Raw genomic sequence first — 57,671 nt, forward strand, 5'->3', positions numbered from 1 at the left:
TGAACCTGTGCCCACCGGGTGTGGCTGGTGAGCTTTATATTGCCGGTACAGGACTGGCACGGGGTTATGTTAATCGTGCCGACCTGAGCGCCGAGCGCTTTGTGGCCGACCCGTTTATCAATGATGGTAGCCGCATGTATCGCAGCGGCGACTTAGTGTGCTGGAACAGCGAAGGTCAGCTGGACTATCTTGGCCGGACCGACCATCAGGTGAAAATTCGTGGTTTCCGTATTGAACTGGGCGAAATTGAGGCGGCTTTGTACGCCATTGATGGCGTCCGGGAAGCAGTCATAGTGGCCGACTGCGATGGCGCGACACAGCGTCTGGTGGGGTATGTATCGGGCGAAGCGGGCGTCGAACTGGCGGTCGACGCGCTCAAGGCTGAGTTGGCAGCCCAACTGCCAGAGTATATGGTGCCGGCTGTGATCATGGTGTTGGATACTTTGCCATTGAACAGCAATGGTAAAATCGATCGTAAAGCACTACCGAAACCTGAGCTGAACAGCACCGCGCAGTATGTTGCGCCACAGGGCAAGGCCGAGCAATTACTGGCCGAGAGCTGGCAAAGTGTGCTGGGTGTTGCTCAGGTTGGCCGGGATGATAATTTCTTTGCGCTGGGTGGCGACTCTATCCTGAGCCTGCAGATTATTGCTCGGCTGCGTCAGGCTGGTTTTTCAGTGACGGCAAAACAGCTGTTTGAATTACAGACGGTGGCCAAACTAGCCCCGCTGATGACTGAGCACAATGCTGATGATTTACCACAGCAGAATGTCAGTGGTCAGGTGACACTGCTGCCTATTCAGCAAGCGTTTTTTGAGCGTAACATGGCGCGCTACCAGCACTGGAATCAGGCGGTGATGCTAGAATTGGCGACACCGCTGGCCGCCGAGCAGCTGACACAGCATGTCATTGCTTTGCTGACACAGCACGACGCACTGAGACTGCGCTTTGTCCGTGATGTAGCAGGACAATGGCAACAAAGTTATCGCGATGTCAGTGCCGATATGGCGGCGCAAAGCATCTGGTATCAGCGTGCCTCAATCAGTGAACTGACTGACATTGCCGAGCAGGCGCAGCGCAGTCTGGATCTGGAAAATGGCCCGCTGCTACGTGTGGTGCATGTGAGTCTTGAAGACGGCACTGCGCGCTTATTAATGGTGATCCATCACCTGGCGGTCGATGGGGTTTCCTGGCGCATTTTGCTGGAAGATTTGACTACCTTGTGGCAGTCGGAGCAAGCGCAATTGGGCGCAAAAAGTCACAGCTATCAGTTCTGGGCACAGCAGATCCAAAGCTATGCCTCGTCACATCCGGCTGAATATGCCTACTGGCAGGAAATGGCGACGCCGCAGACCCGTTTCCCTGAGCTGAACCCGGCGGGCAGTCGCCAGTATCAGGCTGCGGATATATCTACCCTGACACTCGATACAGCAACGACTACGGCACTGCTGACCCAGGCTGGACAAACTTATCGAACTCAGGTCAATGATCTGTTGCTCAGTGCTCTGAGCGAAGCCTTATACCGCTGGACGGCACAAACTGAGCATCAGATTAACCTCGAAGGACATGGCCGTGAGCCATGGAATGATGAGGTTGATCTGAGTCGCACTGTGGGCTGGTTCACCAGCCTGTTCCCGGTGTTGTTGACACGCCAGCCTGAGCTGTCTGACACCATTAAGTACAACAAAGAACAGTTACGTAGCATCCCGAACAAAGGGATTGGTTACGGGGCTTTCCGTTACTACGGTAGTGCCTCGCAACGCAGCGAACTGGCGGCACAGACGCCTGCTGAGATAGAGTTTAACTATCTGGGTCAGCTAGATAACGTGGCCAGCAAAGAAGCTGGCTGGCGGCCTGCTACTGAGTCCACCGGTACGGCCTGGGACCCGAATTATGAAATGGACACTGAGCTGTCTATCACAGCGCAAGTCACCGATGGTCAGTTACAGGTGTTGATCCGCTATGCGCCACAACGACTGCCTGCACAGCAGATTGATATCTTCACGGCGCATCTGCAAGGTGCCCTGGAAGAGGTGGTGGCTCAGTGTGCAGTGGCACAGGCGACCTTTACGCCATCTGATCTGCCGCTTAGTGGTCTGAGTCAGGCGCAAATAGATAGCTTGCCCCTGGCACTTGATGACGTCAGTACGTTATATCCTTTGTCACCGATGCAACAGGGCATGTTATTCCAGAGCCTCTATCAGGGGGGCGAAACCTATATTAACCAGAGCTGCTTTATGGTCACTGGCCTGGATGTGGCGCGCTTTAAATCCGCCTGGCAGCAGGTCATTGAACGCCATGAGGCATTACGTACCGGGTTTATCGATGTCGACGGTATCTCTTTGCAGTATGTTGCTAAATCAGCTCAGTTGGACTGGGAGATCGTGGATTGGCGTAATCAAACGGTCTCAGAGGCGGCGCTGAAAGCATTTGCCAGACAGGAATCGCGTCGCGGGTTTGATCTGCAACGTGACCCTGGTTTAAGCAGAATGCGTATTATCGAGCTCCCAGATGGTCGCCACGCTCTGATCTGGACCATGCACCATATCCTGACTGACGGCTGGAGCCGCGCTGCCATGCTGGGCGAGGTGCTGATGGCTTACGAGGGGCAAACCTTGCCGCCGGTGGCGGGTCAGTACGGCGATTACATTGGTTATTTATCACAGTTAGATGAGGCGCAAAACCGCACTTTCTGGCAGCAACAGTTGGCAGGATTGCATGAGCCCAGCTACCTCAGTGGTACTTTGACTAAGCCTAAAAATGGGCAGTTCGGTGGCTTTGATGTGAGCCTGTCAGAGGCTGAATTTACGCAGTTGGTGGCTTTCTGTCAGGACCATCGTATCACGCAAAATACCTTAGTGCAGGGCGCCTGGGCGCTGCTGCTCAGTCGTTACCTGGGCCGCGACACCGTGTGCTTCGGTGCTACGACTTCAGGCCGGCCGAACGATTTGGCCGGTCATGACGCCATCCAGGGCATGTTCATCAATACGGTGCCTATGGTCTCGTCGGTGGACCCTGCCCAGTCGCTGAATGAGTGGTTGCAAGTGCAGCAAACTAATGCACTGGCAGTGCGTGAGCATGAGTTCACACCCTTGTATGAAATTCAAAAGCTGGCAGCACAGTCCCTTGAACTCAGCCGTGAAGGTCTGTTCGATACCCTGTTGGTTTTTGAAAACTACCCAATTGACGAAGCGATGTTGCAACAGGAAGCACGTGAGACGCGTTTTGAGGTATTAGAAGACCGTGAAGAAACCAATTTCCCGCTGACCATCAGCTTTATCCAGGAAGACACTCTACGACTGCACTTCAGCTATCAGGGTAGCGAGCTGGCCGAAGCCGAGGTAAAAGCGCTCGCGGAACTGTACAAAACACTGATCCTGGCTATGTTACAGACACCACAGGCGCGTTTGTCTGAGTTTTCACTGGTCAGTGATACACAGCAGCAGGCGTTGCAGGCGCAGGGCTTTGGTGAGCCCATCACGCCGTTGCATCCGGGGTCTGTTGAGCCCATTTATTTACCGGGCGGTGAGGTGCCTCAGCCTGGGGCAACGCAATATCAGGATGTGGTGTCAACGATCAACCGTCTGGCAGAGCTAACGCCAGATGCTGATGCGGTGATCTGTGATGGTCGCAGCTACAGCTACAAAGCGCTGGCCGACAAATCCAGTCAGTTGGCACATTATCTGCGCGAACAGGGCGTCAAGCCTGAGCAGCGCGTTGGTGTGGCACTGGCACGAGGCATAGATTTACCACTGGCCTTTTTGGCCATTCTCAAAGCCGGGGCGGTGTATGTGCCGATGGATCTCAGTTATCCGCAGGAACGACTGGCCTATATGATCAAGGACAGCCAGATGGCCCATATCCTGGTCAGCGATAACAGCCTAGACGGCATCGCCGGTGCAGCCACTTTGCATCCATTTGCTGACATTAAACTGAGTGAACAATGGCAGCAGCCAGTGGTATGTCCGGCGCAGGGGGCGTATCTGATATACACCTCGGGGTCGACGGGCAATCCTAAAGGGGTGCTGGTCAGCCGGGCTTCTATCGCGGCACATTGTCGTGGCATTGGTCGACGTTATGAAATGCGTCCAAGTGATCGCGAGCTGATCTTTATGTCGTTCTGTTTTGACGGTGCACATGAGCGCTGGTTGACCGTATTGACTCATGGTGCGGCTGTGGTGATCCGCCCTGAGCGCCAGTGGGACTTACACGAAACCTATCAGAATCTGCATCAGCAGCAGGTGTCTATTGCCGTATTCCCACCGGTGTTCCTGCGTGAACTGGCGGCCCATGTTGAGCAGGTGGGCAACCCGCCGCCGGTCCGGGTATATTGTTTTGGTGGCGATGCCATGCCGCAGGCTACTTTTGAGCTGGCTCAGCGTGTGCTGCAACCCGACTTCTTCATCAATGGTTATGGCCCGACAGAAACGGTGGTCACGCCACTGACCTGGAAAGCTTTGCCGGGCAGTGAGTTTGATGCGGTCTATGCACCCATCGGTGAGCTGGTTGGCCAGCGTCAGGCCTGGCTGCTCGACAGTCATCTTAATCTGGTGTTGCCAGGACAGGTGGGTGAGTTATATCTGGCCGAAGAGATCGGTCTGGCAAGGGGCTACCTGAATCGTCCTGACCTAACCGCCGAGCGCTTTGTGGCCAACCCGTTTGCCAACGATGGCAGCCGCCTATATCGTACCGGCGATTTAGTGCGCTGGAACGAGCAGGGGCTGATGGAATACCTGGGTCGTACTGACCATCAGGTGAAAATTCGTGGTTTCAGGATTGAGCTTGGCGAAATTGAAACTCTGTTGCGCAAGTGCTCGGAAGTACGCCAGGCCGTAGTGGTGGCAGATGACACGCCCAGTGGTAAGCGCCTGGTGGCGTATGTCAGTGGCCATCAGGGCGAACTGCCCGATGAAGCCGCACTCAAAGCTATGCTGACGGCCAGTCTGCCGGATTACATGGTGCCTGCGGTGATCATGGCGCTGAGCGATTTACCGCTGAACAGCAATGGCAAAATAGACCGTAAGGCGCTGCCGAAGGCTGAGCTACAAAGTGAGGTCAGTTATGTGGCTCCACACAATCAAAGTGAAGCCTTGATGGCACAGATTTGGCAAAGTGTGCTGGGTGTGGCACAGGTCGGGCGTCGGGATAATTTCTTCGCGCTGGGTGGTGATTCTATTTCCGGGCTGAAAGTGATTAGTCTGTGGCAGCAGCGCAGCGAGCAGCCGCTGGCGCTCAAGCAACTGTGGCAGGCGGGTGATTTGGCAGCGCTGGTGGCAGCCATGCAAAATACGGACAGCACCCTGTTACAGTCGCTGAACCCGCACACGGCGAATGCCGAGACTCTGTATTGTTTCCACGAAGGGAATGGCCTGACTGCGCCATACCGCCCGCTGGCCGAGCAGCTCACGGGTCAGTTTAACTGCGTTGGGGTCGCCCCGGCGGCGAATCTGTCAGACATTAATGGCCTGACTGCGCTGGCCGGGCATTACGCTGAGGCGCTCATGACGGCGCAGCCGCACGGGAATTTCCATTTGATGGGCTGGTCACTGGGTGGCGCATTGGCGGTGCTGGTGGCCCGCATGCTGAAAGCACAGGGACGAACTGTCCGTCAGATATATCTGGTGGACAGCTGGAACCCGTGTAGTGACTTTGCCGCCACGCAGCTGAGTTGGTCAGACTGGGCGCTGGAGTGGATCGGTGGATCTGCTCAGCCGGTCGACACGGCATTGCATCAGACGTTTGTGGCTGAGCTCACTGCCGCCTTACAGCAGGACCTGAAGGATGCCGATACGCTGGCAGCCTGGCTGGTGGCACATCGCACTCGCTTTGCTGACTTGTTCAACGAAGAGTTACTACTGCTGCCTGAACAGGAACTTTGCAAACTGCTATCCGATGGGTATGAGCTGTATCGACTGGCCCGGATGGAGCCGGCAGAGAGTCAGCCGGATTATGTGTTGGAAGGCGTGGCCGAACGGGCGCACGCCTGGTGGTCTACGGATGCTGAGCCTGCTGCGACAGCGGCCTATCAAATCATGTTGGGCAGCACAGTGACGGCGACTCACACAGGGGATGATCACCAGCAGATCATTCGTGCAGCGGCGGTGCAGACCGACCTGATAGCCAAACTCACTCAGCGGGACTAACCCTCCCGCACATCGCTAAAAGCCGCTGTATAGCGGTTTTTTTATGTCTGACAGGCAACGCGAATATCAAAAAAGGGAAGCAGTGCAACAGGCGTTGGAGAGGATGGGGAAAAGCAACACGGGCTTCGCGGTGGAAGCCCGTTTGCAGGGAGATTATAGCTCGAGTGCGTCGACAATCTCTGCAGAGCGTACTGCCAGAATAGACAGCAGCGAGTCGCTGATCCCGTGGGTTTGCTCATTCACACCCTGAGTGAAGATCTTGGGCTTGAACTGGTCGCTGGTTTCGAGTTGATATTGGCGCGTGATGTTAGGTTGCAACCACTCGCTCACTTGCTCAAGCAAAGGTGAGCGGCTTGGGTACTGGTAGCCTGTGGCCAGTACCAGCTGATCGTACTCAACCTGGCTGACACCATGGACACTTTCCAGTTCCAGTACCACTTTGCCCTGGGCATTGATGCTGGCGCCATTGACACTGGTGCGGTTGCGAATAGCCAGTCGATCTGTGCCGTTAAGCTTCTGTTGATAGAGACTGGCGTAAATGTGGTCGATCAGCGGCTCATCCACTACTGAATAGTTGGTGCTGCGGAATTCATTGAAGTAACGATCTTTTTGTTCAGATGACTTGCTGAACACCACGTCAGTAAAGCTGGGATCAAAGATCTCGTTAACAAACGGACTGGAATCGGCCGGCTTCATCGCACCAGCGCGCATGATCATATCCACAGCAGGTTGCTCGTTCATCGCGGCCAGATCAGCGAAGATCTCGGCGCCACTTTGGCCGGCACCGATCACGGCGACGCGATCACCGTCTTTCACTTTATCCTTATTATGCAGATACTGTGATGAGTGCCAGACGTTATCGGCATCCTGAAGTGCGCTGAACGGAGCTGGCACTTTCGCCGAGCCACCCACGCTGACCACCAGGTGCTTGGTCAGGCGGACACTTTGCTGACCTTCATTGTCGCGGCTGATCACTTTGAGGTGATCAACCTGACCGTCCAGTAACACCGGCTCTACGCCACATACCTGCTCACCAAAATGACAGTGATCACGGAAATGACTGGCTGCCCAGCCAAGGTAATCGTTAAATTCGTGTCTTGATGGGTAGAAGGTTTTCAGGTTGATAAAGTTGTCGAGGCGTTTGTTGTGGTGCAGGTAGTTAATAAAACTAAAGTGACTGGTAGGGTTACGCAGCGAGACCAGATCCTTTAAGAAGGAGATCTGCATCGTGGTGTTGTCCAGCAACATGCCGCCATGCCAAAGAAAATCCTGTTGCTTTTCGATAAAGCAGACTCGATCGCTCAGTTTGTTTTGCTCCTGAAGGGCGATTGCCAGGGCCAGGTTGGCGGGACCAAATCCAATCCCAATCACGTCGTATAGTTTCATTGTTTTGCCTTTGATTACCTTAACCACACGCATAGCTGCGTGAAATAGTGTTTCTTGCCCTTAAGGACGAAGGCTACGGGGGTTTCTTTAGGCTTGAGTCGGGGGAAATCACAACAAACCACAGAGAAAAAAAACGCCTTGATCCAGAGCAAAAACCCACCGATTAATATGAATTTTTTACCCACCAGCTCGTCTAGCTAATCAACTGGGGCAAAGGTTTTACTTTTGTCCACAATTTCAATAACTAAGAATGAATGGGTAAAGCGATATGCAAGTTGCCGGAACGGCTCTGAAACGCTGTGCGATATTGAGTGAACAGGCCATTGCACTGACTCAGAAACTGGTGCGTTATAAATCCATTACCCCGGACGATGCCGGCAGCTTTTGCTTTTTAGTTCGCAAGTTGCAGTCGCTGGGGTTTGACTGTCATGAAGTGACGCGTCAGGGGGTCCGTAATCTGGTCGCTAAACGGGTATTTGGCCCGGGTGAAACACTGGCTTTTGCCGGACACCTGGATGTGGTGCCGCCAGGTCCGATGGAATTGTGGCAAAGCCCGCCCTTTGCAGCCAATATTCAGGATGGTCGACTTTATGGTCGTGGTGTTGCGGATATGAAAGGCGCGATTGCCTGTTTTATTGCCGCCGTTGAATCGATCCTGGCGCAGTGTACACGTGGCAGCCTGATGTTTTTGATCACCTGTGATGAAGAAGGGGAGGCAGAGCATGGCACCGTCGCACTGATGAGCTACCTTAAGCAGCAAGGGGTTGATCATCTGCCAGATTACTGTCTGGTTGGTGAGCCCTCAAGCCGCAAGACTTTGGGTGATGTGCTCAAAATTGGTCGTCGTGGATCTTTGTCTGCGCACATTCGGGTCTATGGCCGTCAGGGCCATGTGGCCTATCCGCATAACTGTGATAATGCCACCCATCACACCGCGCGATTATTGCAGCGCTTGTTGGCGCTGGAATGGGATAAAGGCACGGCGCAGATGCCGGGCACTACGTTTCAGGTTACGCAGCTCAACAGTGGTGAGTTTGTTGACAATGTGGTGCCGGGCGCGTGTGATGTCTGCTTTAATTTTCGTTACAGCAGCCGCTTTAATGAGGCGGAGTTAAAGCGCATGATCGACGACATTTTGCTGGATCTGGATTTAAATTACGACATTGAGTGGCAACGTCCCTGCGCACCCTATTTTAATCAGGCGGATGAATTCGTCGCCTTGATCTGCAATGCCATAGAGGCGGTGGTGGATCAGGTGCCTGTGTTGACCACAGATGGCGGCACGTCTGATGGGCGGTTCATTGCCTCCAGCCATACTCAGGTGATTGAATTTGGCCTCAGGAACGACAATATCCATCAGGTCAACGAATCGGCAGACGTGCAGGATATTTCTGATCTGGCACATATTTACCAGTTGGTGATCCAGGCGTTCTGCCTTGATCCGCAGCGGCTGATGGACGCTCAGGTTGAGCAGCTGGAAGCGTTAACTTAATCGTTTGAATGAGGGCGTGACGTTAAAACGTCGCGCCACCATCTAGGGTGATCACCTGTAAGGTGGTATGAGAAGACAGGCTGGATGCCACAAACACAATACTGTCGGCAATTTCTTCTGCAGTGGCCAGCTTCTGCAACGGGATCCCCAGCTTATACTGCGCTGCAAAGCCATCAATCACTCGCTGTGCACCCTTTTCATCTTGCCACATGCCCGTCTGCATTGGTGTCAGCGTCGAGCCTGGTGCTATCACATTACAACGCACACCAAAGTTGGCCAGCTCCAGCCCGGCTGTCAGCGTCAGCTGTGTCACCGCAGCTTTGGAGGCGCAATAGGCTGCCATTTGTTGGCGTGGCGTATCAGCGGCGTTGGAACCTACTGTGACCACTGCGCCTTTACCTTGCTGTTTAAAATGCGGTGTGCAGGCGCGTAAAAAAGTGAACACAGCGGTGCTGTTGACGGTTTGGCAGTGCTGCCATTGAGCCAGCGTCAATTGCTCCAGGTCGCCCAGCTCCAGCACCCCGGCGACATTAATCAGGTTGTACGGGGCAAGTCCCTCCGCGACCAGTTTGTCCAGCTGTTGAGCGAGCTGCTCTGGTGCGCCTAAATCACATTCTATGGCACGATGCAGCACACTGAGATCGCTAAACTGGCGATCAAAGCCAATCACTTTGGCACCCAGCGCATGAAAACGCTGTGCGGCGGCCAGGCCGATGCCCTGGCCGACGCCACTGATCCACACAACCTGATCGTGATATTCCTGTTGCAGTCTGGCATCAAACGACATATCCAGCTCCTGCGGTGAGTTCATTGATGACTGAGTCGAGTGTGCGATTCGGCTGTGCTGACCAGCAGCGGGCTGCGGCGAAGATCTGTGTCTGCACTTGCTGTTGCTCAGAGTCTGTATAACGAGCGACGTTGGCGTCGGTATCCAGCTTAGCCGGTTGGTCCTGCAACAAGTGCCATTGCAACATGATGTCGTCGGTGGCGCCGGCGCTGAGAATATGCGACTGACACGCAACTGCGCCGTATTTAGGATTACTGGAAAACGGTAACAGGTTGACGGTCGGGCCATATACGTGCGGGCTCAGGCCTTGCTTGTTGCGCTCGCGTTTGAGCTCTTCAACCCGAAAGGTCTGCAGTGCTTTGAGAGATTTGATCCCCTGGTTGATCACCCGGCAGCACTGACTGAGGGTCATCTCAGCATCCAGTACCAATGGCAGCGGCATCACGTTGCTTTGCACGCAGGGGGTGCTGAGCTCCACCTGATGCTGGCGGTTCATCATGATCATGCCCAGGGTGACATGGTACTGCCCCGATTTGGCGACCAGCGCGGCGCACACGGCGGCGATCAGCAACTCGGCATGACCGGCCTGACATAAGGAGGCTGCCGACTGAATGGTATGCCAGTCTGCACGGCTCAAAGTCGCACTTTGGCGGCGGTTAGCTTCAGTCACATCCGCCTCACTGCTGCTAAAACTTTTTGCGGGCGGGGTATTCTCAAGCCAGGAGATTAAGGTGGCTTTCGCCACTTGCTGACGTGCCAAGTAGGTTTCGCTGCGTTGCCATTCGAGCAACTGGCTTTGTGTACCAAAGCGCAGATTGGGCAGTGCCCGGCCTTTTTGTAATGCGTTATAACTACGGTTCAGTGCCTGAGTAAACAAGCCAAATCCATAGCCGTCGAGCAGTAAATGGTGACCCACAATAAACAGCAGGTCTTGCTCTGGGGTACGTACCAAAGTCAGTTTGAGCAAGGCCTCATCGGGCAATGAAAAACTCTGTGCCATATACGGTGCAACAAAGTCATTGGCAAAAGCCTGAATGTCTTCTGGCTGGGTGTCCTGGGTTTGAATGTGGATCTGTGGCACCTCCTTATTCGGGCTAAGCTGAGGCACAAAACTGGCGTCATGGACAAACCGGCCCGCCAGACAATCGCTGCTTTGCCACACGTGGGCAAGCGCCTGTTGTAACATGGTTGCGGAGATCTGACCCTGAAACTCGATACATTCGGCGACGTTAAACAGTGTCCCCCGGCCGCTGATGGTGTGCAGCAGCCACATCGCCTGTTGCGAATCGGTTAATGGCAACGCGCTGGACATCAGTCCTCCTTACGCTCTTCGAGCAGCTCAACCCAGGCCGCCAGTGTCGGGATCTGAGCCAGTTCGATAAAGTTGGTTTCAATGCCTTGTTGCTGCCACAGGGCAATGAGGTTCATCACCTGCACGGAATCCAGACCATAGTCGATGAGACTTTCATGTTCATCAAACTCATCCTCCTCACAATCAATCAGCGGCAGGATATGCGCTTTGAGGCCTTCCAGTGTGGTGATGTCCTGCGTTTCTTCTCCCAGGATCTCGGCAACCGTCGCCACTTTGCCGCAGCGTCCAGCCACAAAGTTCAGTGCCATCAGGTGCTCATCGCGGCTGAAGTCGGCAATCGCATCGGCAATCACAAACGGCTGAATGTCACGCATAAAGGCATCTACCGCGGTGGTCATCACCCCGATATGGCCGTAGATACCGACTATCATCAGCTGATCACGGTTGCGCTCACGCAGTTGCGTTTCAAAGTCGCACTTTTGAAAGGCACTGTAGCGCCACTTGGTCAGGACCACATCATGCTCGCCTGGTGCCAATGCATCGACAATCGGCTGTTGCGCCGGGTCTTGCAGGCCCGGGCCCCACATATCGCTCAGTAGTCCGCGTTCATGCTGACCCTGCTTGATTGGCTGGGCGGTGTAATAGACCGGAATACCCTGGTCGTAACAGAACTGCTTGAGGCGCTGAATGTGACTGATCATGGTTTCAATCAGCGGGTTATTATCACCGTAGTAACCGACAAAATAGTGCTGAACATCGTGGATCAACAGGGCGGCACGGTTTGCATCGAGCTGCCAGTCAACGCGGTTTTCGGGTAACTCCGCAGCGCGGGGTAACGGATAATGGGATAGCTTAGGAATACTCATCGTGTTTTTGCTTCTTTTATTAATCAGGCCTGGCCGTCGAACGTGGCACGCAGGGCTTTTTTATCGACTTTACCGACCGCAGTCAGGGGCAGGTCGGTTACAAACTGGAACTTATCGGGGACTTTGAAATCGGCGATCCCCAGTTGACGCAGGTATTTGCGCAGTTGCAAAGGGGTAAGCTTTTCAGCGGCTACCACAAAAGCGCAACTTTTCTCACCCAGCGTGGCATCGGGCATAGAGACGATGGCAACCTGCTCGATGTGCTGATGGCCCAGCAAGTGGTTTTCCACTTCTTCGGCCGCTATTTTCTCGCCGCCACGGTTGATCTGATCTTTATCTCGCCCGACCACAATCAGGTGGCCAGAGGGCAGTTGCCTGACCAGATCACCGGAGGCATAAAACCCCTCTGCATCAAATGCACTGGCGTTATGCTGAGGTGATTTGTAATAGCCCCGGAAGGTATACGGGCCGCGGGTAATGAGTCTGCCGGCTTCACCCGGGGCGACCGGCTGGCCGTGTTCATCAACGACTTTGATCTCATCATCCGGGCTAATGGGACGTCCTTGGGTCGTCAGTACCAGCTCGTCATCATCGTCATGGCGGGTGTAGTTCACCAGACCTTCTGCCATGCCAAACACTTGCTGTAGTTGGGCACCCAGCACCGGCCTGACCTGCTCGGCCACGGTGCGGCTGAGCTTAGCACCCCCAACCTGGATCAGCGCCAGGCTGCTCAGGTCATGGTCGCTGTGTGGTGCATGTTGCAACCACAGCTGGAGTGCTGGCGGTACCAGCGCGGTGTGGGTTATGGCAAAGCGTTCAATCAAGGCAAAGCAGTTACTCGGACTGGGGTCTGAAGCCAGGATCACGGCGCCACCAGCTGCGAAGACGCCCAATGCGCCAGGTGAGCTGAGGGGGAAGTTATGGGGTGCCGGTAGGGCACACAAATAACGGGTATCGCCATGCAGCTGACAAATATCCCGGCTGGCAACAACAGAGTATAGGTAGTCGTTGTGGGTGCGCGGGATCAGTTTCGGAGTGCCGGTGCTGCCGCCAGAGAGCTGGAAAAAGGCCACATCTTCGGGGTTGAGTTTCGGTGCGCAGAAGCTGCGTGGTTGTAAATACGCTTGCTTCAGCTCACTGTTGCCTTTGCTGTGGTCAACCATGATGTGGTTGATACAGGCAAAGCGATTGTACAATTCCTGAGAGAATGATTCGTCTGCAAACAAAGGCTGAGCAGAAGAAACCAGCAGCAGCTTAGGTTGCAGGATCTCACAATAACTTTGTAATTCAGTGCGCTGATGATTAAACAGCGCGCAAACCGGTGCTACGCCAAGCTTAAGCAGCGCAAAGTAGCTGATATAGAACTCCACACAGTTGGGCAGCTGAACCAGCGCGGTATCGCCTTGTTGCAACCCCTGACTGGCCAGGTGGGCTGCGAGGTTGGTGCTATATTCATCGAGTTGCTGATAGCTTAGTTGCCGGTTGGCATCCGCCACGGCAATGCCTTGTCCATTGTGCACCAGTTGGTCGTCTAGAATACTGGTAAGCGGTTTATCCTGCCAGTAGCCCTGGGCGCGGTAGTGGGCGGCCAGCTCTTCGGGCCACGGGGTATATTCAATACTCATAGTGTGTGTTTCGTTGCTAAGTGATAGGCATGCCGTACGTCCAGCGCGTTCAGCATAGTGTTTAATTTGGCCTCGGTTTCCAGCCACTCTGAACTGGGGTCGGAGGCAGCCACAATACCGGCACCGGCAAACAAGGTCGCCAGATTGGTTTGCAGGTAACCACAGCGGATCACCACCACCCATTCGCCATTGCCCTGGTTGTCACACCAGCCAACGATCCCTGAGAATAAGCCGCGGCCGTGACCTTCCAGCGTGTCGATGTGCTGGTACGCCAGTGCTGTGGGTTTACCACACAGTGCCGGCGTTGGATGGAGGCGGTTGGCCAGCGCGATTGCGGGCTGTTGTGGGGTTGTGAGTGTGCCTTCGATAACCGTTGATAGATGCCACATGGTGGCTGTGCTAAGCAGATCGGGTTGCTCGGGTATATGCAATTGGGTACACAACGGGCCGAGGATCTGTGCCATGTCCTGTAAAACCACAGCATGTTCATAGCGGTCTTTTTTCGATGCGAACAGGGTTGAACGGCGCTGTGCTTCGACGCTGGGGCAAGGATCCCGGGGGATTGAACCGGCCAGCGGGTTGCTAAAAATTTGTCCGTCAGATTTGCGTAGTAATAGCTCAGGGCTGACGCCCATTAATACCCCAGCTGCTTGCTCAGTATCAGCATCATGCAACTGACTGGGGATCGAAAAGTGATAACCACTGGGGCTTTGTGCCAGTAATTGAGCGAGTACGCCAACCTGATCCAGTGGTTGCTCAAACTGTAATTCAACCTGTTTACTGAGTACGATTTTATCCAGCTCACCGTCAGCAAATAAGGCTTTGGCATCGCGCACGGTTTGCTCAAAGTGTGCCCGGTCTTGTTTGTAGTGCACGGACAGCAAGCGATTCGGTGTCTGAGCACTCGTATGCTGTGCACTCAGACATTGTGCGAAGAGTTGTTTATCCAGCGTGCTGACCTGCTCCGGGATGATAAACTGAGCCTGCTGCTGCTTACAAAACGGTATCACTCCAAAGGCGATAGCATGATCCTGGTGGCTGGCTGCGTGCGCATCTAATTGTTGTTGCAGCTGACTTGCCAGCGCCTCGTTATCATTAATGGCCAAAGTAAAACGTTTGGCCATACCACGACTTACCAGGCATGACTGTCCGGAAACAAATAAACAGTCCTGCTCGGGCCGGAACTCGCCAAGTTGGTGCGTTTGGGTAGGTTCGGATAATTGACCAGCATGCATGGATTTACTTTCCTCTGTTAACTCTGTCTGTAGCGACGCTGATGCAAACTGCGTTCAGCGAGATGTGACCAAGACGACTCATTGTGAAAAAGATTTAGTGCTGCAGGCCATTTGCTTGCGGGCTGTTTTTCGTGCCGCCATGAATTCCGGGCGCTTAGGGCAGTCACCGCAATAGTCTTTGTGCGGGTGAGCGTGAAGTAAGCAACAGGCACCTCGCACACGTTTTCCACCTGCCATGTATTCATTGCGCTGTGCTCTGAACAGCGGGTTAGGCTGGTCTTGCCAGCAATCACGGTGCAGCAGGGTACGGACATCCTGTTGCAGCCCAGAGGCATCCGGTAGCACATTGGCAACAGTCGTGCTGATCTGGCGCAGGCGAAACACCAGATTGCTCCACAGCACACGCTCAGCGATGCCAAACTGGGTTGAGAGAAAGATATGAAGTGGGGCAAAGTGGGCAAAGATCACCGGGTGATATTTGGTCCCTGTGCTGCTGCCTGGGGTAAATGGCTGGCCACAGGTACGCAGCATCAGGCGCTGAGTGATTAAACACAGTTGCACGTCCTGCGCTGCAATGGGCAGACCCCGGTTGAGCACACTGTGGCTCAGTAACATCGTTGGGAGTACTCTGACGCAGTAGCGCATATGCCACACGGAAGCATGTGCCCGGGGTGAGTCAATCCCTTCGTGCAGCGCCCAGTGGGTGATGGCGTTTTTTAACGCATTCACCTCGGCAAATTGGTGTGCCAGAGTCGGTAAGTCCGGGGTGTGTGACAAAGTGACGGCTTCGCCATATTCCCTGAAGGGCCCCTGAAAAAACGGCTGTAATGTTGGAAGCAAGCGTACCTCGTGGTTGATTTGCTACAAATACCTAGTCATAGACGTTTTGTGGGTGAATTTTTTTACTCTCTGTTCGTCACCACCTAAAGCAAATCCACGTCAGCATAGAAGAGAGACCCCGTGCTTGCAAAATTGATCCGTAATACCTGGTGGCGATTTATCGCGACCGCACTCAGCAGTGTTTTGTTTGGTCTGATCAGCGTGTCGCTGGTCGCGCTGATCAACGAAATCATTAACAGTAATCAGGATGGCCGCTCTGAGCAGTTTGTCTGGTTTGCCGTACTGGCCTGCCTGGGGGTGAGCTTGCAACTGGCTTCTAAATTACTCGCAGAGCAACTCAGTCAGCAAAGTCAGGCGACAGTGCGCCGCGAGGTAGCAGAGCATGTTATTGGCGCGCAATTCAGTCATGTAGAAGCGCAGGGGGCCGGTAAGATAAAATCGTGTCTGACCGAACACAGCCTCAAAGTCGCGGAATTTTTTCAAAGCCTGCCAAACATTCTTAGTAACGCTATGGTGGTGCTGGGCAGCTTTGTATATATGGCCTGGCTCGACTGGCAGGTGTTTTTGTTCGCACTGCTGACTCTGGTGCTGGGTTCTGTGGGTTACAGCCTGGCCAATGCCAATGCCTTTCGTAAAGTGACGGAGGCGGCAAAAATTCAGGACTCTCTGTACGATCAGTTCGATGCCATTTATGCCGGTGCAAAAGAGCTTAAGCTGCACCGCAAAAAACGTGAGACTTTCTTTCAGGATGTAATTGGCAGCACCATTACTTTGCTGCAAAAGCGCCGTGTGCAGGGTGCCAGCATGTATCACTATGCGGCATCCTGGGGGGGCTTCAGTGTGTTTGCCTTTATCGGCGGTGCCCTGTTTTATCTCTCTTCGCCAGGTGCGGATAGCGGAAAAGTTATGTCGGGCTTTGCGCTGTTATTCCTGTACATGCTGACACCGCTGGAAGTGATGCTGGCCGCCATTCCAAAGGCCGCCGCTGCGAAGGCCTCGGCCAATACCATTGCCACGTTAACGGAAGAAATGGCGTTGATGCCACGCAGCAATGAGGCCATGAATGACTTTAATGAACTTGCCCTGTCGGACATCAGCCACGGTTATTACCATGAACAAAGTGATGAGGTGTTTGCCCTGACACCCATCAACCTGACCTTGCGCAAAGGTGAGCTGATCTATCTGGTTGGTGGTAACGGCAGTGGTAAAACCACTTTTGCCAAGCTGTTGTGCGGTCTGTTTGAGGCGCAGCAGGGGCAAGTCTCAGTGGATGGAAAAGCAGTACAAGCAGCGCAGTTTGATGATTATCGTCAGTTATTCAGTACGGTTTTCAGTGATTTTTATCTCTTTGATCGAGTCTTGGGCTGTGAGGGGCAGGCGCTGGAAGACAAAGGCAATGCCTTGATCCGCAAGCTCAACCTGCATCATAAAGTGGCCATTAAAGACGGCGCGTTTACCACCCAGAAGCTGTCGCAAGGACAGCGCAAACGTCTGGCGCTGGTGGTGGCGTACATGGAAGACAGACCGTTTTATATCTTTGATGAATGGGCGGCAGATCAGGATCCGGTCTTTAAAGATGTCTTTTATCGCGAGCTGCTGCCAGAGCTTAGCGCTCAGGGTAAAACCGTGCTGGTGATCACCCATGATGATAAGTATTTTGATCTGGCCGACAGGCTACTGAAAATGGATAACGGCTGTCTCAGTGAACCGCTCATCACTGCGAGTGCTAAGACGCCGAAACAACACTCAGCGCTGGCTTAACGGCCAGCGCGCAGGCAGCACTCGGTCAGGACCAACTCATCGTTGAGCTGGTAATAGACACTGATTTGAGTGCCCTGTGGCAGGGTTTCATGGAGTGTCTCTGTGAGCGTAAAATGCAATTGGTTGTGACTGAAGTCGTTTAGACAGGCGGCCTCAAAGCCAAAAAAGCGTTGTACGACCGGGTACAGCGCTTTAAAAATACTTTCTTTGGCGGAGAAGATCAGGGTAAGCGGGGAAGCCTGTACCTGACTCAGTTGCTCAAACGCAGTTTGCTCTTCCTTTGCCAGGATCTGTTTTTGTAGCTCCTGCTCTTGCTTATCCGACATTTTTCTTTCCAGATCGATGCCTAATCCCAGCACTAATGGATCATCACTGACCATGGCCATAGCCAGCTCCTGAGTATGGGTAATGGTGCCCTGAATGCCCTCTGGCCATATGGGGGCACGACTGTCTGCACTGGCAACTATGGTATGGGGTCGTCCCAGCGCTTTGAGTGCCTGACTGGCGCAGTGACGTCCGGCCAGGTACTCCGCTTTGCGCTTGGCGACAGCACGGCTGAGTTTATCCGGCAGTGGCTGGGTGTAACGGGCAAAGTCGCTGTCCTGATACGCGGCAACGCGAAAAGCACTGCTGTGACTGACGAATGGCAGCTGGGGTGTAAATAGTTCGACTGGTGTTAACGACATACGGCTCCCTCTATTAGTGCCAGCCAGTTTACCGATATAAGGAAGGGTTGCAAGCACACTCAGGGGCAAAGCCTGGAATAAAATTAAGGGGACTACGGTTGCTGTGGGTTGGGCACACAAGGTATGCCAGGCAAGACCCGATATTCGCCTGTCTTAGGGTAAAATAAGACACATTGCTCGCCACGTATTTGCAATTCGAAGCCCGTTACGCCACCTTCTCTGCTGCCGAGGATGGGTTGCCCATAGGCATCGAGTATATTGCCTTTTTCAAGGAACAAAGTGGAGCGCTGCATAAACACATTATTGGCTAGTTTGGGCGCCTTGCCGCCCTTGAGGGCGACGATGGCGTGTTGTATTTCACGGATCATGTCCGGTGTGGTTTGCTCAATTAAAGCCGGACGCACAGGCGCTGCCTTGCTGTATTGGCAACCACTGAGCAGCAAGGTTAGTAAAGTGGCAAACCAGCCCGAACATTTCATCATTATTGTCCTTTCAGTGTAGAGTGGATTGCGCCATCACGCAGTGGTCTGAACGGCAGCGTCACAGTGTTATGCTCATCCGCCTGTTCATTGTCGCCTGGTCTGGCAGAGACCCCCGCCGCTTCGTTGACCAGACAGGTACCGGTTGCGCTATGATGCAGTGCCGTGGCCAGCAGCTGTTCGTTTTCGTCACCTAAAGCACGACTCAAATCATCACTCACCTGGCAACCCGGTACTTTTCCATCTAATCCGGTTTCGCCGTTTATCTGGCTGGCTGGCGTTGGCATAAAACCACTGGCATAGTCACCAAACCCTTTTTCATTGGCTGACTTTGACTGAATGGTGTAATACACCATGCCACAGTTAGGGGCTGGCAAGAAACCGTAGGGTTTACCACGTGTGGTGGTGCCTATCTGGATCACCTCAATATCAATACCACGCAAGCCGTTGATCACCATTTCACTGGCAGAGGCCGTGTCATCGGTGGTCAGTACGTATACCTTAGAAAGATTCAGGCTGGGTAATGTGGTGTCGTTGAGAAATACATCCCGTGTCCAGTCTATCCGGCGAGGCTCGAAGGTATATATTCGGTTCTCACCCTGGCGCTTATCATTGTAGGTCGTGACGCCGAAATTGCGGCTGAGTGAACCATCGCCGGCGATCATATAACCAAGCTGTGCCGCGCTGTGGATAAGCCCACCACCGTTATAGCGCATATCCAGCACCAGCTCATTGACGCCTCTGTCAATGAAGGTCTCAAATGCGGCGATCAGAGGTTCCTGTGCTGTAGGAATAAACTGATTAAATTGCACATAACCTACGGTTTTGTCTCCATGAGCTATGACTTTAGTGTGTTGTACCGGCGTTTGTTCAAAATCGGCAGCGGTCATCGTGGCCGACTTTTCTTCGCCTTCGACAGATCGAAAAGCAAAGGTATAAGCTTTTGGATCATCGGGGAACAAGGCCTCATTGAATAGCGTGACGTTGTCGCCGTCCACGAAATCCTCACCGTCGATGCTGATCAGGCGATCACCCCTGCTCAGCCCTGTGGCTGCGGCCGGCGAGTTTGGCTCGATATAAGCAATGGTAAAGTTACGATCCGGTGAGGCTGTTTTGATAGCAGACCAGTGAATACCATAGCTGGTGGTCACACCGGACTGTTGCTCTTTTTGATATTCTTCGTAGGTATTAGAAAAGTGAAACTGATCTTTCAGCGATCCATCCGGATTACGTTGGGTGGTTTTTAGCTGGGCAAAATAATCAGCCACTGAGCTGAAGCCCTGCGGATCGTTGTCAGCAAGCTCGTCGTACCATAAATAGGTTTCATGGCTGAATGAGCGAAGCCACATTTTTTCGTGCATGGCCGTTCCAGCTCTGTCCGGAAAAGGCTGGTTATTGTTAAATTCATCCTGCCCGGTACGCGGATTAGCGCAGTAGTTAATGAAGTTAGTGGCAGGTGGAAACACACCGGCCTGCCAGCTGGGCTCGGTGCTGCTGCCCCCTGAGTCTGAACCGTTATTATTGTTGTTATCCGGCGTAGTCACAGTACCTGAATCACCGCCGTTGCTGCTCTCGGTACCGCCGCCACCGCATCCTGAGAGCGCTGTGAGGGTTAAAGCCAATCCGATGGCAAGGTATAAGTTGCTGAATTGCATCATGGTTTTATCCTATATATTCATTGCGCTAAAAACTATCAACACTGTTCCTACAATACAATAGATAGACCGGGTTGACTGTTAATTAATGTCAACAGCAGCAAAAATAATCAATTTATCCCTTATTTTGAGTATAGAGTAGGTGCCTGGTTGCGCAATATGTTGCCCATGCCAGCTAGGGCGAAGCGGGGCCGCCGGAGATCTGAGACTTGCGCAACGTCGCCCGCCAGGCGGGTAAGTAAGTTAACAGCAGCAGTCCCAGGCAGATGATATTCATCAGCAGGTTCAAATAGAAAACGGATTGAAATGCGCTAGTTCCCGACAACGCATGGATCCCTTGTTCTATCCTGCTATATTCTCTGCTCGTGGCATCTAAGCTTAAGTAGCCTGTTGATTCCATGGCATTGCCTGCGGATTGCCACAGCTGGTCTGATGCAATGAGCTTGCTGCGTTCATATAACAGGCTAAAGAGCATCACACCCAGCGCTCCCCCTATTTGTCGGGCAAAATTGATCATGCTTGAACCATAAGCCAGCATCGGTCCTTCAAGGTGCCTGAGCGAACTCACATATAAGCTGGGAAGCATAACTGACATGCCAATGCGTGACAGGGATGTGGCCACCACAATGGCAATAATCGCACTTGAAACATCTTGTTGTGCGGTGAGCCAGATGGCGTATGCATTGATCAGCAAACCACATAAGATAATTTCTCTGGGTGGGAAGCGATCGGATAGCCAGCCCGAAAAAGGCGCCATAAAGGCCATGATAAGACCCGGAATGAGCAGGGCTTCGCCAGCCTGGCGGGCACTGAGCCCTCTGATCTCAAGTAAGTAAAGGGGCACGATTAAAATGGAGCTGAACAAAAAGATCCCCAGTACGCAGATCACCACGATGTTGACGCTAAACACGGTGTCTTTAAACAGTGCGAAGTTGACCAGAGGCTGAGCGGTCTGTTTTTCAAAAAAATAGAACATCAGCGCCAGCAGGGCACTGACGCCGCAGCTTATTGCAAACTCGGTGGCATACACGCCGACCTCTTCAACCAGCTGTAAACTGATGAAAAAGCCAGACAATACGCCAGTCAAAATACACAAACCCGCCCAGTCGTAAGCGTACGCGGCCTGGTGCGGTTTATCTGGATTTAAAAAGATCAATGCACATAGCAGTGACAGGGCTGCCATCGGAATTTGAAACGCAAACAGGCCGCGCCATGACATAAAATCGATTAAATAGCCGCCGATCACCGGACCAAGCGCAGGGGCTAACAGCATAATCGCGCCAAAAAAGCCCATCGCAATGCCCATTTTTTCTCTGGCAAAAATGCGCCCCAAAATAATGGTAGCCAGTGGGGCCTGCAATCCGGCCGCAAACCCTTGCAAGGCACGGCCGCACAACAAGCTGAACAGGCCATCTGCCAAAGCGCCGATCAGTGAGCCTGAGATCATGATGATGAAACTGACTATAAACGTGTATCTGCAACCAATGCGATTCACCAAGTCCGCGGTTAATAACATGGCAATGGTCATCACCACCATGTATAGCGATACGGTCCAGTGCGCTTCACTCAGGTCCATGGCCAGTTCTCCCATCACCTGCACAAAAGCGACCTCAATGGTGGTACTGCTGAGTAAGGTGGAAAAGCTGCCGAGTCCAACCGTAAAAATACATGCAACGGTTTGCCTGTTAAACATAGGGATCCTTTACAGTGGAATAATCACGGTACTCATCATGCCCGGTGCGACCATGGATGAGGTGGTGTTATCTAATTTGATATCCAGCGTGAACCTTTGTTTTACTCTGACAAAATCGCTGCTCATTTGACTGGTGGGGATCAGCGCCAGTTTGTCATTGCTGACTGACGCAATTCGGGTGATCACTCCCGAAATCGTCTGTCCGGGCTGATAGCTTAACTGCACTTCAACTTGTTGCCCCAGATGCACTTTGCCAAGGTCACTTTCCAGTATGTTGGCCTCGACTTTGAGGCTGTTGAGATCATGCATCATATACAGACGCTGGCCTTCTTCGACATATTCACCATGACGGACAAAGACTTCATCAATCACGCCATCAAAGGGTGCCGAAGAGGTCAATTTTTCCAATTGATATTCCAGCAGCGCGCGTTGTGCCTGAGCGGCTTGCTTTTGACTCTCTAACCTGGAAATCTCATGCAAAATTAAGTCGGCCTGGCGCTTTTCATTACTCAGCAAGGCCTGATTGACGGCGTGTTCCGCAATTCTGGCTTGATGAATATCTATGTCTAGTAGCGCCTGCTGAAGTGCTGACTGGGCGGTGAGTTTATCTTGCCTGGAGACAGCTGCCGTGGTTGCGAGGTTCTGAATATTGTCTGTTTTCTCCATTTGTAAGCGGGTGCTTTCTTGCTTGAGCGCCAGTTCCCGGTTGAGTAGCTCCTGCTGCCAGATAAACTGTGTTGCCTGCTCTTTGTTGTTGGCAATGGCGACCTCATAGCGTTGCTGGTTGAGTTGTTTTTCGGCTTCAATCTGAGCGATTTCAGCGTCAGAAACTTGTAGTTGCAAGCGAATTTCCCGCGCGTCCAGAGCGATGATCTGCTGACCTTTGGGCACCCGCTCTGAGCGTAGTGCTGCATCCGCCATCACAATGCGACCATCGCTTTCACTGCGGATAGTGATCAGATCCGCACTGACCCGGGCATTGTCTATGGTCAGGTACAGTCGGCTGTATGCAACTGCCCAGACTGTGGTTGTGGTGATCAGGATAAAAATAAACACCGCAATGGCTTTATTGCGTTTAGAGAGACTACTCACGACTTGGATTCCATATTGCTAAAATAGTGTTGAAGTCGGTTTTTGACGGTTTTGCTGGCAGCATAGTGATAGGCGCAGGCCTTAAACTGTGGGTAGTATGCTTTATCCGTCCCGATATAGACTGCCAGCCATGCCTGAAACTCTTGCTGTTGCATGACGGCGGTTTCCAGCCGCGCACAAAGCAAGGTTTTTACTTCCTCATTGGGTTCAAAGCCGCGTGCGATGAACTGTAAAATCCTGATACAGACCACATTGTCGTGGGCCAGTCGCTGCGTGCACATGACAAATGACAAACGGCGATGTTTGAGATCAGACAAGCCCTGCTGTGAAGGGTCGAGAATATGCCCGCTGTCACAGCAATAGTAGAGCGCATTGACGGCGAAGTCCCGTGACAGGATATCGGCTTGCAGGCGTGCGAGAGCGGTGGTTGCTGACTGCTTCACTTCGTCATGCTGGTGCGACTGAGACAGGCCGACTCTGGGCGGCACGGGCATGGAGAAAGCGGCTTCGCGTAGTATATTGATGTCTAATTTATATTCAGAGCCGAGCACGGTCACTAACCCAAAATCTGGGTCAGTGAGCAGTTGATGGGGCTGAAATATACTAAGGCAAAATGCGTACAGGTCGGCAAAGCTGGTGTTCACAGACAGATCAATGTCTTGTGCTTGCTGGCCTTCAACCCAATCTCTTGGTGCTCCGCCTGAGATAAACACCGACCAGTTTAGTGATTGCATCTGTGCGATGAGCTCGCCAATCGTCGCCGGGCTTGCCTGGTCGATGCGCTGTGCCATCGCGGCGAGGATTAAATGCTGGTGGTGCTCTGGCAAAGTGTAATGATCATACATAGTCATGGTGTCACTAAATTACAGCTGGGCGCAGCAAACAGGATGATAGCCTTCCAGGGTGTTGCGTCCGCCAAGACTGGGCAGTTCAAGCAAGAAGCCGGTACCCACGACATGTGCACCCAGTTGTTCACACAGCTTGATGGCAGCCAGGCAGGTCCCGCCCGTACCCAATACATCATCAATCAGCAGGATGTGATCATCCTGATCAATATCATCTTTGTGAATGTGCAGGCTGTTGTGTGCATATTCACTGCTGTAATCGGTGCTGATGGTTTCACGCGGTAGTTTGCCGGGCTTTCGGATTGGCACAAATTTTAAATTCAATCGATCTGCCACCATGGCTCCAATGATAAAGCCCAGTGCGTCAATGGCTGCCACACAGTTCACTTTGCCCCGGTAGTGCTCAGTGAGCTGCGTGATAGCCCGGTCTCGTTCATGGGCGTTACTCAACAAAGACGTAATGTCATGAAATTTAATGCCTGGTTTTGGGTGGTCCTGCACGATGGCGATGTGTTGTGAGATCATAGTAATTCTTCCTTATTGAGCGTGGAGTTAAGTGATAGCAACTCTAAAATTGTGCGCAGTGCCGCGGGGTCAGCACCAAGCAACTGCACAACCTGGTCTAAAATTGAGGCTTCCGCCGGGCGCATGGGGATCAGCGCTTTGGCTGTTTTAATGTAAGACAGTGCATGGGCACGATGGCGAATGGTATTGCGCGCTTCGGGGTACAGCCACTTTAACGGTGCGGCCAGTGCCTGCAAGCGGTTTGACGGGGAGAGCTCAAGTACCCCGCTGTCTTGTTCTGCCCGGATAAATACGGAGTGCTCGACTTCTGATGCTGAGTGTTCATAGAGCTTATTCAGGGCCAATATCACAAGCTGACCGGTTTCAATGGGGGCATTTAATCGGTAGGTTTTACCATCTTGCGCGCTGGTGAGGGGTTGCTCTGCCAGATAGTAGCGGCTGAGTTGTTCTGCGATGGCTTCGACCAGATCATCCGGGGTTGAAAATGGCTCAGTCACTAGGGTGTCGTATAGATGTCGGGTCAGGCAGGTGTAGACAAACCCGTCTGCGACAATTTGACTGTCCAGGTCGCGTTTACCTGGCAGAGAAATCATACTGCGAAATTGCTTGTTGGTGATCTTGGCACTCAAGTCGTGATAATAGCAACCGTATAGTGTGGGCTTACACAGGGTGCTGACCAGGTGTGCAAAATCATGCAGATCATACACCGCCTCATCACCGAGCCGCTTGACCTGTTCACTGTGTCTGTAAAATGCGTCATCGCGATAGTACAGCACCTGTTCTTTGCTGAGCTGAAACTGGTTTGGTGCAATCATCTGCGCACACGCTGCTTTACTGGGCCAGCTAAAGACAAACTGATTGATGGTCAGGTTGTAAATGGTATTGAGCAGTTGTCGCTGTGACAAAACTCGGTAAACCTCATCGATTTGTTGGCTCTTTGCCGTGATTGTTGCCAACCGTGCGGAGACTTCACGTCGGGAAGCAAAAAAGATCATGCCATAACGGTGGGCGATAAAGGCCAGCTGGAATATTTCCCTGGAGTGTGTCCATAATTTTGCAATCGGCTCAGGCAGCTTGGGCAATGCATGCTGCTCGAAGCAATCATGCCAGCTTTGCCAGAATAACGATTTGACGAAATGGTTATGCTTGAGCACTCTGTCAGCTTGATTTACAAACGGCAGCTTAGCAGGGCTATAATCAAACATGCTGCCCTCCTAATGCTAACTGTTGTGAAAGTGCTTCGAAGTGACTGCAATACCAGGTCGGCTGCATCGCCAGGGCTGCCTCATCATCGCCAAAGCCATGGGTCAGATAGGCGCTGTCGGCACCGATGGCATGAGCAAATGCCAGATCAGCTGTGGTGTCGCCAATATGCAATATGTGCTCGGGTTTAATGCCCGGGTAAGCCGGGCGGATCACTTGCTCATAGACATCCGGGTGTGGCTTGCCTGCTATGCCGACGCGCTCTCCTATCACATCGTCAAAGAGCGACGTGAATGCGTACTGCTGTACGAAGGCATTCAGTGCGGCTTCGCCTTTATTACTGACGATCAGGCACTGCGCACCGGCTTGTCTGAACGCCATGATGGTGTCTCTGGCATGAGGAAATGGTACTTGTAACTGATGGTGTTCCTGATTGTATAGTGCCCGATATTGGTGGCACAGTACATCCAGCTCAGTGGCAGACAGTGGGTGCTGATGTAACTGGGCAATCACAGATTTAAGCGGGGTACCCACGGATAACTGCGCGTCTATCTGTGTCTGTTCAGTACCCGGAAACAGCTGCTGAAGTGTGCTGATAATGGCAGGTGCGGTGTCACACAAGGTACCATCAAAATCAAACGTGACTAGCTTATAGGTTTTCAAAAGCTCTCTCCCTGATGATGTTAATTAATGCTTGCTCCGGGCAGGTCTGGTTAAGCGTCAGGTCAGCAGCCTGGTTGAGTTGCGGGTGCGACCCGATGCAGACGCCCACTTGTGCTTGTTTGATCAGGTGCAGGTCGTTTGAATCATTGCCAAAGGCGATACTATTAAGGGGATCGATATCGAGTTGCTGAAACAGGTTGGATTTACAACACCCGGTTGGAGAGATATCAAAAAAGTCGACGTCAGCATAAGGGTAGACCGTGATCCCAAGTTGCTCAGCATCTCTGTTCAACAGTTCAATGAGCTGGGTATCAAACACCTGAATTTTATTGATACCCTGGGCCAACGCCGCTTGCTGGGAGATTTTGGGTGCTTTGTAACTCCCCTGGGTGTACTCAAAAAAGGGGTGGCTGGTGCGACTCAGGTAAAACCCCTGCGCACAATCCAGAATATAGGGCGCATCCAGATCCTCGAGCAAATGTATCAATCGGATGCTGGTGTTCTTAGTGAAATGTTGTTCAGCGTAAACTTTGTGCTGCTTAAATAGCAAAGCCCCATTGGTACAAGAGATAGTATTGTTGCGTAGCTCGGTTGGCAGCACCTGTAACACATCCCGAAACGGCCTGGCTGTGGCGAAGATCACGTCGCTGTCATCACTTAATTCGACCAGGGCGTCGGTCAACGCCGTACTGACGGGTTGGTTGTTAAAGGCGATTGTGCCGTCAATGTCAAACAGCCAATGTCTGGCTTTTATTTCTGTAAGCATAATGCGTTCACTTTAAATTAAGAACGCGACAAGGCCGCTGTGGCGTCGGTATGTTTATAATATACGGCCAGGTCAAGCGCGGTTTCCTGTGCGTCTGTCAGGGCGTTTTGATCAGCGCCAAGTGAAAGTAACAGCGTGACTGCGTCGGCATGGCCTTCGACTGCGGCTTCATGCAAAGGGGTACGTGCACTAAAAGAAGGCACATCTGGGTTGTTGGTTCTGGCTTCTAAATCGGCGCCCAGCGTGAGTAAGGTATGGATGGCATCAAGCTGACCAAAGGTAGCAGCTTTATGCAGTGCGGTACTGCCGTTGCCTGTCGCCGTCTCAAGCGCGCAGCCCTTGGCGACCAGGACATCGATGACCTCACACTGCCCCTGAATCGCCGCATAATGTAAGGGGGAGTAGCCTTTTTCGTCTTGCACATTGACCGCTACGTTGTCTGCTTGCAAAAGTGTGGTTAGCTGAGTCCATTGTTGCTGTTGCGCTAGTTCTAAAATTTCCTTGTTCATTCCAACCTCGTCTCTAAGAGTTTTTTGTTATGTTTTATGATCTGGGGTGGCAGCGCTGGACACACTGTCCGCGCTGCTTTTCGCTTATTGATATGAAAGTTTTTCTAATAGTTCTTGTGCCAGGGGCAGGGAAGCCGCTGACAACAGAGAGTCGCGTTTTAATAACTGATCCTGATTGCCGTGTAAGTCCATGACCACAGCACCGGCTTCTTGCAAACACACAATCAGTGCGGCGCTGTCCCACGGCTTCATGATGGTATCGATGGCTGCATCGACTCGGCCGCAGGCGACCTGGACATGCTGAATGCAATCACCTGACAGTTTAAAGAGTCGCGCTTCGTGAAATACGTTATCGATCCGCCACGGATACTTGCCATTTTCAAGCCACAGGTTGGTGCCATGAATACCCGATGCAGTGATCACCGCCTCTTTGACTGAGGAGACTGGATCCTTAATGGTGACTCTGGTGGCCGCTTGATAAGGTGTTTCAATAAAACAGCCGTGTCCCTTAGCTGCGTAGCACACTTCATTGATCCCGGGTAACGCCACACATCCTAATATGGGTTCGCCCTTATCAATCAGGCTGATCAGTGAACCATAAATAGGCACTCCCAATCGGTACCAGGCTGTGCCGTCAATGGGGTCGATTAGCCAGTAAGTGTCTTGTGTCTCCATCCCTGATACACCCAGCTCTTCGCCAAACACGGGGATATTGTAATCAAGGGATTTAAGCGCCAGGCTAATGAACTCCTCAACGTTAATGTCCACTTTACTGACAAACGTATTATCACTTTTCATAGAGAACTCAGCATTGAGCTTAGATTTCTCTATTATTTGTGCTGCTTCCTTTGCAATTTTCACCACTTCATCAAGTAAATCAGTAAGATTCATTTTTTGTCCCAATTTGATTTGTCATGTTGTACACGATCAAGGTCAAAGCCAGTGATGAGTACAGGATAAATTTATAAGTGCTTATGTCCTGGTGGTATAAATGAAACCCGATGATCATGCCTAAAATAGGAGACATAATCTGATATAAAGACAACACATTAAAGCTCACTTTTTTACTTGCACTCACAAACAGTGTGAGTGGTAAAAGGGTAATGAAGCCCAGCATTAATAGCATTGCCCAGTCATTTAATTTCACACTTTCTATAAACCCAAAATCAATGAAGAACCACAATAAACAACACAGCGGCAGCATCGCTTTAGTTTCATTAAATAGCCCTGTTAATGGATCAAGGTTGTGCTTCTTATGCCACAGTAAATACAACACAAATGGCACGGAGATCAGCAGACCTATAAATGGAAAGTTGCCGCTAATATAGAACTCAAGAAAAACGATAAAGAGGGAGAGCGAGAAAAAGAACCAATCCTTTTTCTGATTACTCTCGCCGCTAAAAATACTCACTGACAGCAATAAAATCGGCAGTAAAAGATAGGCGTAACTTGCCTCAATTACATAACCTGATTTTATTGCTACGGCATACCCACCCCAATTCAGCATTAATAATAATGCGGGGATTAGGTTTAGCTTTAAGCTAAAGCGCTGCGTTTCCTCTGCTCTCATTAACTTTAGGTACAGACCCAGCAATATAAAGGTGCTGATAATTTGTGCCAGCAAGAAGAAAAGCGGGGGATACTCGCCAGAGAAATAAAAATATAAAGGCAGAGAACCCCAAATGACGTTTGCGGATATACCTTTTAAATGGTATTTAAGCATGGTCTTTATAGGTCTCTAATTCGAGTGTTTTCTCGACCATTCTGTGGATCGCCGGGTCGTCGGTGAGTGCTTTTACTTGCTCTAGCGGTATCCATTGCAACTGTGTTGATTCCGCATTTTTAATCGCTTTTGCCTGCGCCGGGGCAACAAAGTAGCAGGTCACATCATAGTGCGGATGCTGCGGTATTCCTTTGTATTCCGGGATATCGTGAATATCGATGTCGAGCACAAAGGTGTTTGCTGATGACAATGAGGTGATGCCGCTTTCTTCGGTTGCTTCTCGCAAGCAGGCATCAATAAAAGAGCTGTCTTCTGGCTCAATGTGGCCACCAAGCTGAAACCACTTGCCAATTTTGGCATGCTGAGTGAGCAACACGTGCTGGCGATCATGCGACAAGACCCAGGCAGAAGCGGTAAAGTGCCCTGCCTGATTGCTACTGTAAATGGGGTCGTCACTGCTTTTCAGGAATGACAACATATGCTCCCGATACTGTGCCTCTATCTCGTATGTTGTCGCGTAGTTTTCCAACAAACCTTGTAATTCATTGATTGTATTTTCTTTGTTCATGAGTCGTCCTTGGTATGCTTACAGTTGTGTTGACCAGTTACGCAGCGAGGTGGTTAACTTGTCTTCCAGTTGGCTAAAATCGATTTGCTCATGGGCTAAACACACGAATGAGTTGTGTCCCTGCAGCATGAAAATACCCTCAGCGATCATGGTCTGTTTCAGCTGCTCTCTGGCCGCAAAGTTGTTCAGCATAGGGTCTGAAAAGCGCAGATCAAACAGGGTGTCGTTTAATAAGCTGGTTGCGCTGAGTAACTCGGTTGTGGCCGAGTGGGTGATGGCGGCATTGATGGTTGCAACAATCTTTTGGCAGATGAGCGGCAGGCGCGCATAGCCTTCTCGTTGCTGCATTATGTCTGCGACTATGATCCCGGCGTGCGCTGACAGGACTTCTTTAGTGTGGGTACCGCCAATCCTCGCGCTTTGATAAATTTTGATGTGCTCTGGCTTGCCGAGCAGCACCGCCAGTGGTAATCCATTGCCCACGGCTTTACCAAGGATGATGTAATCTGCCGGGATCGCTTGCGTATCAAGCATGCCTGCCGGGTTTGTTCTGCCGGCGGTTTTGGTTTCGTCGATGATGATTTTTATGCCATATTGGCGACACAGCGCGGTTGCCTGTTGTAATGTTTCAGTGGTCATGAATGCCAGCTGATAGACATCAATGGCAAAGGCGGCTGTGGTGTCGCCGTGTTCGCTCAACAGTGCTGTCAGGCTCGCGATATCACCATCCGTCCAGTTAAATACGCCCTGCTCACCATCAATCCCGCGCATACCTTGTGAGAATCTCAGTGCTTCGCGCTTTTCACTGCCTGGCCATTCGTGCCAGCTTGGTGTGTTGGCAATCTGGCTGTCGTGCCATCCTAAGAAACCACAACGGATGAATTTACTGCGACCTGTTTCCAGCATAGCGCAGCGCATTGCTGCGGTTACGGCTTCTGAACTGGTTTTGAATAGGGTAACAACTCGCATATCCTGATACTGGGCTTCATACACTTTGGCAAGCTCGCCATGCACATCGGCAAAACCAGGAAATGACAGGCCATTGCTCAGTTGTTCTGATACTCTGCGCACAAACTCTTCATCAGAATGGCCTAATATGACGGGTCCTAGGCCCAGAATGAAGTCGATATACTGGTTGCCATTCTGGTCTGTCACTGTGTAGTTCTTTGCCTTTTTAAATAAAATAGGTGCATCATTTTTGGCAAAGTACCTATCACTTCCTACTAACGGTGAAATCATTTTTTTCCCTTTTCTTCTCTTTTTATACGGTTGCTACATGTTGAAGGCGTTCATTTTTCGGCAGTTTTCTCCAGCCATCATAACTAAACCCATACATTCGGATTAGCCACCTGTCATTGCCATCGTACAGGGCGTGGTTGGTGAGGTTGTCTCTGCCATGCAGGAGTGTTCTGTTATTGAGAATGAGGACTTGTCCTGGTTTGAGCACGAGACGTGTGACGGTACGCTCATCATCAAGGTATGCCTTGAGTTCCGTCAGTGCGGATTTGGCACGTGGCGTTAACCCTTCCAGCTTGCTATAGCTAAAGCGAATGTTGAGCTTGCCATTGATTTCCGCGATGACGCTCACCCCTTCGTTTACATAGTTAATGTCGAAGCTAGACTGGCTGGTGGTTCTAAATTCGGTCCGCATTAAATTGCGAATGGTTGAGTAGGGCAGGCTATCCAACAGATCTTGCAAATACCAAACCCGTGTAGCGCAATTGGTTGGGTTCCTGATGCTGGCCAGACCAAATATGTCGGGTGCAATACAGTGTTTGTCTGTATTGGTTTTTATTTCTTCAGGCCAAAGCCCATTCACCACTTCGGTGTGTGGTTTGAGCTGTTTTGTTGAGCGGCTTTGATATAACGGGTTATTTTTTGCTGGCATCACCATGTGGGCTAAACGCCCATTCATTTCACCTTTATAACTGGCAACTTTGTGTCCAGTAAGAGAAATTAATCCCATTAATGTTGCCGCCGGCATTTTCCATGTTTTATGTTCAGGTGGATTATCATTGCAAGGCGTCGATGGTATACCTGATGTATCAAAACAGTTGTTAAAGATTATCCAGTCATATTCATTGTCTTCAGCAAAGTTTTCTACTTTTTGTAAGATAGACTGATTTTCAAATAGTTTTTGCCGTATTACGTGCTTTGCAATTTCACTAATAACGTAAGGCTCTATTTCCTGATCATAATTGCTCAAGTTGCTTTGCAAATAACTGTGCACGGCATTTGAACTGGTCAGCCCTTTGCTGAAGTTAAGTTCCAATCCTCGTCCTTTTGGAACTGCGCTGATACTCATTGCCTTAACCTCCAATGATGTTAATTCTCAATTATGAGCTTGTATGTTGAGGTTAAGGGTACTTGAAGTAATGTTCAGAATCTCATACATCAGATGTTACTAAGTGGAACAATCAGTGGAATATATGTACAGACAAGAAAAGGCGAGGAGGCATGATATACCGCTGATATAGTATATCATCTTGTGTTAGATTTTTGTGTTATAAAGAGAAAAAAATAATCATGTTGCGGAGTGATATAATTATCACTCCTGGCCGGTTAAGTATTTAGACTCGGGATCAGTGTGATAAGTGCATCGATGAAGTTTCTTACGCGGCTCGACATATTGTCTCTGTGCTGCAACAAGGCATTGAGCTGCACTTCGTGTGTCCACTCCTCAAGACATGTCTCTAACGTCCCGTCTTCAATGTATTGCTTCGATGTAAAGTCTAACGCGGTGGCAATACCTGAGCCGTCTAGTGCGAAAGAGATCAGCATTTCATCACTGTCACAGATATGGGACGTCCCTATATCAACTAAAAACTGCTTTCCAATATCACTGAAACTCCACTTATTACCGGTTTTACAGTGGCGATAGCGAATACACGGGTGATTAATTAACTCACTTGGATGACTGGGTTTTGGGTGGCTGCGCCAGTACTCTTTACTGGCAACAACATAAGTATTAAATGTCGTAAGGCGTTTGCAAATATAGTTGCTGTCGGGTAACTCTCCCAGGTGTAAAGCAACATCCACTTTTTCTGCGACCAGGTCTCCCAGGTTGTTGTCGACCATAATATCTAAAATGACGTTGGGGTGGCTTTTTTTATATTGACTGAGGAGGGCATGAAAGACTTTGTTATCGAGGACGCTGGGGATTTTAACTCTGAGTAGCCCTTCGCTGTTTTGTGAAAAATCACGGAGCATTTCGTGACTCTCTGAAATGGCCAGATTGAGCCGTTTGCATTGCTCAAATAGGGCATCGCCTTCACGGCTCAGGGAAAAGCTTCTTGTGGTTCTGTTGATAAGCCGAACGGAATACAAGGACTCAAGTTCAAACACATGATTTGTTAGGGTACTGCGCGATTGGCCTAACTTTTTTGCAGCTTTGGAAAAGCTACCACTGAGCGCAATATGATAAAAAGACTGAAGCCAGATACTGAGCTTCGCTTGGTTATCCGATACATAACTGCACATCTTCGAATTCCGTTTTACTTTTATTAAATTGCTACATCACCTCTGGGTGTTATTTCCTTTATAACAAAGGTGCAAGTTAAAGTAAGCGCAGGTGTCAATTGGTGTGTATCCATACAATTCAGCCAAAATGAAACCCAATAAATTAGTGCGTTTACTGTAAGTTGTCATTAAAGCTTAACAGAGCCAGCTAAGGCAAGAATAAAGCGACAACATGACACGACCGGCAGGCAGGAGTCAGAGGCGAGCGCGCTTTCGCATACTCTTTGTCCGGCCCCGGTCAGATGTTATACAGGACGCTTAACGGGCGTGTTGGCGGCGCCTGCGCCAGGGAGGGGATTGCAACAACAGCACCATACCACTGAGGCAAAACGCGACACTACAGGCTGCAAAGGTGATCAGCAAAGGGTTGTTGAAATCATCCCGCTCGTCATAATCCATGATGTGTAACATCCAAAAAAAGTCGAAAATGCGCCACAAGGTGCTTCTGATCGTGATCACCTGACCGCTAAGAGCATCCAGGTACAGGGTTGTGCTGAGTGTGTCGGCAAAGGTGACCTGCCATATGTGAGGGCGATATTGCACTTCCCGGGGACCTGTAGTGAGCAACTGTGCAGAGCCGACGGGGCTGTCGCCGAGAAAGTGGGCCTGTGCATTAGCACGGATCTGCGCTTCGGTGGGGGCAGGAAACGGCGCTCCTGTGGCGGTGAAATAGGCGCGTTCTTCACCACTGGCAATGATCATGGGCTGATCCAGAAAGTGACTAAATGTCAGTGTGTTAAACCCATTAACAGAGTGTGCCAGGTGATTAAGGTCGGCGCGGTAATCAGCCTGACTAAACGGGTTATCCAGCGCACGTTTGGCCAGGTGCTTACCATGTACCATGTCCAGTGGTATGGCACTCATGACCAGACCACCGAGCAGCCAGGCAAAGATCTGTAATGCCAGCAGGTAGCCTGTCAGCTTATGGAATTTTCGGATGGGTTTGAAGCGGGATTTATTCATAGTGCTGTTTTTTCGTCAAAATTGCTGATAGCTTATGAGAATTCGCGTAAAATCAATAGTGACATATTGTCGCACCTGCCAATCGAATGTGTTCTGGCGCTTGAACATGGCGCAGGTATGGCAGCGAACCACTCATAAAGATACAAGGTAAATGTCCCGTCATGTCAGAAATCCAGTTTTTAAATGTCGATTTAGAGTTAGAATCCAAGCAGGATATTTCTGCCCTGGTTGCGGATCTTAAAAAGAACGCAGTGATACTGCATTACGATAAGGATGAGTATCGCCAGTTGGCCAGAATTGAGGCCAGTGCCGAAGTGACGAGTCCGGATAAAGCCATCAATCACTTGTGTGAATTGATCGAATCATGCTCTAAAGCAGCGCTCAAGCAGTGGCTGGGGTGTTCTAAGCGCACCTTTGATATCGGCTTCAGCAGTGGGGAGCAGCCAAAGTGCTATTCTCAGGCGCTGCATGCAGACACCTTGTTACGTATCTCCGCCATCGGTGCGGGTATGGAAATTACGCTTTACCCTGTTGAAAAATAACAACTTCTATTAATTACCTTCACTCGTTTAGAGAGCCGGGCCTGTTCAGTTGCACAGGCCTTGGTCGCCTTTGTACCGCCTGCCTGTCACTGTTTCCCAACCAAAAATAATGAATCAAACAAAATAGAGTCTTCGCTCTTGTTTAAATCTAGATCTAAAATCTATTTTAATTTTAACATTTAAAATCCTTTTAAAACATTAACTTGATGTCTTTATGTTAATTTTTTTTGTGTAAAGTTTATATTAATATGTTGATAATTTGATTTTCGTGTTTTATCTTGATTTGGCACACGAGAGGTGGCTTCCCGTGGTTCAGGTGAGGCCAGAACAGGATTATTTCTGGAGAATTATAACAATGAAACGCATATCTCAGATGACCTTATCTGCACTGGCTTTGAGCCTGAGTGCAGCGGCAAATGCAACCGCAGCCCCGATTGACGCTGTGAATAATCTGGCAGCACCACTGGCGCAGATTGACCGTTTTAACCCGCAGGCTTTTCAGGTCAGTGACATCAAAAAAGTGATGGCGAAATCACTGGCTCAGGAACTGGCACAGCAAGGTCCGCGCTGGCAATCAACGCTGGCGAGCCAATCTCGCCTCACTGTGCAGGAAATGGGTGTATCAGCTCAGGCACAGTCACTGATTGGTCAGGCAAGTACACAGACACGGGTATTGAAAGGGTTGCCACAAAGCGACAGCAATTTATATCAATTGCGCCTGGCATCTGACACTATGCTGAACCAATGGCAGGAAGGTGAAATGCCACTGATCGCCTTTGCCCCTAAAGGCGATGATAAAACCTGGATCCATGTTGAGGCTTATGACAGTGAGGGCCAGCTACACTTGCTGGATGCGCAGCAAATGCCACAGCGTCCGGTGTTGGTTCTGGAGTTAGATCAACAGCAGGTGCGCCGTGAAGGATTAGCGGTGATGCAGGACATTTTCAGCCATGCCAGACAGACCCAGACCGTTGAGCGTTTTGCACAGGACATGTTGCAAACCAATGAGGTGCGGATTCAGTCTGACGCGATTTCAACCAGCGTTTTAAAGCGTATTCGCCTTAATAATGATCAGGAACCTTGGGTGCTGGGTAAAGCGGAAGTCTATGGGATTGTCACCGGGGTGAGCCCATCACGTGACGAACCCGTACTGGATATCGTTGATATGCCCTACCTGGACCATGATGGTACAGACTACACACCTAACCAAATCCTTATCCACTGGGAGCGTTATCGTTGGCAGGCTGCTGACGTGCTGCTGATGGAGCAGGATGACAACACCAATTACAAAGATTTAGCGACGACCTTTTTAGATATCGTGACGCAGGTAATGCGCACTATCCCGGATCCAAATGTACAGGGTTATGCGATCATTCCGCAGTTGACCAATCAGTTGATTAAAGCCATGCCGGATCACTGGTTCAGTAATGACGATGACTACGTCGATGTGTTCTATACCTTATTTGAAGGTCAGAATTACAGCGGTTATATGGGTGCCAGCAACAACGCAAAAATCACCTTATCTCCCTTAACTATCGAGCCAAGATAAGCGTCAGTAGCTTGTCTATTGCCTCGCTTATTAAGCTCACAACCCGTTGAGTAGGTTACGGTCTAATGGACTAGACCGGTTTTTTTATTCTCCCGCGAGCCTGCCATAGTGCAGGCTCGCTTGTTTCTGTCGTTTGGTGATTAACCCAATTTCACTTAATACCTGTTCTATTTGAAGGAGCAAATATCACGCCAACGGCGTTACAAATTTCTCATGTATAACCTTTACCTAAGGTATAAGTTCGCAAATTTTTGCCTCGCCTATTTAGATGTAGGTGCCTCAGCGATAGCAGGACGCGGGAGCGATGTTATCGACACTATTTTCTCGCCTTAAAATAGAACATTTAATTAAGCAAATTGGTATGAGTGAGAATAGATGGCTGCATCAGTGTGCGCAGGACTTGCTGATTTTTTCTTTTTTCACCAGCGCTTGAAGCGTGGTTTGAACGCCAGGTCGGCTTTCGTTTGTTGTGCCATTGCTGCGACCGCTGTCAACCGCACTGTCTGCGGCTGAGGTTGGCTATAGCTGAAGAAGCCATCGACCTGCTTACTGGTGTGCCGTTGTTGCCAATGGCTTTGAGTAGCGCTGCGGTTGATCAGGACATAGGTGGTTAGATCTCCCTGTTTGTTTAAATTCCCACACCAGAGCACATTCAATCGCATAATCCGTGTATAAAACACACAAAACCATTTTACATACATTCTGGTATGTATATAATTTAAACCTTCCTTAGGGTATGTAAAGTGAGAGTGAATGTGAAATCCTATCTAGTTATTGCAACCACAGTCATGAGTCTGTGGTTCGTTCAACCTGTTTATGCAGAGGCCCTATCGGATGCCTATGCCGTTGAAGTCAGTCCGGTGAACAAGCAAATGGTGAGAGACTGGGCATTTGCCGAGGGGATTGCGCAGGGGATCCGCCGTGAATACCTGAACTTTGAAAGTGGCGGTAAAGTGGTGTTTCTGGCGGATGATCACAGTGGTAACCGTTTGCGTCCCGGCAGTTTTGTTAGCGGCCCCAAGGCAGGCGAACGCTTTGGTCAGCTGCTTGCCCGGGTTGACGAGCGCACTGGTGCGGAGGCGGTAAAAGGGTATGAGGCGTCATTACGTAGTGCCATATTGGGCATTGAACAGGCTCAGGCACAGTTGCATCAGGCACAAAATAATCATCACCTGGCACAGACGAATTTTCAGCGTGCCGAATCTATGTGGACGCGTCAGCTCATTTCTAAAGAGCGCTATGAGGCGGCAAAAACCGATCTGCTTAACACTCAGCAGTCGATGAATAATGCGTCAGCGGCACTGGCTGCTGCCCGGAGTCAGAAATTGGCTGCACAGGCCCAGCTGAATCAGGGTAAGGTAAATCTGGAGAAAACCGGTATTTTTGCGCCGTTTGATGGCCAGCTCAGAGCAGTCAACATTCGCCAGGGAGATTATTGGGCCGGTCCGGCGGCCGCTATGTCAGACAAAGAGCGTGAAATGCATGCGGCCATGGTGGTGATAGACACCAGTCAATACGAAGTGACGCTCAACGTTCCTTATTACGCGGCGGATAAACTGGCTGAGGGACAAACTGTGTACCTGAGCTGGAGCAATGAGAAGCTGCTAAATGCCGCACGTAGTGGGTTTACCACACGAGATATTGGTCTTGGCAAAATCTTTTCGGTTAGTCCGAGTATCAGCCTGAATAAGCGCGCCGTTGAGGTTAAAGTGCATACTTTCCAGGGCGCTGATACGCTTAAAGATGGTATGCACGTGAGTGCCTGGATAAACGTTGCAGAAAAGCCGATGGCATTGAGTGTGCCTCATCAGGCAGTGATGATGCGTAATAACCAGCCCTTTGTGTATGTAGTCAATCAAGAAAATAAAGCGCAATTGACTGCAATTGAAACGGGTATTGAAGACCTTTATCGGGTTGAAGTTGTGGCCGGCCTGACTGCGGGTCAGCGTGTGGTGGTGAATGGTGAGCATTTGTTAGTGCATGGCAGTCAGGTACGCATTGTCGGAGCGGCTCATGATTAAGGGAAGACTGGCGTATAAGCTGTTTGTCGACAAAGTTATCTCGACGCTGTTGCTAGCGATTTTACTGGTGGGCGGGATACTGGCTTATTCCGGTATGCTGAAAGAAAATTACCCGGACCTGGAAATACCTCAGGCTATTATCACAGTGGAATGGCCAGGGGCTGCCGCCGAGCAGGTTGAGAAGGAAGTAACCAAGCCGCTGGAAGATGCGCTCAATGGTTTGCAGGGGCTGAAGAAGCTGCAAAGTGGTTCGCAGTTTTCTTACGCTGTGATTGCGGTGGAATTTAAGTCTGACGAACCGATGAGCGAGGCGATGCAGCGCCTCAGAGCCAAAGTGGATGAAGGGAAGGCGGAGTTTCCCGGTGCGGTGAAAACCCCGTTGATCGAACAGGTATCGGTGAATGATACGCCGGTTATAGAATTTATGCTGTATGGCTCGCTGGACGATACGGGCTTTAGTCAGGTGGTTAAAACCATTGAGAAGCGCCTGGAGGCCATGTCCGGGGTGAAAAAGGTTGATAAGGGCGGCTACCGTGAAACTGTGGTGCATGTGCGCATGCTACCTGACAGGTTAAGGTCGTTGAAAATATCGCCTAACCTGGTTCGTCAGCGCATTGAAGAGGCTAACCTGGATACTAGCTGGGGTGAATATGACGATGGTAATCGTATTCACCGTCTTTATCTTGCGGGTCTTTTGATGACATCAAAACGTTGCAACAGCTGCCCGTAGCAAGACTTAGTGATAACCGTTTAGTGCGTCTGGAAGAGGTTGCACTGGTCTACAAAGGGCTGGATAAAGTCAAAAGTGAAACCTACTTTTCCGAATTGGGTGAACCGTTCACGCAGGGGGTGTCACTGGGAGTGAAGAAGCGCCCGGGCGTCGACACCATCACTCTGATCAATGAAGTGAAAACAGCCATGGCTGACTATCAGACACAGGGGTTCTGGCCGGATGGTCTGAAGGTGCAGATCATCAGTGATGAAAGCGCGCTGATTGATGAGTCGTTTGCCAATGTCTTCGGTAATATCTGGCAGGCTATGCTGGCTGTGTTCATTATTCTGATGGTGTTACTCACCTGGCGGGAAGCATTGATCGCGGGCGCAGCCATCCCACTTACGTTTCTTGGTGCGCTGATGATCCTGGGTCTATTCGGTTATACCCTCAATACCATGATGATCATTGGTATGGTTTTGGCACTGGGCATGCTGGTCGATGTGTTTATTCTGGTGATGGAAGGCATGCATGACAATTTGTATAGTAAACGATTGCGTTTTCAGGACGCGGCGCTGGCAACTGTTAAAACCTATGCCATGCCGGCGTTTTCAGGTCAGCTGACCACCATTCTGGCAATGGCCCCGATGATGGCGATTGGCGGCGTGGATGGTAAATTTATCCGGCTCATTCCCATTACCGCTGTACTGTGCCTGGTGCTGAGTTACCTGATAGCCTTTTTGATCTGTATTCCTCTATCGCAGTATCTGTTACGTAATGCCAAAGAGACGCAGATGAGTACCGTTGACACATTGACTCAGGTTGCCGGACAGGCATTACAGCGCTGGCTAGGTCGGTTTGCCCTGCGCAGCCGTCGTCAGGCTGGTGCCTGGGTCGCAGGGAGCATGCTCGTCTGGGTAATATCGATTGGCTTGATGAGCACCTTGCCTTCATTGCTTTACCCCAAAGGGGATGGCCGAAATTTGGCGATCACAATTGAGCTGGGGCCGAATGCAACGCTTGCCCAAAGTCGCGCGGTGGCCGAACGTGCAGGAGAATACCTCGCTACCAGGCCATACTTCGAAAACGTGACTATGTACGTAGGTAAAAAGAGCCCCCGGGCAATCAGTTCTATCAGTGATCAACTGTTGCTCAATGAAAACCCTAATCTGGTCGGCTTTTCAGCCTTGTTTGTACCAAAGCATGCGCGCGAGCAGTTAGCCTATGAGTATGTGCCTGAACTCAGAGCTGGCCTCAACGAGGCACTGGCAGATGTGGCGGGGGTCACTGTCTTGTTTACGCCGGAGGTGGGTGGTTCGAGCAATGATGATCCATTGCAAATTGTACTCAGTGGCCCGGATATGGCGCAATTGTCAGCCTATGCCAGTGAGCTTCAGCTGCAACTGGCAACCATTAATGGGGTGACAGATGTGCGTAACAACCTAGGGGCCTGGCAAAGTCAGGTTAGGTTGACGGCTGATAGGGAAGCGCTTAATTTTCATGGTATTACAGAGCAAGACTTTGCCAGTCAACTGCGCCTCGCGACGGAGGCCGATGAGTACGGTAAGTTTAAACTGGCAGGGACCGAAGATGACCTGAAAATCCGGCTTAGCACCTATTGGGAAAGTCGCGATGAAGATATAGGCGGACCAAAATCACATGCTGAGATCAACCTGATCAGCCTGTTCACACCCAGTGGAGAGCTGGTACCAGGCGGCAACCTGGTAGAGTATGAGATTGATGCGGTGCCGCCACTGTATACTCATGCACAGACCCAACGTGCCATCACCATCAAAGCTAAGGTGGACGGCATCACTGTGGGGGAAGTGATCTCACAGCTTGAACCACAGCTAAGTGCCTGGCAGCAAAACTGGCCAGAGGGGTATCACTATAATTACGCAGGAGAAGCTGAAAATGCAGAGGAAACCTATGGCTCTGCCGGGATTGTGTTTGTACTGGCGATCATGATGGTGTTTGCAGTCCTGACCCTGGCGTTGGGTTCATTTAAACAGCCTCTGGTGGTGCTATTTACCATTCCATTGGCGTTGATAGGTACCTTTACCGGATTCTGGGTGTTTCAAATTCCCTTTTCTTTCCCGGCGATGATAGGGTTGATAGCTTTGGTGGGTATTGTGGTCAACAACGCGATAGTGATGCTCGACACCATCAATGGCCATATCAAAGCGGGTGTGGTACTGCGCGAGGCCTGTGCACGTGGTGCAGCGGAACGTCTGAGGCCTATCATTGGTACTAGCATCACCACCATAGTCGGGTTAGTGCCACTGGGATTAAGCGACCCAACCTGGTTCCCGTTGTGCTTCGCGATTATCTTTGGCTTACTGGCATCGACGCTGGTGGCAATGATTGTCATACCGGCAATGTACATGCTAGTCTCGCGACCAGTAACCGAAAAGCCTGCTCAACACTATGTTGGAACAAACTGATGCCCAGAAGAACCAAAGAAGAAGCCGAACAGACGCGGTTGGCGCTGATCAAATCGGCGCTACAATTATTTAGTGAAAAAGGGGTCGCGCATACCACCCTGATGGACATTTCCAAGGCCGCAGGCGTTACCAAAGGGGCGTTTTACTGGCATTTCAAAAACAAGCTGGAAGTGTTGGAGGCGATTACTCAGGAATATGCCTTGCCGCTGGATGAGGCGGCCCAGCAAAAGCTGGAAACCCTGACACCCAGCCCGGCGAACCTGATTGATGCAATCGCCTTTTATTTTGAGACACTGGAACAATCAGAAGCACTGATTGCCTTTCAGGAAGTCATTTTGTTTAAGTGTGAATATACTGATGAGTTCAGTGCATTGCTTAAACGGGACAAGGATGATTTAGAGAAAGCACGAGATACTTTCGCGGCTTTTATTGGCGATATGGATGAGGCGCACTGGCTTGGCCCGAGAGGCGACGCGCAGCATATAGAAGCGGTGAGTCAGGCATTGCTCAATGCTTTAGTCGGGGCGTTGTTTCATTGGTTGACAACCCGTCAGGGAATACTGTCCCAGACAGTGACTCAGACCGTCCGGCTGATTTTACGCGGTGGCGGGCTAAAAGTGGAATAAAGGCAGACAGGTGTCTGCCTTTATTAGCTGGGTTCAGCCACTGCCTTGTGCGCTGAACCCCATTCATATCAATAAATTGGTATAAATTACCAAATCTTCTCTACAAATTCAGGGTGGTCCACAAACGGATTGCGGTTGCCCTGGAATTGATAGGCACCGTCATTGCGGGCACGTTCCAGTGCATCAACTGGATCTGCCAGGTGCCAGCGTTTGAGCATAGTGACAACCCAGCTTTCAAATACCTGGTCACTGCTGCCATTGAGCACGGCATCTCCATTCGTGGAGTAGCTTTGCCAGCTGGCAATGCGGTCCTGGTAGCGGGTCGCCATATAGAAGTAGGCGCGGGCAAAGTCTCCCTTAAACGCGTCGATTGGTTCAAACACGGTGCCACTGTAACCGATGCCAGAACCATTCCCTACTTTACTGCCATTACTGGAGATATACGTACTGCTGCCGACCTCGCCGAATGGAAAGCTGCTGCGACGATTGTTCACGTAGCCATCAGACGCAAAGATATGATGAATGTCCGAGTTCATTGGCTCAATCTTGCCACCAAACCAGCTTTTCGGGAACGAATGTTCACGGTTGTAGCAGTCGCCTTCCGTGCGGGCGGTACCACATTGATCGCTCACCGCTGTAAACTCGTGGCTGTCGGTGCCGGTTGGTTTTTCTGAGTAACGGTCCAGTACAGTACCATTGTTCTCGAAGTAGCGGTCACGCTCGTATTGATCGATGAACGACCAGATAGCGCTATAGCCCTGATTGTTATGGCTGGCAATGATATTATGAAGTGCTGTTTTAAGCGCATAACCGCTTAACCCTGCTGCGGCACTATAGTAACCAGTCGGGGTATCACCACCGCCGTCGCCACCTCCATTGTCCGTGCCCAGCGTGAAGCTGTGCGAAGCCGAAGAAGTAAACTGGCTACCCGACGCCAGCGTCCCGGATGGGCCTGTCAGGCTATATGAACCGTTTCCATAACTGCAACAAATGCCGTCACCATAGCTGTCAGATATCGTAAAAGTGTATGAACCATCTGTTAAACATACCGCTTCACTGTAGTTCTGGCTGGCCCCGTAATTTTGACCACTGGCCACAGTCGCGTTCGACGCGTTCTTAATGACCCAGCTGGTTTCTTCGCCATACCTGTCTGTGGTCAGGCTGAAAGTGAGCGCGTGATCCTGGCAGCTTCCTCCGGCTGGCGGTGGTGTGGTTGCAGCACCGCTGGGCTGAAAGTTATCGACATAGACGGTTTCGTTGCCGTCAAACCCACTGACATCGTAAAAACGCAGGCCCACGGTGATTTGGCCATTGCTGGTGGCCGTATAATCGTGGCGCAGTTGTTGCCATTGGTTTAATTGCTGTGGGTCTGAATAATTGTGATAACCGTCGGCTACCAGGCGAGCTCTGACACCGCCTTCAGTATGATACACCCAGGTACTGAAGGTGTAAGTCTTACCGGCCTCTACGGATACAGATTGTGTCAGATCCGTATTCCCCTGCGTTGTGGTGAGCACACTGACGGCGGCTGCTGTCTGTCCGCTTTGAACGCGATTTTGTTCGGTAGTCAAAGAGATACCCGAGTCAATGGTGGTCCAGTTGCTGGGCTTACCCAGCTGCCATTGTTCGAAATCTCCATTGTTTACCTGTCCCCATGTCATGGTACTGAGCAAGCCTAAGGCACTGCCCACCAGACGCTTTGTCAGGCACGAAGCCTGTTTTTTTGTAATCATTTTATTATTCCCGTGTTCTATTTTGTACTTATCATTGTTGTTTGGTTGTAAAAAACCGAGTGGGAGTTTAAAGGATTTTTGTTACATTGTCGTTAACTTATGTATTGTGTAAATCGGTACAATTATTTTTAATCTGTTTTATTTGGAGTTTTTGAATATCCATAACCAAATGGAATAACAAAGCAGATACTGTTCTTTTTGTCGCGCGGTGAGTTGCGTATCCTGCATGCTAAGAAAATGACCGAATTGCATCTATGTGCGCGGGTGGAACCGCCGGGGCAATTCGGCGGGGCAAGCTATATAAGGGTTATGGGGAAACAATCATCATGTTGTTAAGTCAACTCAGTGCCGCGGCCAGTCCGCTGACACAAGAACAACTGCAAAAATTACAGGGGTTAGTGGCGGAGCTTAATCCGATCCAGCAAGCCTGGGTCAGTGGGTATCTGGCTGCCAATGCCAACACCGCCGCGCTTGCGGGGAGTTTAGGACAGACGCCTGCGGCGGTTTCTGAAGCGGCGCCTTTGACCATTTTATATGGCTCTCAGACGGGCAATGCCAAAGGCGTTGCGGCGCAGTTAGAGAGTGCAGCAAAGGCACGTGGCCTGCAAACCAAGCTGGTTAATATGGCTGACTACAAACCTTCAGCCCTGAAGAAAGAACAGTTTATTGCCGTTGCGGTATCCACTTATGGTGAGGGTGAACCACCCGAAGATGCTGAGACGTTGCATGCCTTTTTGGCAGGTAAAAAAGCCCCGAAACTGGATGGTGTTAAAGTCGCAGTACTGGGTCTGGGCGATTCAAGCTATGAGTTCTTCTGTCAGACTGCCATTGATTTTGAAGAGCGCCTGCAAAAACTGGGTGCCGAGCCTGTCGTTGCACGTGCTGATTTAGATGTCGATTACGAAGATCAGGCAACAGCCTGGATTGACAGTGCCCTGGATGCGTTTGAGCCTGCGCTGAAAGCACAACAGGCGGATGCGGGTGCTAATGTGGTCGCTATGCCACTGGCAACGGCCGGTGCCCATGCCAGCCAATACACTAAGCAGAATCCGTTCAGCGCAGAAATCTCGGTGGTACAAAAGATCACTGGTCGTGATTCAACCAAAGATGTACGCCATGTAGAAATTTCACTGGAAGGGTCTGACATTGCGTATCAGCCAGGTGATTCACTGGGCGTTTTCTTCCTTAACGATGAGCAACGTGTCGACGAAGTTATTGCCTTGCTTGCGCTGGAAGGGGACAGTGAAGTCACACTGGGTACTGAGACGCTAACACTGCGCACTGCGTTGATTGAAAAACTGGAACTGACGCAGTCTTACCCTGGCTTTGTCGAAAAATATGCGGCTGCAACAAGTAATGAAGAATTGGGTGCACTGGTGAGCGATAAAGCGGCGCTGCGCGAGTACATCGAAGCGCGCCAGATTTTCGATATCATCAAACAACAGCCAGGTACGCTGAGTGCACAGGCACTCGTGGACAGCTGTCGTAAGATCCAGCCACGCTTGTACTCCATTGCATCGAGCCAGGCTGAAGTCGAGGAAGAAGTGCACCTGACCGTAGGGTTGGTGGAATTTGACGCTTTTGGTGAAACTCATCAGGGCGGTTGCTCTGGTTACCTGGCGCATCGCGTTGAGGAAGGCACGCAAATTAAAGTGTTCAGCGAGCATAACGACAACTTCCGTTTACCAGCAGAAGACAATACACCAGTGATCATGGTAGGCCCAGGTACGGGTATCGCACCATTCCGTGCTTTCCTGCAAGAGCGTGAAGCGCGTGACGCTGAGGGCGAGAACTGGTTGTTCTTCGGTAACCCGCACTTTACCCAGGACTTCCTGTATCAGGTTGAATTACAAAAGTACGTGAAATCCGGCGTGCTAAATCGCATTGATCTGGCCTTTAGTCGTGATCAGGCGGACAAAATCTACGTTCAGGACCGTTTACGTGAGAAGGGTCAGGACGTATACACATGGTTGCAAAATGGTGCGCATTTTTATGTATGTGGAGACGCCAGCCGTATGGCCAAGGACGTTCATCAGGCATTAGTGGACATCGTTAAGCAGTATGCAGGTAAGAGCGACGAGGAAGCTGAAGAGTATCTCAAAGAGCTACGCAGCGCGGGTCGCTATCAAAAAGACGTGTACTAATCCTGCGGGATTAGTCAGTACACACCGTCACAGTGTAAGAATTTAGGAATAAAGATGAGCAATAGCGATTACAAACCCAACAGTAAGCTCGACCCAAACGCCAAACTGTCTGATAACGAGCGTTTGAAAACCCAGAGCAACCTGCTGCGTGGCACTATTAAAACCGATCTGGGCGATCAGCTGACTGGTGGATTTACTGCCGACAACTTCCAGTTGATCCGTTTCCACGGCATGTATCAGCAGGATGACCGCGATATCCGTGCTGAACGTATCAAACAGAAGCTTGAGCCAATGCACAACGTGATGCTGCGTGCGCGGATGCCGGGCGGGATCATCAAGCCGCGTCAGTGGCTGGCGATAGACAAATTTGCGGAAGAAAAAACTGAGTATGGCAGCATTCGTTTGACCACGCGTCAGACCTTCCAGTTCCACGGTGTACTTAAGCCACACATTAAAGAAATGCACCTGACGCTGAACGATGTGGGCATCGACTCCATCGCCACTGCGGGTGACGTAAACCGTAACGTACTGTGTACCACCAACCCGGTTGAGTCTGAACTGCACCAGGAAGCCTATGAATGGGCGGCACGTATTTCTGAGCATTTGCTGCCAAAGACCCGTGCCTACGCCGAGATCTGGCTCAACGGTGAAAAGCAGGAAACGACCGAAGAAGAGCCTGTATTGGGTAGCACTTACTTACCGCGTAAGTTCAAAACCACAGTGACTATTCCACCGAATAACGAAGTGGATGTGCACGCCAATGACCTGAACTTTGTGGCCATTGCCGAAGACGGTAAGCTGGTCGGCTTCAACGTCCTGGTGGGCGGCGGATTGGCCATGACCCATGGTGACGTAAATACCTATCCACGTAAGGCGGATGACTTTGGCTTTATCAGCCTGGAAGACACGCTGGCGGTAGCCGAACACGTGGTTGGTGTACAGCGTGACTGGGGTAACCGTGCGAATCGCAAGAATGCGAAAACCAAATATACGCTGGATACCTTTGGTACAGATACGTTCAAAGCGGAAGTAGAAAAACGTGCCGGTGTGACCTTTGCACTGAGTCGTCCGTATGAATTCACCCACCGTGGCGACCGCATTGGCTGGGTAGAAGGGATTGATGGTAAGCACCACCTGACGGTCTTTATTCAAAGCGGCCGGATCCTGGACTATCCAGATAAGCCTCTGAAGACTGGTTGTCGCAAGATTGCCGAGATCCACCAGGGGGATTTCCGCATGACAGCAAACCAAAACCTGATCATTGCAGGTGTACCGGCAGAGCAAAAAGCGGAAATTGAACAACTGGCACGCGAACATGGCCTGATCGATGAGGCGCATACGGAGCAGCGCAAGAACTCAATGGCCTGTGTCTCATTGCCGACTTGTCCGCTAGCGATGGCGGAAGCAGAGCGTTACCTGCCTGACCTGATTGAAAAAACCGAAGCGATCCTGGCGAAGCATGAAATTGCTGATGATGACATCATTTTACGTGTTGTCGGTTGTCCAAACGGCTGTGGCCGCGCCATGCTGGCAGAAATTGGCTTTGTGGGTAAAGGACCGGGTAAGTACAACGTGTATCTGGGTGGTAACCGTGCTGGTACACGGATCCCGAAATTGTATTTAGAAAACGTCGGTGAAGACGTATACCTGCCGGCGCTGGATGAGCTGATTGGTCAATGGGCCAAAGAGCGTCAGCCGGATGAGTGTTTTGGTGACTTTGTGATCCGTAAGGAAATTGTGGCGGAAGTGAAGGTATCTAAAACCGACTTCCATGCATAATGAAGTGGGCGCTCAGCGCCCCTGACCACGGCTTTTAGCTGTGGTGGAATACTGGGAATGAGTAATGAGTGACTTTAAACAAATCCTGACGTTGGATAAGGCCTCGCAACAGGCTTTATTGAATGATGCTAATGGCATGCTGGCGCAAAAAAGTGTTGAAGACCGCGTGATCTGGGCACTGGAAAATTTGCCAGATAACCCCATTTTATCGTCCAGTTTTGGGATCCAGGCAGCGGTGATGCTGCATTTAGTAACCCGTCAGCGTCCGGATATTCCGGTGGTCCTGACGGATACCGGCTATTTGTTCCCGGAAACGTATCGCTTTATTGATGAACTCACGGAACAGCTCCAGCTGAATCTGAAAGTGTACCGGGCTGCGCAGGGGCCGGCCTGGCAGGAAGCCAAATATGGCAAACTGTGGGAGCAGGGTGAAGAGGGCATCAAGCGCTATAACACACTGAACAAGGTAGAACCGATGACTCGTGCTCTGAATGAGTTACAGGCCGGGACCTGGTTTAGTGGTTTACGTCGACAGCAATCTTCAACCCGCGCGGACAAGCAGATCTTAGAGATCAGCCGTGGCACGGTGAAAGTGTACCCTATCATCGACTGGCACAACCGTGATGTGTATCAGTACCTAACTAAACACGGTTTGTCTTACCACCCTTTATGGGATGAGGGCTATGTGTCTATGGGCGATGTCCATACCACCCGTAAACTTGAGCCGGGTATGAGTGAAGAAGATACGCGTTTCTTTGGTCTGAACCGGGAGTGTGGCTTGCACATTGATGGCGACGGCATTTGATAACGCATTGCCAGATAGCATAGACAAACAGCGGACTTTGCCACTTAGCTCAGTCCGCTTTTTTGTCACTATTGAATCACAAAAGCTACACTGTGATTCATGAAGGAAATGAGCAGGTAAATGAGATGCGCCCAATATACTGTCTGGTTGGTCTGTTGTGGTGGCTGGCTTCGGGAAGCGTCAGTGCTCAGTCACTGAATGGGGCTGACTTGCCGGTATTGCGTGTCGCTTTGCCCTATAACGCGTTTCCACCGTTTGTCACCGGTGACCCAGCCCGTCCAGGTGTGTTACCTGAGCTGCTGGCACACTTTACTCCAGATGGGCAGCCGGTTCAGGTAGCGTATATCCCGGAAGAGCGGTCGAAAAAGCTGATCAGTCATGATCAAATTCAAGTACGGATGGAGTCTGAATCCTGGTACCGGGGGAATACGCCCATGTGTTGGAGTCAGGGCCTATATTGGGTAGAGGATGTATTAGTCACACATCAGGGGGCCACTGTGCCCGAGCAGGATTATCAGGGGTTCATTATGCTTGGCCGGTTTGGTTACACCTACCCGACCGTTGAGCAGGCTCTGACACGGGGACTGTTGCAACAAAAGTTATTTTATTCAGAGCGAGAGATGCTGGCTGCGCTGGCGTCGCCAGTGAAAGAAGATCGTCGCTTTGCTTTGATGAGCTTACCTGCTATTCGCTGGTTGCAATTGAGTAATCCAAAATTTATCAGCGCGCTCAAGATACATAAAGTGGTGGATACCGCGCCTTTGCAATTGCAATTTAATCACTCCAAACAGGGGCTACGTGGCTGTGCACAATTTCGTGATTTCTTTGTGCGTTTTCGTCACTCTACCGAATATCACTCTATACTGTTAAAGTATGGCCTCGATATAAAAGGAGTGCCGCAATGAAGTACGCAAGTTATCTGTTAATTATGGTGATGCTGGTCGGCGTGGCGTCACTGTTTGTCCTCAAACGTCCTGATGGACGTACCTGGTTGAGCCTGGATGATATTCTGGGCAAAGCACAAACCCAGGCTCAGCACATGCTCGATGAGTCAAAGCAACAATTAGACAAAGCCGTAGATATGGTGAGCAGCTCAGATGCGCAGGCACCACAGAAGCAGCCTGGCAAAATCTATAAATGGCAGGACGCACAAGGCAACTGGCACTATTCAGATCGACCGAATGCCCGTGGACAAAGTGAAGAAATGACTTTAGACCCCAGCAAAATAACCATTATGGCAGCTGAAAACACCGACATTCTTAAACAGCTTAAGGTGCAGCAAGATGCCGGCCGCATTCCCAAAGATCTGCCAGCGAACATGAGCCCGGCCGACATCAAAAAGTTGGTGCAGGACGCGCAGAACATCGAAAAACTGATGCAGGAGCGCAGTAAAAAGCTGGAGGAACTATAGCCTCAGAGCTGCGCTTCGACATACTCGGCGATCGCCAGGCTGGCGGTCAGTCCGGGTGATTCGATACCAAACAGATTGATGAGTCCATTGATCTGATGGTGCTGATGTCCCTCAATCACAAAATCCTGTCCTTTGTCCCGAGATAGCTTAGGCCTGATCCCGGCATAGTCCGGCTTTAGTCGCTCAGGGTCCAATGCGGGCCAGTAGCTTTGTATGGCCTCAACAAAGCGGGCCTTGGCATCAGGGTCAAGCTGGTAATCGAGGTGATCAATAAAGTGCGTGTCGGGTCCAAATCGCAGCTGGCCGGCCATGTCTAACGTTGCGTGGATCCCTAAACCATGTTGTTCAGGCATCGGGTAGATGAGATTACTGAATGGGTGATGGCCCTGATAGGAGAAATACTGACCGCGACACAGGTGGCTTTGTGGAATGTGGTGCTCATCCAGACCATGGATGCGTCTAGCATTATCCTGTGCAAACAGGCCTCCAGCGTTGATCAGCGTATCGCAGCTAAGCGCAAAGGCTTCCCCGTCACAATCCAGCGTAACGTGAAACCCACCGGCTGTGTGTTCGGCAGACTCAAAGCGTGTGTGACAGACCAGGTTGCCACCCGCTTGCTCTAGTTGGTGAACCAGTGACAGCATAAACTGATGACTGTCGATAATGCCTGTGGACGGAGAAAACAGCGCGGTGCTGGCAGATAATCCGGGTGCCATATCCCCAACCTGGGTCTGACTGAGCGGCGTCAGATCGTATACCCCATTGCGCTTTGCCTGCGCCTCGATAGCAGCCAGTTTATCGTGTTCTGCCTCTGTGCGGGCAAACAGGATTTTACCAAGTTGTTTTACTGGCACATGGAAACGCGCGCAATGGGCGTATAACAAGGCTTTACCGCGGACACACAAGCGTGCTTTGAGGCTGTGTTCGTCGTAATAGAGCCCGGCGTGGATCACTTCGCTGTTACGGCTACTGGTGTGTTCGCCAAATTGTCCCATTTGGTCGATGACGAGGACGGAGCGGGTCTGACTGAGGCGTGCGGCAATGGCCAGGCCAATAACGCCTGCGCCAATGATGACTGTTTCTACATGGTCCATGATACTGTGTGAGTGAGCGACTGAAAGGCAAAAGTGTAACGAAATGCCTGCGCATAGGCAAAAGCCTGGGTGTGGCTGGAAGATACCGTGCAACCTGGATCAGTCTGGCTTTTCTCTGCGCATCAGCAAAATTGTCAGGTAAATTTTGGTTGGTAATGAGCAGATCAGGCCAATGGCAATACAGGCTGCGCCTAATACGTAACCTGTGGGTCCCAGCTCAGCCAGCCACTGCGCGCTCAGCAGTGTGTGGCCGGTAAAAATGAGCAACAGCCCACACACAATGACACAGTGAAGAATAACAATCAGACGTTTTTGTGCGATCATGATCTTAGCCTCCGGGTTTGGGCTAAGTTTATTGTGCGGTTTTAAACAATAAAAAGTGTTGCGCTACATCAAACAGACGTTATTGTTATCGCCGTTCAACAACAGCGGCGGTCATACGGGCGACGCAACAAAGTTCGCCACGGGCATTGACGATTTTCACTTCCCAGACGGAGGTGCGGCGGCCCAAATGTAAAGGCCGTGCCGTTGCGGTGAGGATGCCATTGCGCGATGCTTTAAGGTGATTCGCATTGATTTCCTGTCCGACACAATAAAAGCGCTCGAAGTCGACCACAAAGTTGGCTGCATAACTGGCAACGGTCTCGGCCAGTGCGACGTTGGCCCCACCGTGTACCATACCCAGCGGATTATGGTGTGCTGGGGTCGCTGGCATGGTTGCCACCAGGTAATCATCGCCAATTTCACTGATGGCGATCCCGAGCGTCTGCATCAACGTGCCTTTTTGATGAAGCCCTTCATCCAGCGTTTGACACTGTGCTAACGTAATTGGACGGTACCAGATACTCACTTAATATGCTCCCGGGTTATCCGAACGAAATGGGCTTGCGGCCCGTCACGCTGTCGACATTGTTTTTTTGCTTATTGCGTTTCTTTTTGCCAGATTGGCTTGGCTTTTTACCTTTGTCAGAGGCTGAAGGTGCACTGCTTTGGTGCGCAGCGGGTGGTTTAGGCTGGCTGCGCTCGGCGGGGACGGCGTCCTCTGCCAGGGTCAGCATAAAGGCTTCTTCGTTAAAATAGAGGGTGTCTCCGGCGTACAGTTTTTTGCGTTTAACCGTACAAAGCTCACCATTGACGCCCACATATCCTGCTGCAATCAGCTGCTTTGCTTGTCCACCACTTTCTGCAAAGTCTAATACTTTTAACAGGTTACAAAGTTCAATTGGCTCTTCTTCAAGCTCTATTTCGATATATTCTTGATTCATATCACAACCTCACTGGATGTTTTGCGACAGTATAGCGCGACGCTGCGGTGAACCACGAAACTTTTTCGCTGATCACCGTGTCTTTAATGTAATTGCAGCATTTGGTGTGTATCTTGCACGCCGATCGGAGTCGGGCGGTTTTGAGCCGTCGCTTTTAGCAGTCATTCGCTGCGGCTTTTGTAAATTATGACAACAGGAGACACACCATGGGGATCCGTTCTGCATTAAAAAAAGATCTGATGAACTTAGAGGCATCCGGATTAATGACAGCAGATGATGTGCGTGGCTATCTCAATACTCAGCTCAATCAGGGCCGGGACAAATTGACACTGATCTCACGATTCAATGAACACCACAGCCAGGTACAGGCCGGCTTACCCAGTCAGGAAAGTGACCTGACATTTGAGCGTCATCGCTTATTTAAAGAAATTGTCTATCCCAAATCGGCGGTACAAAACTGGCTGACGCGCAGCCACTGATACCGAGTATGGCGACGACACAATGGACAGATGTCACGCTGCTGTGGTTTACTCAGACCATAATAATAAGAACAAGGACATTTCATGAAAGTATGGTCTGTGGCTGGGTGTGTGTTATTGAGCGCCTGCAGCACTGTGCCTGTGGTACACGTATTCCACGCATCTTTGGACGACACACAGCAGCAGAGATTGGTCAGCCAGTTAGAGCAGGCCAATATACATTATGTCCTGAATGATCTGCCGGTGCCCCCAGAATACAACAGTGATGGTGATACTGTCCGCCTGAATCGTTTTCCGGCGGACCAAAATGCGGTTCTGATCTCTCAATTGTCTGAGGTGGTACATGCGTTAGGATACGCTGGGCTCGATGTGCAGGATTTTAACGGCGAGTTTCATCGGTTCAGCGAGGGCAATTACGGTCTGTACTTTCCGGGGGAAATGACGTCGGTGAGCTTACCGGAAGTGGTCCATTCCCACGACTGCGCGATGGACGCCTTTCAGATTGAGCTGAAGACGAGCGGAGACTGGATCCTCACCGGGACTGAGACACAAGGTAAGTGGCAATACAATGCCCCCTATTTAACGCTGATTTGGAATGATGGCCGTGGCGCGATGCAGCAGGCCTATCAGATGACCTCGCATACCGTAAAAACCATGTTTGGTGAGAAACCTGCCCTCACGTACCAGGTAATGGGCCATCGCAGTTATACCGCCATCCCCATCTTTAACTGTGATTTGCAGGTGATCTATGCCGAGTAGCTCGGTAGCAACGGTTAAATGACAGCGTTAACCGTTGCAAAACAGGCGTTTCGTTTATGGCTGGTTGGCATTGTTCATGCTGGCAATAAAGGCATTTGAATCCTCAATAGAGCGATTCATATCGGTGATCAGCGACTGAATATCTCGTTTTAACCCACTAAACTCGCCTTTGATGGCAGCAATCGCCTGCGCATTGAGGTTGTGCTTTAAGTACAGCACGTTGTCTTTTAGAGAATCCAGTACGGGCTGCATTTTTGCTTCACTGGCACGCATTGATCTCAGTAGCTTATCAAATTGACGTTGGGTCTGACGGAGCTTTTGTTCACTCTGTCGTTTCAGTTTGGCACTTGAATACTGGGTCAGCTCGTCCTGCCATTCCGCAAACAAGGCCTCGGCAACATCCTCGACTTTGTCTATGTTGGTACGGACATCTTGCGCGGCGGCTTCACTGGCGAGATAGTCATCATTGAGTTGTTCATAGACGCTTTGTAACTCGCCACCGTCAAAGTTGATTAGGGTCGTCAGGCGCTCCAGTGCAGACTGGAACTCCTGCTGCGTGGCTTGTTGTGCTGCTTTGGTATTTTCCACCCGATCGACTAAGATTTCACGTTTGTGCACACCCACTTTTTCCCAGGCGGCATAGTAGGCGCTTTGACAGGCACTGAGCAAACACAGGGTGAAGATGACGAGGCTCTTTTTTATCACAGAATTGTTCATCGGCTTTCCTAATGCGGTTGAAACAGAACGGCTTATACTTAATTGAGACTCTATGAATTATGACTGGGATTGGTAAGATGTGCAAAACTCACTCTGTAAACCTGTGTAATGATGAATGAATTATGGTTACAGCGCCTGTTGCATTTGAGGCAGCAGAGCAAACTGTTTTTAAACGCTCAGCCGCTCTGGTGGCTGCGCTTTTATCAGCGCTGCCAGCAAGATCAGCTCATGATCAATGCTGGCTATCTGGCTTATGTCACCTTGCTGTCTTTGATCCCTCTGGTGGCGGTGGGGGTGGCGATATTTACGGCGTTCCCGGGCTTTCAGGATACACGCGACGCCATAGAGCATTTCATTTTTACGAATTTTGTTCCGACTTCGACCGATACCATTAAAGCCCATATCAGTGCCTTTACCGGCAATGCCAATCAGATGACTGCGGTGGGGATTGGCTTTTTGACGGCCGTTGCCCTGTTACTGATCCGCAACGTGGACGCAGCCCTCAATCGTATCTGGCGAGTGGAAAAGTCCCGGCCGATGATGATTTCCTTCGCGATATACTGGATGGTACTAACACTGGGGCCGGTATTATTGGGAGCCAGCATAGGGGTGACCTCTTATATTGTGTCATTGGTATCGTTTGCCGATCAGGGGATCCCGGGCTTTAGTGGCTTCTTATTGAAGCTTTTGCCCTATGTTATTTCCATGGCAGGCTTTTTTATGCTCTATACTTTAGTACCAAATACACGCGTGTCTTATCAGGCAGCGATACCCGGGGCATTTTTTGCGGCTTTATTGTTTGAACTGACTAAAAAAGGCTTTGCCCTGTATATTAGCCATTTCCCCTCGTATGAGGTGATCTACGGTGCCCTGGCGACAGTGCCCATCCTGTTTGTGTGGGTGTACTTGTCCTGGATGGTGGTGCTGTTAGGGGCTGAATTTACTGCCTGTTTGTCCGAAAAGGAATGTGAGGAACAAGACACACCAGAATAAAGAGGTGTGCAATGACTCAATTATATCGGCTGGAGTCTCCGCGACGTAGTTTTCATCTGGCGGTGTCCGATGGGCACCAGCTACATGTTGAAGAATTTGGGCTGGAGAGCGGGTTGCCTGTGGTGATCTGCCATGGCGGCCCGGGTAGCGGCTTGTGCCGTAGCTCGGCCAGTTATTTTAACCCCCAACGCTATCGGATCATTTTATTTAGCCAGCGCGGATGCGGCCAGTCTTCGCCTCAGCAACTCACCCACAACACCACAGAGCACTTACTGCAGGACATAGATTGTTTGTTGACTTATTTAGGGATCGGTCAGTGTGTGCTGGCGGGTGGCTCCTGGGGTGCCACATTAGCGCTGTTGTTCGCGCAGCGCTTCCCGGAGCGCGTGCAGGGCTTGGTTCTCTGGGCGACCTTTCTGGGGTGTCAGAGCGATTTACAGTGGCTGTATGGTGTGAGCGGTGTAGGCGCGCAGTTTTACCCGGAGCGTTATCAAATTTTTAGCCAAGGGGAAGGGGATTATAAGGCGGTGCTGGCGCGTTATAGCCAGTTGTTGCACTGTAACGATGAAGTCGCCGTCAGGCGGGCTGCGCAGCAATGGCATGACTGGGACCGTCAGTTGAGCATTGGCAGCCAGGCATTGCGTTATCAGCTGGACCATGAACAGGCGGTTGTCCAGCAGGCTCGGATCATGGTGCACTATTTCCACTCACGCTGTTTTATCGAGGAGCAGCAGATCTTTGCATATGCTGACAAACTCAAGCGTCTGCCTGTCTGGATGATCCATAGTCGTCACGACTACGTCTGTCGTTTTGCGATGGCGCAGGCACTCGCGGAACAACTGAATGCACGGTTATTGATCCTCGAAGAAGTTGGGCACTGCGCCACAAATGCAGTATATTCCGAAGCCATACGTCGCGCCGCTGATCTGCTGCTGTGCAAGCTGGCACATTAGGCGCATTATCAATCATTTCCGCAAACCATTGAGGTAACAGTGCAGGGATTAATTCAAAGAGTCAGTCAGGCCAGTGTGGTGGTCGAAGGTGAGTGTGTTGGTCAAATTGGTCAGGGGATCCTGGTGTTACTCGGCGTGGAAAAGGCCGACGATCAAAAAAGCGCTGATAGCTTGCTACATAAAATCAGTAACTATCGTATTTTTACCGATGCACAGGGCAAAATGAATCTGAGTCTGAGAGACATAGAAGGAGAGTTGCTGGTGGTATCTCAATTTACGTTGGCAGCGGATACCAAAAAAGGCATGCGCCCGAGCTTTTCCTCTGCAGCGACGCCGACCCAGGCTGAGGCGCTTTACGAATATTTTGTGGCTCAAGCAAAGGCATCTGGGTTGCGTGTTGCGACCGGCCGCTTTGCCGCAGATATGCAGGTCAGTCTTTGCAATGATGGTCCTGTGACTTTTAATTTATCGGTGTAATACCAATTTGCTTCTTCAAATAGACCAAGTATTAAGTGAAATTGGTATAAGCTGGTCTGTGCTTAGCGCGTCAGAGAAATAATGTGATTGGCGTAGTCGGGCACTTTGTGTACGAAGGGTTTTTTACCAAAGTTAGTAATAAGAAGATGTTCGAGCTGTTTTAGCTGTGAATCGTGCTCTGCAAGAAAATTGATATACAAGCGTCCCCCCTCGTTGAGAGTGGCACGAATTTGTGTGTAAAACTTGTGTTCGTACAAAAACCGGGGGGCGTCAAGCTGACTGAACAAATCCAGGATGATCCAGTCATAATGGCCGTTGTTTTCTAGTGCCTGATAGGCATCGCTGCAACTGACATTGGAGATGGGATCGCCACCAAAATAGCGCTTATAACAATGAATAATGTCAGGGTTATTGTCGATAGAGGTAATCTGACAATCCGGATAGCTGATGTGCAGATAATCCCGGATAGCACCTGCACCCAGCCCTAATTCTAGCACCTTGCCCGGGGCAGGGCATTTTTGCCACAGCGCTGCTAATATCTGCAAATGCGGAAAAAGCAGCCGCTCCGGATGATTGAGCTCAATCACGGATTGCAGTGTGTCGTTTATCAGTAACCAGCGTAAGGTTTTTTCCTGGCGTACCTGTATGCTGACTTTGCCATGCTTATGCCAATACAGCAGGTGCCCGAGTTGATGACTCTGGTGCACAAACTCGTTACTGATGGTGCCGGGTTCAGTTATAAAATCTTGCATAGTTACATCAGCATAGCTTGGCTTCACAGTTCTGCCACCGCGTTTCGTTGAATTTACATGACAAATTGACCAAATCTGGC

General features: G+C 50.8%; 52 protein-coding genes. 19 read left to right on the forward strand and 33 right to left on the reverse strand.

The features are described 5' to 3' along the window. Window positions 1–20: 20 nt before the first annotated feature. A complete protein-coding gene (locus IY568_RS09750; RefSeq protein WP_323744741.1) occupies window positions 21–6,143 on the forward strand; it encodes a non-ribosomal peptide synthetase in 6,123 nt (2,040 codons plus the stop codon). Window positions 6,144–6,296: 153 nt separating this feature from the next. Here IY568_RS09750 and IY568_RS09755 read toward each other — a convergent pair whose 3' ends face one another. After that, on the reverse strand, window positions 6,297–7,529 hold the full coding sequence (locus IY568_RS09755) for a lysine N(6)-hydroxylase/L-ornithine N(5)-oxygenase family protein (protein ID WP_194867444.1): 1,233 nt from the start codon (window positions 7,527–7,529) through the stop codon (window positions 6,297–6,299). 268 nt (window positions 7,530–7,797) lie between these two features. Between IY568_RS09755 and dapE the strand changes: the two genes are divergently transcribed. Next, entirely contained in the window at window positions 7,798–9,021 is a 1,224-nt protein-coding gene (gene dapE, locus IY568_RS09760) for a succinyl-diaminopimelate desuccinylase (RefSeq protein WP_125558687.1), read from the forward strand. A 22-nt stretch (window positions 9,022–9,043) separates the two neighbouring features. Here dapE and IY568_RS09765 read toward each other — a convergent pair whose 3' ends face one another. The 6 genes from IY568_RS09765 to fhuF form a co-directional block, all read right to left on the reverse strand. Beyond that, window positions 9,044–9,808 carry an SDR family oxidoreductase gene (locus IY568_RS09765; RefSeq protein WP_194867445.1) on the reverse strand — a complete coding sequence of 255 codons (765 nt, stop codon included), beginning with the start codon at window positions 9,806–9,808 and terminating at the stop codon, window positions 9,044–9,046. After that, window positions 9,798–11,120, reverse strand: a complete 1,323-nt coding sequence (locus tag IY568_RS09770; RefSeq protein WP_194867446.1) for a condensation domain-containing protein — start codon at window positions 11,118–11,120, stop codon at window positions 9,798–9,800. Before IY568_RS09770 ends, IY568_RS09765 begins: the two co-directional genes overlap by 11 nt. After that, window positions 11,120–11,986: an isochorismatase family protein gene (locus IY568_RS09775; protein WP_194867447.1), complete on the reverse strand. Its 867-nt coding sequence runs from the start codon at window positions 11,984–11,986 to the stop codon at window positions 11,120–11,122. Before IY568_RS09775 ends, IY568_RS09770 begins: the two co-directional genes overlap by 1 nt. A gap of 23 nt (window positions 11,987–12,009) precedes the next feature. Beyond that, the gene (locus IY568_RS09780) at window positions 12,010–13,611 is read right to left on the reverse strand and encodes a (2,3-dihydroxybenzoyl)adenylate synthase (protein WP_194867448.1); all 1,602 of its coding nucleotides are present in this window, start codon (window positions 13,609–13,611) and stop codon (window positions 12,010–12,012) included. Next, window positions 13,608–14,846 carry an isochorismate synthase gene (locus tag IY568_RS09785; RefSeq protein WP_194867449.1) on the reverse strand — a complete coding sequence of 413 codons (1,239 nt, stop codon included), beginning with the start codon at window positions 14,844–14,846 and terminating at the stop codon, window positions 13,608–13,610. Before IY568_RS09785 ends, IY568_RS09780 begins: the two co-directional genes overlap by 4 nt. A 78-nt stretch (window positions 14,847–14,924) precedes the next feature. Continuing rightward, entirely contained in the window at window positions 14,925–15,686 is a 762-nt protein-coding gene (fhuF, locus tag IY568_RS09790) for a siderophore-iron reductase FhuF (protein WP_194867450.1), read from the reverse strand. Between the two features lie 120 nt (window positions 15,687–15,806). Here fhuF and IY568_RS09795 point away from each other — a divergent pair, with 120 nt between their 5' ends. Continuing rightward, on the forward strand, window positions 15,807–17,447 hold the full coding sequence (locus IY568_RS09795; RefSeq protein WP_125558698.1) for a cyclic peptide export ABC transporter: 1,641 nt from the start codon (window positions 15,807–15,809) through the stop codon (window positions 17,445–17,447). Here IY568_RS09795 and IY568_RS09800 read toward each other — a convergent pair. The 18 genes from IY568_RS09800 to IY568_RS09885 all read right to left on the reverse strand — a co-directional run bounded on the left by IY568_RS09800 (window position 17,444) and on the right by IY568_RS09885 (window position 34,336). Then, window positions 17,444–18,133: a 4'-phosphopantetheinyl transferase family protein gene (locus IY568_RS09800; protein WP_125558700.1), complete on the reverse strand. Its 690-nt coding sequence runs from the start codon at window positions 18,131–18,133 to the stop codon at window positions 17,444–17,446. The two genes, IY568_RS09795 and IY568_RS09800, sit on opposite strands and share 4 nt — an antisense overlap. A 92-nt stretch (window positions 18,134–18,225) precedes the next feature. Then, window positions 18,226–18,615 (reverse strand): hypothetical protein, encoded by a 390-nt coding sequence (locus IY568_RS09805; RefSeq protein ID WP_125558702.1) that lies wholly within the window; start codon window positions 18,613–18,615, stop codon window positions 18,226–18,228. Then, a complete protein-coding gene (locus IY568_RS09810) occupies window positions 18,615–20,270 on the reverse strand; it encodes a S41 family peptidase (protein WP_194867451.1) in 1,656 nt (551 codons plus the stop codon). The genes IY568_RS09805 and IY568_RS09810 overlap by 1 nt, the downstream gene beginning before the upstream one ends. Before the next feature lie 172 nt (window positions 20,271–20,442). Further along, the gene (locus IY568_RS09815; protein WP_194867452.1) at window positions 20,443–21,960 is read right to left on the reverse strand and encodes a DHA2 family efflux MFS transporter permease subunit; all 1,518 of its coding nucleotides are present in this window, start codon (window positions 21,958–21,960) and stop codon (window positions 20,443–20,445) included. Between the two features lie 9 nt (window positions 21,961–21,969). After that, window positions 21,970–23,052, reverse strand: a complete 1,083-nt coding sequence (locus IY568_RS25285; RefSeq protein WP_125558708.1) for an HlyD family secretion protein — start codon at window positions 23,050–23,052, stop codon at window positions 21,970–21,972. Further along, window positions 23,049–23,903 (reverse strand): hypothetical protein, encoded by an 855-nt coding sequence (locus tag IY568_RS09825; RefSeq protein ID WP_194867453.1) that lies wholly within the window; start codon window positions 23,901–23,903, stop codon window positions 23,049–23,051. The genes IY568_RS25285 and IY568_RS09825 overlap by 4 nt, the downstream gene beginning before the upstream one ends. Window positions 23,904–23,915: 12 nt before the next feature. After that, window positions 23,916–24,422: an adenine phosphoribosyltransferase gene (locus IY568_RS09830; RefSeq protein WP_010383830.1), complete on the reverse strand. Its 507-nt coding sequence runs from the start codon at window positions 24,420–24,422 to the stop codon at window positions 23,916–23,918. After that, window positions 24,419–25,627 (reverse strand): hypothetical protein, encoded by a 1,209-nt coding sequence (locus IY568_RS09835; protein ID WP_194867454.1) that lies wholly within the window; start codon window positions 25,625–25,627, stop codon window positions 24,419–24,421. The genes IY568_RS09830 and IY568_RS09835 overlap by 4 nt, the downstream gene beginning before the upstream one ends. Then, the gene (locus tag IY568_RS09840) at window positions 25,620–26,288 is read right to left on the reverse strand and encodes an HAD family hydrolase (RefSeq protein WP_194867455.1); all 669 of its coding nucleotides are present in this window, start codon (window positions 26,286–26,288) and stop codon (window positions 25,620–25,622) included. Before IY568_RS09840 ends, IY568_RS09835 begins: the two co-directional genes overlap by 8 nt. Beyond that, window positions 26,275–27,054, reverse strand: coding sequence for an HAD family hydrolase (locus tag IY568_RS09845; protein WP_125558716.1), 780 nt, complete (start codon window positions 27,052–27,054; stop codon window positions 26,275–26,277). The genes IY568_RS09840 and IY568_RS09845 overlap by 14 nt, the downstream gene beginning before the upstream one ends. A gap of 17 nt (window positions 27,055–27,071) precedes the next feature. Continuing rightward, window positions 27,072–27,563: an ankyrin repeat domain-containing protein gene (locus IY568_RS09850; RefSeq protein ID WP_194867456.1), complete on the reverse strand. Its 492-nt coding sequence runs from the start codon at window positions 27,561–27,563 to the stop codon at window positions 27,072–27,074. Window positions 27,564–27,647: 84 nt separating this feature from the next. After that, on the reverse strand, window positions 27,648–28,454 hold the full coding sequence (locus IY568_RS09855) for an inositol monophosphatase family protein (protein WP_125558720.1): 807 nt from the start codon (window positions 28,452–28,454) through the stop codon (window positions 27,648–27,650). Continuing rightward, a complete protein-coding gene (locus tag IY568_RS09860) occupies window positions 28,441–29,286 on the reverse strand; it encodes a hypothetical protein (RefSeq protein WP_125558722.1) in 846 nt (281 codons plus the stop codon). The genes IY568_RS09855 and IY568_RS09860 overlap by 14 nt, the downstream gene beginning before the upstream one ends. After that, complete coding sequence (locus tag IY568_RS09865; RefSeq protein ID WP_125558724.1) at window positions 29,279–29,854, reverse strand: NUDIX hydrolase; 576 nt, start codon at window positions 29,852–29,854, stop codon at window positions 29,279–29,281. The genes IY568_RS09860 and IY568_RS09865 overlap by 8 nt, the downstream gene beginning before the upstream one ends. 18 nt (window positions 29,855–29,872) lie before the next feature. Beyond that, on the reverse strand, window positions 29,873–31,093 hold the full coding sequence (locus IY568_RS09870) for an aminotransferase class III-fold pyridoxal phosphate-dependent enzyme (RefSeq protein ID WP_125558726.1): 1,221 nt from the start codon (window positions 31,091–31,093) through the stop codon (window positions 29,873–29,875). Between the two features lie 22 nt (window positions 31,094–31,115). Then, entirely contained in the window at window positions 31,116–32,159 is a 1,044-nt protein-coding gene (locus IY568_RS09875; RefSeq protein ID WP_194867457.1) for a TauD/TfdA family dioxygenase, read from the reverse strand. A 257-nt stretch (window positions 32,160–32,416) separates the two neighbouring features. Then, window positions 32,417–33,334 carry a LysR family transcriptional regulator gene (locus IY568_RS09880; RefSeq protein ID WP_010383817.1) on the reverse strand — a complete coding sequence of 306 codons (918 nt, stop codon included), beginning with the start codon at window positions 33,332–33,334 and terminating at the stop codon, window positions 32,417–32,419. Between the two features lie 297 nt (window positions 33,335–33,631). After that, window positions 33,632–34,336 carry a hypothetical protein gene (locus tag IY568_RS09885; protein ID WP_194867458.1) on the reverse strand — a complete coding sequence of 235 codons (705 nt, stop codon included), beginning with the start codon at window positions 34,334–34,336 and terminating at the stop codon, window positions 33,632–33,634. A gap of 161 nt (window positions 34,337–34,497) precedes the next feature. Between IY568_RS09885 and IY568_RS09890 the strand changes: the two genes are divergently transcribed. Together IY568_RS09890 and IY568_RS09895 are read left to right on the forward strand one after the other, a co-directional pair. Beyond that, window positions 34,498–34,878: a hypothetical protein gene (locus IY568_RS09890; RefSeq protein ID WP_010383815.1), complete on the forward strand. Its 381-nt coding sequence runs from the start codon at window positions 34,498–34,500 to the stop codon at window positions 34,876–34,878. A gap of 355 nt (window positions 34,879–35,233) precedes the next feature. Then, entirely contained in the window at window positions 35,234–36,427 is a 1,194-nt protein-coding gene (locus IY568_RS09895) for a DUF3103 family protein (RefSeq protein WP_138537292.1), read from the forward strand. Between the two features lie 419 nt (window positions 36,428–36,846). Here IY568_RS09895 and IY568_RS09900 read toward each other — a convergent pair whose 3' ends face one another. Further along, the gene (locus IY568_RS09900) at window positions 36,847–37,083 is read right to left on the reverse strand and encodes a hypothetical protein (RefSeq protein ID WP_194867459.1); all 237 of its coding nucleotides are present in this window, start codon (window positions 37,081–37,083) and stop codon (window positions 36,847–36,849) included. Window positions 37,084–37,182: 99 nt separating this feature from the next. Between IY568_RS09900 and IY568_RS09905 the strand changes: the two genes are divergently transcribed. From IY568_RS09905 to IY568_RS25135, 4 genes are read left to right on the forward strand one after another with little or no spacing between them, the layout of a single operon-like run. After that, window positions 37,183–38,448 carry an efflux RND transporter periplasmic adaptor subunit gene (locus tag IY568_RS09905; protein WP_194867460.1) on the forward strand — a complete coding sequence of 422 codons (1,266 nt, stop codon included), beginning with the start codon at window positions 37,183–37,185 and terminating at the stop codon, window positions 38,446–38,448. After that, entirely contained in the window at window positions 38,441–39,178 is a 738-nt protein-coding gene (locus IY568_RS25130; protein WP_194867461.1) for an efflux RND transporter permease subunit, read from the forward strand. Before IY568_RS09905 ends, IY568_RS25130 begins: the two co-directional genes overlap by 8 nt. Then, entirely contained in the window at window positions 39,160–41,604 is a 2,445-nt protein-coding gene (locus tag IY568_RS09915) for an efflux RND transporter permease subunit (RefSeq protein ID WP_194867462.1), read from the forward strand. The genes IY568_RS25130 and IY568_RS09915 overlap by 19 nt, the downstream gene beginning before the upstream one ends. Then, the gene (locus tag IY568_RS25135; RefSeq protein ID WP_125558740.1) at window positions 41,604–42,230 is read left to right on the forward strand and encodes a TetR family transcriptional regulator; all 627 of its coding nucleotides are present in this window, start codon (window positions 41,604–41,606) and stop codon (window positions 42,228–42,230) included. Before IY568_RS09915 ends, IY568_RS25135 begins: the two co-directional genes overlap by 1 nt. Window positions 42,231–42,316: 86 nt before the next feature. Here IY568_RS25135 and IY568_RS09925 read toward each other — a convergent pair whose 3' ends face one another. Continuing rightward, the gene (locus IY568_RS09925; RefSeq protein ID WP_125558742.1) at window positions 42,317–43,963 is read right to left on the reverse strand and encodes an endonuclease; all 1,647 of its coding nucleotides are present in this window, start codon (window positions 43,961–43,963) and stop codon (window positions 42,317–42,319) included. Between the two features lie 326 nt (window positions 43,964–44,289). On the opposite strand from IY568_RS09925, the gene IY568_RS09930 reads away from it, so the two are divergent. The 5 genes from IY568_RS09930 to IY568_RS09950 all read left to right on the forward strand — a co-directional run bounded on the left by IY568_RS09930 (window position 44,290) and on the right by IY568_RS09950 (window position 50,102). Beyond that, on the forward strand, window positions 44,290–46,107 hold the full coding sequence (locus IY568_RS09930) for an assimilatory sulfite reductase (NADPH) flavoprotein subunit (RefSeq protein ID WP_194867463.1): 1,818 nt from the start codon (window positions 44,290–44,292) through the stop codon (window positions 46,105–46,107). A 54-nt stretch (window positions 46,108–46,161) separates the two neighbouring features. Then, complete coding sequence (cysI, locus tag IY568_RS09935; RefSeq protein ID WP_194867464.1) at window positions 46,162–47,886, forward strand: assimilatory sulfite reductase (NADPH) hemoprotein subunit; 1,725 nt, start codon at window positions 46,162–46,164, stop codon at window positions 47,884–47,886. Between the two features lie 64 nt (window positions 47,887–47,950). Beyond that, complete coding sequence (locus IY568_RS09940) at window positions 47,951–48,691, forward strand: phosphoadenylyl-sulfate reductase (protein ID WP_049864117.1); 741 nt, start codon at window positions 47,951–47,953, stop codon at window positions 48,689–48,691. 125 nt (window positions 48,692–48,816) lie between these two features. Next, complete coding sequence (locus IY568_RS09945) at window positions 48,817–49,596, forward strand: amino acid ABC transporter substrate-binding protein (protein ID WP_138537306.1); 780 nt, start codon at window positions 48,817–48,819, stop codon at window positions 49,594–49,596. After that, complete coding sequence (locus IY568_RS09950) at window positions 49,593–50,102, forward strand: DUF4124 domain-containing protein (protein ID WP_010383800.1); 510 nt, start codon at window positions 49,593–49,595, stop codon at window positions 50,100–50,102. Before IY568_RS09945 ends, IY568_RS09950 begins: the two co-directional genes overlap by 4 nt. A 2-nt stretch (window positions 50,103–50,104) precedes the next feature. Here the strand turns inward: IY568_RS09950 and IY568_RS09955 are convergent, their stop codons facing one another. The 4 genes from IY568_RS09955 to IY568_RS09970 form a co-directional block, all read right to left on the reverse strand. Further along, window positions 50,105–51,196 (reverse strand): NAD(P)/FAD-dependent oxidoreductase, encoded by a 1,092-nt coding sequence (locus tag IY568_RS09955; RefSeq protein WP_194867465.1) that lies wholly within the window; start codon window positions 51,194–51,196, stop codon window positions 50,105–50,107. Window positions 51,197–51,295: 99 nt separating this feature from the next. Beyond that, window positions 51,296–51,520 carry a hypothetical protein gene (locus IY568_RS09960; RefSeq protein ID WP_125558753.1) on the reverse strand — a complete coding sequence of 75 codons (225 nt, stop codon included), beginning with the start codon at window positions 51,518–51,520 and terminating at the stop codon, window positions 51,296–51,298. Window positions 51,521–51,605: 85 nt separating this feature from the next. After that, complete coding sequence (locus tag IY568_RS09965) at window positions 51,606–52,046, reverse strand: PaaI family thioesterase (protein WP_058796571.1); 441 nt, start codon at window positions 52,044–52,046, stop codon at window positions 51,606–51,608. A 16-nt stretch (window positions 52,047–52,062) separates the two neighbouring features. Continuing rightward, window positions 52,063–52,461 carry an RNA-binding S4 domain-containing protein gene (locus tag IY568_RS09970; RefSeq protein WP_194867466.1) on the reverse strand — a complete coding sequence of 133 codons (399 nt, stop codon included), beginning with the start codon at window positions 52,459–52,461 and terminating at the stop codon, window positions 52,063–52,065. A gap of 206 nt (window positions 52,462–52,667) precedes the next feature. Here IY568_RS09970 and IY568_RS09975 point away from each other — a divergent pair, with 206 nt between their 5' ends. Together IY568_RS09975 and IY568_RS09980 are read left to right on the forward strand one after the other, a co-directional pair. Next, window positions 52,668–52,940 (forward strand): hypothetical protein, encoded by a 273-nt coding sequence (locus tag IY568_RS09975; RefSeq protein WP_010383794.1) that lies wholly within the window; start codon window positions 52,668–52,670, stop codon window positions 52,938–52,940. 84 nt (window positions 52,941–53,024) lie between these two features. Beyond that, window positions 53,025–53,699 (forward strand): hypothetical protein, encoded by a 675-nt coding sequence (locus IY568_RS09980; RefSeq protein ID WP_125558757.1) that lies wholly within the window; start codon window positions 53,025–53,027, stop codon window positions 53,697–53,699. A gap of 54 nt (window positions 53,700–53,753) precedes the next feature. On the opposite strand, the gene IY568_RS09985 is transcribed toward IY568_RS09980, so the two are convergent. After that, window positions 53,754–54,416, reverse strand: a complete 663-nt coding sequence (locus IY568_RS09985) for a DUF2959 domain-containing protein (protein ID WP_010383792.1) — start codon at window positions 54,414–54,416, stop codon at window positions 53,754–53,756. Between the two features lie 108 nt (window positions 54,417–54,524). Between IY568_RS09985 and IY568_RS09990 the strand changes: the two genes are divergently transcribed. The 3 genes from IY568_RS09990 to dtd are packed head-to-tail and all read left to right on the forward strand — an operon-like array spanning window position 54,525 to window position 56,839. Further along, window positions 54,525–55,409, forward strand: coding sequence for a virulence factor BrkB family protein (locus IY568_RS09990; RefSeq protein ID WP_010383791.1), 885 nt, complete (start codon window positions 54,525–54,527; stop codon window positions 55,407–55,409). 11 nt (window positions 55,410–55,420) lie between these two features. Next, the gene (locus tag IY568_RS09995; RefSeq protein WP_125558759.1) at window positions 55,421–56,362 is read left to right on the forward strand and encodes an alpha/beta fold hydrolase; all 942 of its coding nucleotides are present in this window, start codon (window positions 55,421–55,423) and stop codon (window positions 56,360–56,362) included. A 39-nt stretch (window positions 56,363–56,401) separates the two neighbouring features. Then, entirely contained in the window at window positions 56,402–56,839 is a 438-nt protein-coding gene (dtd, locus tag IY568_RS10000; RefSeq protein ID WP_125558761.1) for a D-aminoacyl-tRNA deacylase, read from the forward strand. Between the two features lie 62 nt (window positions 56,840–56,901). On the opposite strand, the gene IY568_RS10005 is transcribed toward dtd, so the two are convergent. Continuing rightward, window positions 56,902–57,591, reverse strand: coding sequence for a spermidine synthase (locus IY568_RS10005; RefSeq protein ID WP_040644601.1), 690 nt, complete (start codon window positions 57,589–57,591; stop codon window positions 56,902–56,904). Window positions 57,592–57,671: the final 80 nt, after the last annotated feature.

The sequence above is a fragment of the Pseudoalteromonas sp. PPB1 genome, from assembly GCF_015356275.1.
Lineage (GTDB): Bacteria > Pseudomonadota > Gammaproteobacteria > Enterobacterales > Alteromonadaceae > Pseudoalteromonas > Pseudoalteromonas rubra_D.

Bases quoted from the DNA above. Each gene is read 5' to 3' on its own strand.
- IY568_RS09940 (WP_049864117.1), top strand. From the start codon at position 47,951: ATGAGTGACTTTAAACAAATCCTGACGTTGGATAAGGCCTCGCAACAG.
- IY568_RS09835 (WP_194867454.1), bottom strand. From the start codon at position 25,627: ATGTTTGATTATAGCCCTGCTAAGCTGCCGTTTGTAAATCAAGCTGAC.
- cysI (WP_194867464.1), top strand. From the start codon at position 46,162: ATGAGCAATAGCGATTACAAACCCAACAGTAAGCTCGACCCAAACGCC.
- IY568_RS09860 (WP_125558722.1), bottom strand. From the start codon at position 29,286: ATGCTTAAATACCATTTAAAAGGTATATCCGCAAACGTCATTTGGGGT.
- IY568_RS09980 (WP_125558757.1), top strand. From the start codon at position 53,025: ATGAAAGTATGGTCTGTGGCTGGGTGTGTGTTATTGAGCGCCTGCAGC.
- IY568_RS09890 (WP_010383815.1), top strand. From the start codon at position 34,498: ATGTCAGAAATCCAGTTTTTAAATGTCGATTTAGAGTTAGAATCCAAG.
- IY568_RS09990 (WP_010383791.1), top strand. From the start codon at position 54,525: ATGATGAATGAATTATGGTTACAGCGCCTGTTGCATTTGAGGCAGCAG.
- IY568_RS09875 (WP_194867457.1), bottom strand. From the start codon at position 32,159: ATGAGTATCAGCGCAGTTCCAAAAGGACGAGGATTGGAACTTAACTTC.
- IY568_RS09955 (WP_194867465.1), bottom strand. From the start codon at position 51,196: ATGGACCATGTAGAAACAGTCATCATTGGCGCAGGCGTTATTGGCCTG.
- IY568_RS09930 (WP_194867463.1), top strand. From the start codon at position 44,290: ATGTTGTTAAGTCAACTCAGTGCCGCGGCCAGTCCGCTGACACAAGAA.
- IY568_RS09780 (WP_194867448.1), bottom strand. From the start codon at position 13,611: ATGAGTATTGAATATACCCCGTGGCCCGAAGAGCTGGCCGCCCACTAC.
- IY568_RS09815 (WP_194867452.1), bottom strand. From the start codon at position 21,960: ATGTTTAACAGGCAAACCGTTGCATGTATTTTTACGGTTGGACTCGGC.
- IY568_RS09995 (WP_125558759.1), top strand. From the start codon at position 55,421: ATGACTCAATTATATCGGCTGGAGTCTCCGCGACGTAGTTTTCATCTG.
- IY568_RS09785 (WP_194867449.1), bottom strand. From the start codon at position 14,846: ATGCATGCTGGTCAATTATCCGAACCTACCCAAACGCACCAACTTGGC.
- IY568_RS10005 (WP_040644601.1), bottom strand. From the start codon at position 57,591: ATGCAAGATTTTATAACTGAACCCGGCACCATCAGTAACGAGTTTGTG.
- IY568_RS09970 (WP_194867466.1), bottom strand. From the start codon at position 52,461: ATGAATCAAGAATATATCGAAATAGAGCTTGAAGAAGAGCCAATTGAA.
- IY568_RS09865 (WP_125558724.1), bottom strand. From the start codon at position 29,854: ATGAACAAAGAAAATACAATCAATGAATTACAAGGTTTGTTGGAAAAC.
- IY568_RS09945 (WP_138537306.1), top strand. From the start codon at position 48,817: ATGCGCCCAATATACTGTCTGGTTGGTCTGTTGTGGTGGCTGGCTTCG.
- IY568_RS09850 (WP_194867456.1), bottom strand. From the start codon at position 27,563: ATGAACAAGGAAATTTTAGAACTAGCGCAACAGCAACAATGGACTCAG.
- IY568_RS09800 (WP_125558700.1), bottom strand. From the start codon at position 18,133: ATGTCGTTAACACCAGTCGAACTATTTACACCCCAGCTGCCATTCGTC.
- IY568_RS09810 (WP_194867451.1), bottom strand. From the start codon at position 20,270: ATGATGCAATTCAGCAACTTATACCTTGCCATCGGATTGGCTTTAACC.
- IY568_RS09925 (WP_125558742.1), bottom strand. From the start codon at position 43,963: ATGATTACAAAAAAACAGGCTTCGTGCCTGACAAAGCGTCTGGTGGGC.
- IY568_RS09830 (WP_010383830.1), bottom strand. From the start codon at position 24,422: ATGATCTCACAACACATCGCCATCGTGCAGGACCACCCAAAACCAGGC.
- IY568_RS09870 (WP_125558726.1), bottom strand. From the start codon at position 31,093: ATGATTTCACCGTTAGTAGGAAGTGATAGGTACTTTGCCAAAAATGAT.
- IY568_RS09985 (WP_010383792.1), bottom strand. From the start codon at position 54,416: ATGAACAATTCTGTGATAAAAAAGAGCCTCGTCATCTTCACCCTGTGT.
- IY568_RS09805 (WP_125558702.1), bottom strand. From the start codon at position 18,615: ATGATGAAATGTTCGGGCTGGTTTGCCACTTTACTAACCTTGCTGCTC.
- IY568_RS09775 (WP_194867447.1), bottom strand. From the start codon at position 11,986: ATGAGTATTCCTAAGCTATCCCATTATCCGTTACCCCGCGCTGCGGAG.
- IY568_RS09960 (WP_125558753.1), bottom strand. From the start codon at position 51,520: ATGATCGCACAAAAACGTCTGATTGTTATTCTTCACTGTGTCATTGTG.
- IY568_RS25130 (WP_194867461.1), top strand. From the start codon at position 38,441: ATGATTAAGGGAAGACTGGCGTATAAGCTGTTTGTCGACAAAGTTATC.
- IY568_RS09755 (WP_194867444.1), bottom strand. From the start codon at position 7,529: ATGAAACTATACGACGTGATTGGGATTGGATTTGGTCCCGCCAACCTG.
- IY568_RS25135 (WP_125558740.1), top strand. From the start codon at position 41,604: ATGCCCAGAAGAACCAAAGAAGAAGCCGAACAGACGCGGTTGGCGCTG.
- IY568_RS09950 (WP_010383800.1), top strand. From the start codon at position 49,593: ATGAAGTACGCAAGTTATCTGTTAATTATGGTGATGCTGGTCGGCGTG.
- IY568_RS09880 (WP_010383817.1), bottom strand. From the start codon at position 33,334: ATGTGCAGTTATGTATCGGATAACCAAGCGAAGCTCAGTATCTGGCTT.
- IY568_RS09975 (WP_010383794.1), top strand. From the start codon at position 52,668: ATGGGGATCCGTTCTGCATTAAAAAAAGATCTGATGAACTTAGAGGCA.
- IY568_RS09770 (WP_194867446.1), bottom strand. From the start codon at position 11,120: ATGTCCAGCGCGTTGCCATTAACCGATTCGCAACAGGCGATGTGGCTG.
- IY568_RS09885 (WP_194867458.1), bottom strand. From the start codon at position 34,336: ATGAATAAATCCCGCTTCAAACCCATCCGAAAATTCCATAAGCTGACA.
- IY568_RS09765 (WP_194867445.1), bottom strand. From the start codon at position 9,808: ATGTCGTTTGATGCCAGACTGCAACAGGAATATCACGATCAGGTTGTG.
- dapE (WP_125558687.1), top strand. From the start codon at position 7,798: ATGCAAGTTGCCGGAACGGCTCTGAAACGCTGTGCGATATTGAGTGAA.
- IY568_RS09895 (WP_138537292.1), top strand. From the start codon at position 35,234: ATGAAACGCATATCTCAGATGACCTTATCTGCACTGGCTTTGAGCCTG.
- IY568_RS09845 (WP_125558716.1), bottom strand. From the start codon at position 27,054: ATGCTTACAGAAATAAAAGCCAGACATTGGCTGTTTGACATTGACGGC.
- IY568_RS09855 (WP_125558720.1), bottom strand. From the start codon at position 28,454: ATGAATCTTACTGATTTACTTGATGAAGTGGTGAAAATTGCAAAGGAA.
- IY568_RS09825 (WP_194867453.1), bottom strand. From the start codon at position 23,903: ATGACTATGTATGATCATTACACTTTGCCAGAGCACCACCAGCATTTA.